Annotated in this window: 47 protein-coding genes (2 of these 47 running past the window's edge); 20 read left to right on the top strand and 27 right to left on the bottom strand. The window is 68.0% G+C overall.

All coding sequences use genetic code 11. From position 1 onward, the window contains the following. A protein-coding gene (locus tag ACWDXS_RS11170) for a PH domain-containing protein (protein WP_449964505.1) crosses the window boundary here: on the top strand, window positions 1–191 show its final stretch. Its footprint begins 589 nt before the window's first position; only the last 191 of its 780 coding nucleotides appear in the window; its start codon lies beyond the left edge, outside the window; the stop codon is at window positions 189–191. 290 nt (window positions 192–481) lie between these two features. After that, window positions 482–2,323, top strand: a complete 1,842-nt coding sequence (gene ilvD / locus ACWDXS_RS11165; RefSeq protein ID WP_378992058.1) for a dihydroxy-acid dehydratase — start codon at window positions 482–484, stop codon at window positions 2,321–2,323. Between the two features lie 154 nt (window positions 2,324–2,477). Here ilvD and ACWDXS_RS11160 read toward each other — a convergent pair whose 3' ends face one another. Further along, window positions 2,478–4,097 carry a DHA2 family efflux MFS transporter permease subunit gene (locus tag ACWDXS_RS11160; protein WP_378997059.1) on the bottom strand — a complete coding sequence of 540 codons (1,620 nt, stop codon included), beginning with the start codon at window positions 4,095–4,097 and terminating at the stop codon, window positions 2,478–2,480. Between the two features lie 86 nt (window positions 4,098–4,183). Between ACWDXS_RS11160 and ACWDXS_RS11155 the strand changes: the two genes are divergently transcribed. Further along, the gene (locus ACWDXS_RS11155) at window positions 4,184–4,678 is read left to right on the top strand and encodes a MarR family winged helix-turn-helix transcriptional regulator (RefSeq protein ID WP_378997061.1); all 495 of its coding nucleotides are present in this window, start codon (window positions 4,184–4,186) and stop codon (window positions 4,676–4,678) included. A gap of 96 nt (window positions 4,679–4,774) precedes the next feature. Here ACWDXS_RS11155 and ACWDXS_RS11150 read toward each other — a convergent pair whose 3' ends face one another. Further along, complete coding sequence (locus ACWDXS_RS11150; protein ID WP_378997063.1) at window positions 4,775–5,623, bottom strand: DoxX family protein; 849 nt, start codon at window positions 5,621–5,623, stop codon at window positions 4,775–4,777. 149 nt (window positions 5,624–5,772) lie between these two features. On the opposite strand from ACWDXS_RS11150, the gene ACWDXS_RS11145 reads away from it, so the two are divergent. Beyond that, window positions 5,773–6,894 (top strand): PQQ-dependent sugar dehydrogenase, encoded by a 1,122-nt coding sequence (locus ACWDXS_RS11145; protein ID WP_387442016.1) that lies wholly within the window; start codon window positions 5,773–5,775, stop codon window positions 6,892–6,894. A 55-nt stretch (window positions 6,895–6,949) separates the two neighbouring features. On the opposite strand, the gene gatB is transcribed toward ACWDXS_RS11145, so the two are convergent. The 7 genes from gatB to ACWDXS_RS11110 all read right to left on the bottom strand — a co-directional run bounded on the left by gatB (window position 6,950) and on the right by ACWDXS_RS11110 (window position 15,144). Beyond that, window positions 6,950–8,455, bottom strand: coding sequence for an Asp-tRNA(Asn)/Glu-tRNA(Gln) amidotransferase subunit GatB (gene gatB, locus ACWDXS_RS11140; RefSeq protein WP_378991617.1), 1,506 nt, complete (start codon window positions 8,453–8,455; stop codon window positions 6,950–6,952). Between the two features lie 45 nt (window positions 8,456–8,500). Then, a complete protein-coding gene (locus ACWDXS_RS11135; protein WP_449964499.1) occupies window positions 8,501–9,880 on the bottom strand; it encodes an alpha/beta hydrolase family protein in 1,380 nt (459 codons plus the stop codon). 52 nt (window positions 9,881–9,932) lie between these two features. Continuing rightward, complete coding sequence (locus ACWDXS_RS11130; RefSeq protein ID WP_378633402.1) at window positions 9,933–10,967, bottom strand: ATP-dependent 6-phosphofructokinase; 1,035 nt, start codon at window positions 10,965–10,967, stop codon at window positions 9,933–9,935. 28 nt (window positions 10,968–10,995) lie between these two features. Then, window positions 10,996–11,880, bottom strand: coding sequence for a hypothetical protein (locus tag ACWDXS_RS11125; protein ID WP_387447272.1), 885 nt, complete (start codon window positions 11,878–11,880; stop codon window positions 10,996–10,998). Between the two features lie 109 nt (window positions 11,881–11,989). Next, window positions 11,990–12,799 carry a formate dehydrogenase accessory sulfurtransferase FdhD gene (fdhD, locus tag ACWDXS_RS11120; protein ID WP_378991612.1) on the bottom strand — a complete coding sequence of 270 codons (810 nt, stop codon included), beginning with the start codon at window positions 12,797–12,799 and terminating at the stop codon, window positions 11,990–11,992. Between the two features lie 179 nt (window positions 12,800–12,978). Then, the gene (locus ACWDXS_RS11115) at window positions 12,979–13,890 is read right to left on the bottom strand and encodes a LysR family transcriptional regulator (protein ID WP_449964495.1); all 912 of its coding nucleotides are present in this window, start codon (window positions 13,888–13,890) and stop codon (window positions 12,979–12,981) included. A 12-nt stretch (window positions 13,891–13,902) separates the two neighbouring features. Beyond that, window positions 13,903–15,144, bottom strand: a complete 1,242-nt coding sequence (locus ACWDXS_RS11110) for an FUSC family protein (protein WP_449964492.1) — start codon at window positions 15,142–15,144, stop codon at window positions 13,903–13,905. Between the two features lie 296 nt (window positions 15,145–15,440). On the opposite strand from ACWDXS_RS11110, the gene ACWDXS_RS11105 reads away from it, so the two are divergent. Both ACWDXS_RS11105 and ACWDXS_RS11100 read left to right on the top strand, forming a co-directional pair. Beyond that, window positions 15,441–17,762 (top strand): FdhF/YdeP family oxidoreductase, encoded by a 2,322-nt coding sequence (locus ACWDXS_RS11105; protein WP_449964489.1) that lies wholly within the window; start codon window positions 15,441–15,443, stop codon window positions 17,760–17,762. Window positions 17,763–17,853: 91 nt separating this feature from the next. Then, window positions 17,854–18,354, top strand: a complete 501-nt coding sequence (locus ACWDXS_RS11100; RefSeq protein ID WP_387447266.1) for an NADPH-dependent FMN reductase — start codon at window positions 17,854–17,856, stop codon at window positions 18,352–18,354. A 53-nt stretch (window positions 18,355–18,407) separates the two neighbouring features. Here ACWDXS_RS11100 and ACWDXS_RS11095 read toward each other — a convergent pair whose 3' ends face one another. From ACWDXS_RS11095 to ACWDXS_RS11085, 3 genes are all read right to left on the bottom strand, one after another. Next, the gene (locus ACWDXS_RS11095) at window positions 18,408–21,341 is read right to left on the bottom strand and encodes a protein kinase domain-containing protein (RefSeq protein WP_449964485.1); all 2,934 of its coding nucleotides are present in this window, start codon (window positions 21,339–21,341) and stop codon (window positions 18,408–18,410) included. A 100-nt stretch (window positions 21,342–21,441) separates the two neighbouring features. Beyond that, window positions 21,442–22,131, bottom strand: a complete 690-nt coding sequence (locus ACWDXS_RS11090) for a response regulator transcription factor (protein WP_358063879.1) — start codon at window positions 22,129–22,131, stop codon at window positions 21,442–21,444. After that, on the bottom strand, window positions 22,128–23,441 hold the full coding sequence (locus ACWDXS_RS11085) for a sensor histidine kinase (protein WP_449964482.1): 1,314 nt from the start codon (window positions 23,439–23,441) through the stop codon (window positions 22,128–22,130). The genes ACWDXS_RS11090 and ACWDXS_RS11085 overlap by 4 nt, the downstream gene beginning before the upstream one ends. Window positions 23,442–23,597: 156 nt before the next feature. On the opposite strand from ACWDXS_RS11085, the gene ACWDXS_RS11080 reads away from it, so the two are divergent. The 3 genes from ACWDXS_RS11080 to ACWDXS_RS11070 are packed head-to-tail and all read left to right on the top strand — an operon-like array spanning window position 23,598 to window position 27,160. Then, window positions 23,598–23,921, top strand: coding sequence for a hypothetical protein (locus ACWDXS_RS11080; protein WP_449964479.1), 324 nt, complete (start codon window positions 23,598–23,600; stop codon window positions 23,919–23,921). 27 nt (window positions 23,922–23,948) lie between these two features. Further along, window positions 23,949–24,671 carry an ABC transporter ATP-binding protein gene (locus ACWDXS_RS11075; protein WP_378633366.1) on the top strand — a complete coding sequence of 241 codons (723 nt, stop codon included), beginning with the start codon at window positions 23,949–23,951 and terminating at the stop codon, window positions 24,669–24,671. Next, the gene (locus ACWDXS_RS11070; protein WP_449964476.1) at window positions 24,668–27,160 is read left to right on the top strand and encodes an ABC transporter permease; all 2,493 of its coding nucleotides are present in this window, start codon (window positions 24,668–24,670) and stop codon (window positions 27,158–27,160) included. The genes ACWDXS_RS11075 and ACWDXS_RS11070 overlap by 4 nt, the downstream gene beginning before the upstream one ends. 112 nt (window positions 27,161–27,272) lie before the next feature. On the opposite strand, the gene ACWDXS_RS11065 is transcribed toward ACWDXS_RS11070, so the two are convergent. After that, on the bottom strand, window positions 27,273–30,107 hold the full coding sequence (locus ACWDXS_RS11065; protein ID WP_449964473.1) for a protein kinase domain-containing protein: 2,835 nt from the start codon (window positions 30,105–30,107) through the stop codon (window positions 27,273–27,275). Between the two features lie 154 nt (window positions 30,108–30,261). On the opposite strand from ACWDXS_RS11065, the gene ACWDXS_RS11060 reads away from it, so the two are divergent. Then, entirely contained in the window at window positions 30,262–31,158 is an 897-nt protein-coding gene (locus ACWDXS_RS11060; RefSeq protein ID WP_378991597.1) for a serine hydrolase, read from the top strand. A gap of 10 nt (window positions 31,159–31,168) precedes the next feature. On the opposite strand, the gene ACWDXS_RS11055 is transcribed toward ACWDXS_RS11060, so the two are convergent. Together ACWDXS_RS11055 and ACWDXS_RS11050 are read right to left on the bottom strand one after the other, a co-directional pair. Continuing rightward, a complete protein-coding gene (locus tag ACWDXS_RS11055; protein WP_358105204.1) occupies window positions 31,169–31,834 on the bottom strand; it encodes a response regulator transcription factor in 666 nt (221 codons plus the stop codon). A 9-nt stretch (window positions 31,835–31,843) separates the two neighbouring features. Then, window positions 31,844–33,007: a sensor histidine kinase gene (locus ACWDXS_RS11050; protein WP_449964470.1), complete on the bottom strand. Its 1,164-nt coding sequence runs from the start codon at window positions 33,005–33,007 to the stop codon at window positions 31,844–31,846. A 167-nt stretch (window positions 33,008–33,174) separates the two neighbouring features. Here ACWDXS_RS11050 and ACWDXS_RS11045 point away from each other — a divergent pair, with 167 nt between their 5' ends. Continuing rightward, complete coding sequence (locus tag ACWDXS_RS11045; RefSeq protein WP_379317129.1) at window positions 33,175–33,936, top strand: hypothetical protein; 762 nt, start codon at window positions 33,175–33,177, stop codon at window positions 33,934–33,936. A 40-nt stretch (window positions 33,937–33,976) separates the two neighbouring features. Continuing rightward, entirely contained in the window at window positions 33,977–34,408 is a 432-nt protein-coding gene (locus tag ACWDXS_RS11040; RefSeq protein ID WP_449964467.1) for an SRPBCC family protein, read from the top strand. Between the two features lie 84 nt (window positions 34,409–34,492). On the opposite strand, the gene gatA is transcribed toward ACWDXS_RS11040, so the two are convergent. Next, complete coding sequence (gatA, locus tag ACWDXS_RS11035; protein ID WP_449964464.1) at window positions 34,493–35,980, bottom strand: Asp-tRNA(Asn)/Glu-tRNA(Gln) amidotransferase subunit GatA; 1,488 nt, start codon at window positions 35,978–35,980, stop codon at window positions 34,493–34,495. Continuing rightward, complete coding sequence (gene gatC, locus ACWDXS_RS11030; protein WP_101466314.1) at window positions 35,977–36,273, bottom strand: Asp-tRNA(Asn)/Glu-tRNA(Gln) amidotransferase subunit GatC; 297 nt, start codon at window positions 36,271–36,273, stop codon at window positions 35,977–35,979. Before gatC ends, gatA begins: the two co-directional genes overlap by 4 nt. A 299-nt stretch (window positions 36,274–36,572) precedes the next feature. Between gatC and ACWDXS_RS11025 the strand changes: the two genes are divergently transcribed. Beyond that, a complete protein-coding gene (locus tag ACWDXS_RS11025) occupies window positions 36,573–37,223 on the top strand; it encodes an ACT domain-containing protein (protein ID WP_358105186.1) in 651 nt (216 codons plus the stop codon). 5 nt (window positions 37,224–37,228) lie between these two features. On the opposite strand, the gene ACWDXS_RS11020 is transcribed toward ACWDXS_RS11025, so the two are convergent. From ACWDXS_RS11020 to ACWDXS_RS11010, 3 genes are all read right to left on the bottom strand, one after another. Then, a complete protein-coding gene (locus ACWDXS_RS11020) occupies window positions 37,229–37,744 on the bottom strand; it encodes a GNAT family N-acetyltransferase (protein WP_378991590.1) in 516 nt (171 codons plus the stop codon). Between the two features lie 70 nt (window positions 37,745–37,814). After that, window positions 37,815–38,159: a hypothetical protein gene (locus ACWDXS_RS11015; RefSeq protein WP_378991589.1), complete on the bottom strand. Its 345-nt coding sequence runs from the start codon at window positions 38,157–38,159 to the stop codon at window positions 37,815–37,817. Between the two features lie 20 nt (window positions 38,160–38,179). Then, entirely contained in the window at window positions 38,180–39,358 is a 1,179-nt protein-coding gene (locus tag ACWDXS_RS11010) for an AAA family ATPase (protein ID WP_378991587.1), read from the bottom strand. Between the two features lie 202 nt (window positions 39,359–39,560). On the opposite strand from ACWDXS_RS11010, the gene ACWDXS_RS11005 reads away from it, so the two are divergent. Beyond that, window positions 39,561–39,914 carry a hypothetical protein gene (locus tag ACWDXS_RS11005; RefSeq protein ID WP_358105177.1) on the top strand — a complete coding sequence of 118 codons (354 nt, stop codon included), beginning with the start codon at window positions 39,561–39,563 and terminating at the stop codon, window positions 39,912–39,914. 15 nt (window positions 39,915–39,929) lie between these two features. On the opposite strand, the gene ligA is transcribed toward ACWDXS_RS11005, so the two are convergent. From ligA to ACWDXS_RS10985, 4 genes are all read right to left on the bottom strand, one after another. After that, complete coding sequence (ligA, locus tag ACWDXS_RS11000) at window positions 39,930–42,071, bottom strand: NAD-dependent DNA ligase LigA (RefSeq protein WP_449964458.1); 2,142 nt, start codon at window positions 42,069–42,071, stop codon at window positions 39,930–39,932. 89 nt (window positions 42,072–42,160) lie between these two features. After that, window positions 42,161–43,219 carry a methionine synthase gene (locus ACWDXS_RS10995; RefSeq protein ID WP_449964765.1) on the bottom strand — a complete coding sequence of 353 codons (1,059 nt, stop codon included), beginning with the start codon at window positions 43,217–43,219 and terminating at the stop codon, window positions 42,161–42,163. A 201-nt stretch (window positions 43,220–43,420) separates the two neighbouring features. After that, window positions 43,421–44,539: a tRNA 2-thiouridine(34) synthase MnmA gene (gene mnmA, locus ACWDXS_RS10990; protein ID WP_449964455.1), complete on the bottom strand. Its 1,119-nt coding sequence runs from the start codon at window positions 44,537–44,539 to the stop codon at window positions 43,421–43,423. Beyond that, complete coding sequence (locus ACWDXS_RS10985; protein WP_378991581.1) at window positions 44,539–45,759, bottom strand: cysteine desulfurase family protein; 1,221 nt, start codon at window positions 45,757–45,759, stop codon at window positions 44,539–44,541. Before ACWDXS_RS10985 ends, mnmA begins: the two co-directional genes overlap by 1 nt. A 714-nt stretch (window positions 45,760–46,473) precedes the next feature. Here ACWDXS_RS10985 and ACWDXS_RS10980 point away from each other — a divergent pair. Together ACWDXS_RS10980 and ACWDXS_RS10975 are read left to right on the top strand one after the other, a co-directional pair. Next, window positions 46,474–48,120 (top strand): ATP-grasp domain-containing protein, encoded by a 1,647-nt coding sequence (locus ACWDXS_RS10980; RefSeq protein WP_449964452.1) that lies wholly within the window; start codon window positions 46,474–46,476, stop codon window positions 48,118–48,120. Window positions 48,121–48,154: 34 nt separating this feature from the next. Beyond that, entirely contained in the window at window positions 48,155–48,700 is a 546-nt protein-coding gene (locus tag ACWDXS_RS10975; RefSeq protein ID WP_387447255.1) for a GNAT family N-acetyltransferase, read from the top strand. A 42-nt stretch (window positions 48,701–48,742) separates the two neighbouring features. Here the strand turns inward: ACWDXS_RS10975 and ACWDXS_RS10970 are convergent, their stop codons facing one another. Both ACWDXS_RS10970 and ACWDXS_RS10965 read right to left on the bottom strand, forming a co-directional pair. Beyond that, window positions 48,743–50,038, bottom strand: a complete 1,296-nt coding sequence (locus ACWDXS_RS10970) for a hypothetical protein (RefSeq protein ID WP_449964448.1) — start codon at window positions 50,036–50,038, stop codon at window positions 48,743–48,745. Continuing rightward, window positions 50,014–50,877: a hypothetical protein gene (locus tag ACWDXS_RS10965; protein WP_449964445.1), complete on the bottom strand. Its 864-nt coding sequence runs from the start codon at window positions 50,875–50,877 to the stop codon at window positions 50,014–50,016. Before ACWDXS_RS10965 ends, ACWDXS_RS10970 begins: the two co-directional genes overlap by 25 nt. 174 nt (window positions 50,878–51,051) lie before the next feature. Between ACWDXS_RS10965 and cutA the strand changes: the two genes are divergently transcribed. Then, window positions 51,052–51,423: a divalent cation tolerance protein CutA gene (gene cutA / locus ACWDXS_RS10960; protein WP_387447249.1), complete on the top strand. Its 372-nt coding sequence runs from the start codon at window positions 51,052–51,054 to the stop codon at window positions 51,421–51,423. Window positions 51,424–51,634: 211 nt separating this feature from the next. Here cutA and ACWDXS_RS10955 read toward each other — a convergent pair whose 3' ends face one another. After that, window positions 51,635–52,069, bottom strand: a complete 435-nt coding sequence (locus ACWDXS_RS10955) for an ester cyclase (RefSeq protein ID WP_378991573.1) — start codon at window positions 52,067–52,069, stop codon at window positions 51,635–51,637. Between the two features lie 390 nt (window positions 52,070–52,459). On the opposite strand from ACWDXS_RS10955, the gene ACWDXS_RS10950 reads away from it, so the two are divergent. The 3 genes from ACWDXS_RS10950 to ACWDXS_RS10940 all read left to right on the top strand — a co-directional run. Then, window positions 52,460–52,945: an Lrp/AsnC family transcriptional regulator gene (locus ACWDXS_RS10950; RefSeq protein ID WP_378633322.1), complete on the top strand. Its 486-nt coding sequence runs from the start codon at window positions 52,460–52,462 to the stop codon at window positions 52,943–52,945. A gap of 197 nt (window positions 52,946–53,142) precedes the next feature. Then, complete coding sequence (locus tag ACWDXS_RS10945) at window positions 53,143–56,616, top strand: indolepyruvate ferredoxin oxidoreductase family protein (protein ID WP_449964440.1); 3,474 nt, start codon at window positions 53,143–53,145, stop codon at window positions 56,614–56,616. Window positions 56,617–56,876: 260 nt separating this feature from the next. Next, window positions 56,877–57,671 carry the 5' portion of a Glu/Leu/Phe/Val dehydrogenase dimerization domain-containing protein gene (locus ACWDXS_RS10940; protein WP_449964437.1) on the top strand. Its footprint extends 288 nt past the window's final position, so 795 of the gene's 1,083 nt are visible here — the first part of the coding sequence; the start codon lies at window positions 56,877–56,879; the stop codon falls past the right edge of the window.

Genomic DNA, 57,671 nt, shown 5'->3' with positions numbered 1-57,671 from the left:
TGCGTGAGCTGATCGAAGCGTCCGGCGGGCGCCTGCCCGATGTGTTCGCCGCCGCCGAAGCGGCCGAAGCCGAGCGTCTCGCCGCCGAGCGGGCCGCGGCGAAGGCGGAAGCCGACGCGAAGGCCGAGCCCGAAACTACAGCGTCGGAAGCGAAGGCCGAACCTGACGCGGAGCCGAAGACCGAGCAGTGACCATGGGCACTGTGGGAATGAGCACGTCGGCGCGATCCTTGTACCGGTAAGCTGACGGCGACCGGGCACCCCGCGCCGACGGCACCACCGCGGCGACACCTCACGGAGCGACACTCCCGCCTCGAGCCCCGGTTCCCGCTCCCCCGCACGCCACCACCGGCGCGATGCGACCATCGCTCGCCGGAGTAACGTGAAGGGCTGCCGGACGCACCGCGATCGCGCACGTGCCACGCAGGTCAGCCCCCTGTGCGCACGCTCGCCACGCACCCAGCGACATCACGAGGACTTCCATGCCACCGCTTCGCTCACGCACCACCACCATCGGCCGCAATGCTGCGGGCGCGCGCTCACTCTGGCGCGCGACCGGCATGACCGATTCCGATTTCGGTAAGCCGATCATCGCGATCGCGAACTCCTACACCCAGTTCGTGCCCGGTCACGTGCACCTCAAGAACATGGGCGAGATCGTCGCCGAGGCGGTGGCCGCCGCCGGTGGCATCGCGCGCGAGTTCCACACCATCGCCGTCGACGACGGCATCGCCATGGGTCACGGCGGCATGCTCTACTCGCTGCCCTCGCGCGAGATCATCGCCGACTCCGTGGAGTACATGGCCAACGCCCACACCGCCGACGCGCTGGTGTGTATCTCCAACTGCGACAAGATCACTCCCGGCATGCTCAACGCCGCGATGCGTCTCAACATCCCCGCCGTGTTCGTCTCCGGCGGGCCGATGGAGGCCGGTAAGGCGGTGATCGTCGACGGTGTCGCGCAGGCGCCGCTCGACCTCGTCAGCGCGATCTCCGCGAGTGCGAACCAGGCCGTGTCCGACGAAGGACTGGACGAAGTCGAGCGGTCCGCGTGCCCGACCTGCGGTTCGTGTTCGGGCATGTTCACCGCGAACTCGATGAACTGCCTGACCGAGGCGCTCGGCCTCGCACTGCCGGGCAACGGTTCCACCCTCGCCACCCACTCCGCGCGCCGTGCGCTGTTCGAGCGGGCGGGCACGGTGATCGTCGATATCGCCAAGCGCTGGTACCAGGACGACGACGCCTCGGTGCTGCCCCGAAACGTGGCCAACGCCAAGGCTTTCCGCAACGCGATGGCCCTCGACGTCGCCATGGGCGGCTCGACCAACACCGTGCTGCACACCCTCGCCGCCGCGCAGGAGGGCGAGATCGACTTCGACCTGCAGACCATCGACGACATCAGCCGCAAGGTGCCGTGCCTGTCGAAGGTGTCGCCGAACTCGGATTACCACATGGAAGACGTGCACCGTGCCGGTGGCATCCCGGCCATCCTCGGCGAGCTGCGTCGCGGTGGGCTGCTGGACACCGACGTCACCACCGTGCACACCGCCTCCTTCGAGGAATACCTCGACACCTGGGATGTGCGCTCGGGCAAGGCATCCGAAGAGGCCATCGAGCTCTTCCACGCCGCCCCCGGTGGCGTGCGCACAGTGGAACCGTTCTCCACCAGCAACCGCTGGTCCTCGCTCGACACCGATGCCGCCGGTGGCTGCATCCGCGACGTCGAGAACGCCTACACCGTCGAAGGCGGGCTGTGCGTGCTGCGCGGCAATATCGCTCCCGACGGCGCGATCCTCAAGACCGCGGGCATCGACGAAGACCTGTTCACCTTCGAAGGCCCGGCCGTGGTGGTCGAGTCGCAGGAGGACGCGGTGTCGATGATCCTCGGCAAGAAGATCCAGCCCGGTGACGTGGTCGTCATCCGCTACGAAGGCCCCGCCGGCGGTCCGGGCATGCAGGAGATGCTGCACCCGACCTCGTTCCTCAAGGGTCTCGGTCTCGGCAAGGTGTGCGCGCTGATCACCGACGGCCGCTTCTCCGGCGGCACCTCGGGGCTGTCGATCGGTCACATCTCCCCCGAGGCCGCCTCGGGCGGTGCGATCGGCCTGATCGAGAACGGCGACCGCATCCGCATCGATGTGCACACCCGAGCGCTGGAAGTGCTTGTCTCCGACGAGGTCATGGCCGAGCGCCGCGCGAAAATGGAGGCCTCGGAGCGCCCGTGGCAGCCCGTCAACCGCGACCGCACGGTCACCACCGCCCTGCGTGCCTACGCGGCGCTCGCCACGTCGGCGGACAAGGGTGCCGTTCGTCAGGTGCCGTAGCCGCCCCGCGTATTCAGGCCAGATTCAGGCTCGCCGCCGGTCGTCGATGCGACCGGCGGCGAGCCTGTTATCGGGTAGCCCGATCCCGGCAAGTTACCCATGTTCTTGCGAAATCACGGGTTGCGATTCACGGGCGGGGCGGACTGTCCTGCTGTCAGACGAGCGCGGGTTGTGTTGTCGACGTCGACGACTCGTCGTCGCGGCCGGTTCGGGAGGGAATCAGGGCCGTGGCCACGAGGCCGAGCAGGACGAAGCCCGCGGCCAGGTAGGCGCCGAGGTTGACGCCGGCGGTCATGGCTGATCGACCGGCGGTGGCTACTTCCTGTGTATCCGGTTGGGCGGCAAAGCCTTCGATCGCCGCGCCCGCGCTACCGGTGATGGCGTGCGCGTATTGCTGGGCTTGCGCCGGGGGCGTACCGACCGCGGTGAGATCGTCTTCGACATTCGAGCTCAGCGTGGTGAAGAAGATCGTCGTGAGCAGTGCGATGCCGAGGGCGGAACCCAGTTGGCGGAAGGCGCTTTGGATACCGGACGCCTGGCCGTTGTCGGCTTCGGGGATGTCGGCGAGGACGACGTTGGTCACCTGCGCCGTAGCGAAACCGACGCCGATGCCGTACACACACAGGACCAGCGCGATCGACCACCACGAGCTGTCGGTGGCGGCGAAGAAGCCCAGCGCGGCCAGGCCGACGACCTCCAGCCCCAGACCGAGGCGGACCATGTTCAGCGGCGAGGCCTTCCCTGCCATCCCGAAGCTGGCACCACTGGCGATGAAGCTGCCGATGGCGATCGGCACCAGAGCCAGACCGGACTGCAGGGCGCTGTAACCGAGGGTGAACTGCAGCCACAGCGGGAGCACGGCGACGATGCCGAACTCACCGAGGCCGATGATCAGCGTCGCGATATTGCCGTTGCGGAACGAGGCCAGCGAGAACAGGCTCAAGTCCATCAGCGCCTTGTCGGCATTGCCGCCGCGGCGCAACAGCACCTGCCGGACGACGAACCCGCCCAGCGCCAGCACACTCAGCACGAGCGCGACCAGCACCGGCGACGGCCCGCTCTCCCAGGTGAATCCGGCGATCCCCATCGGATGGACGGTGGTGATCCAGCCGTAGGTGCGGCCCTCGACCAACCCGAAGGCCAGCAGCCCGAGGCCGAGCACCGACAGGATCGAGCCGAGCACATCGAGTCGACCGGCGACCTTCGGTGACGGCGCGATGCACGCCAGCACACCGACCACGATCAGCACAGCCAGGGGCACATTGATGCCGAACGCCCAGCGCCACGACACATGCTCGGCCAGCCAGCCACCGAGCAGCGGACCGAGCGCGGCGGCCGCACCGATCGTGGAACCCCATACCGCGAAGGCCTGACCACGGGCTTTGCCGGTGAAGGTGGCGTTGAGCAGGGCGAGCGAGGTCGGCAGGATCATCGCCGCGCCCGCGCCCTGCAGGAATCGGGCGATGACGAGCAGTCCGCCGTCCGGTGCCAGCCCGGCCAGGATGCTGGTCGCGCCGAACACCACCACACCGGTGACGAACACCCGGCGCGCCCCGACCATGTCCGCTACCCGGCCGACCACCAGCAGCAGCGCCGCGAAGACGATCGCGTAGGACTCCTGAATCCATTGCGCCTCGGTGGAACCCGTGTCCAGGTCTTCGATGATCGACGGGATGATCACGTTCACGATCGTGGTGTCGACCACGATCAGCGCCACGCCGAGGGCAATGGCGATCAAGCCGAGCCATCGACGAAGGGACGACTCTTGACTCATCGCACACTCCTATTTCCATGGTGGAATATTTCCATGGTCAAAGTATATTGAGGGCAATAGGATGTCAAACGATGCGAAAGGAACCTATGAGCCAGTCGGACGCTCGCGCCCAGTACGAACGAATCCACGAAGGAATGCGGGCCTACGGCGCGAGTTACCGGGAACTCGCCCGCCGATTCGCGACCTGGCTCGGGTTGCACTCGACCGATGCCGAGGCCCTGATCGAGATCCTCACCGCCGAGGAACGCGGGACCACACTGTCACCGGCACGGCTCAGCGAACGGATCTCGCTGTCCAACAGCGCCACCACCGCACTGCTGAACCGGCTGGAACAGGCCGGTCATATCGTGCGCAGCCGAGAACACGACGACCGTCGCGTGATCACACTGCGCAGCACACCCAGCATCCACACTCTCGCCAACGATTTCTTCGGCCCACTCGGCACGAAGGTGGAAGAGTCGGTGATGGGGAAATACTCCCCCGAGGAGCTGCGACGATTCGAGTCGTTCCTGGCCGACGTGCACGCCACCATGACCGCCCACCTGACTGAACCCGCACCATCGCGACCACTGATGTCGTGAGAACATCGGCGACTCACCGGGTACCGGCTCACCGAGTTGCCGCGTCATCGACGCACCGCGCCCCCTGGATCTGACCGAAAGACGCGGAAAGTCGGATCAGAAGGGGCCGATGCCTTTCAGGGGATTGCCGCCGTGGAGGAACCAGAAGGTGAGGATGGCGGCGGCGACAGCCAGGACGACGACCCCGAAGGAACCGTAGGAGGGGCGGGTGGCCCAGCCTCGGGTGCGGTCGAAGGACCAGCGGCCGGGGCCGGTGAGGATGATCGCCAGGGCGGAACCGGCCAGGACGGAGTCGAGTTCGACGCCGGTGGGGGTGCCCGCGTTGTACTGGAAGCCGGGGACCATGCCCTGCTTCCACATCCACGCGTTCAGGATCGTGGCCAGGACAGCGCCCGCGGCGAGCGGGGTGGCCAGGCCGATCACCAGGAGGATGCCGCCGCCGAGTTCACCGGCGATCACCAGCGCGGTCGACAGTGACGGGTAGTCCCAGCCGCCGCTTTCCATCATGGTCTTGGTGCCGTCTAGGCCGGGTCCGTGGAACCAGCCGGTCAGCTTCTGCAGACCGTGGTAGATGAAGGTGTAGCCGACCACCAGGCGCAGCACGAACAGGCCGAGGTCCAGGGTGCCGCGGCGAGCCTCGCGGTTGCGGCGCTGCAAGCGGACGGTGCCCGCCGAGGCCGCCGACGCGGGCGGGATCGTCGCGTACCCGTAATCTTCGTCGCCGCCGCCACGACCGGTTTGCGCGGTGCTCGCACCGGGAACCTCATCACCGGGGTCGAGACCGAGATCCTCGTCGGTGCGGGGGATGTCCTTCGGATCCGGCTTGCGCATCTGCGTCGTCGGCGAATCGAACGGGCTGGTCACCGGGCGACCCGCCGCCGACGCGCCCTGCCCGGCCGGTGCCGAACCTTCGGCCTTCGGAGTGTCATTCGACTTGTCGGTCACCGACTCACCTTATGACGTGCCGTCCCGGTGTGCCGCCCTTCCTCGCAACGGGCGTGTCAGCCCCGCTCGACTTCCGGTCGCGTCCGGGCCGCCGCATTCGGACGCGACGGGCGTGTCAGGCCCGCACCGCTGCCGGTAACGTCTGACCTATGAGTTCGGGAATCGCGGGCCGCGTGGCAGTCGGGGTGGCACTGAGCGCCGTTTTGCTAGCCGGGTGCGCCCGTTTCGACGAGTCGGCGTCGAGTCCGTTCACCACCGAACCGCAACTGGGTGGGTCCGGCGCGGAACCGAAGAAGCCGCAGGAGGACCCCTCGCAGCCGCCGCGACCGACCGGACCGTGTATCGATCCCGATCCCAATGTCATCGCCACCTGCATGGAATCGGGGGCCGGGCTGATCGCGGTGGGCGAGGGTGCCTTCGTCGCGGAGCGAAAGACGGGGCGGATCCTGCAGGTGAAACCGGTCGACGCGAGCACACCGCAGGAGACGCCGGTGGAGATCGCCAGCGTGCCCGTCGACGGGTCGGCCGACGGCGGCATCTCCGATATCGTGCTCTCCCCCACCTTCGGTGAGGACGGGCTGATGTACGCCTACATCACCACCGGCAGCGACAATCGGGTCGTGCGGCTGTCCAAGGGCGGGGCGGCCAAGCCGATCCTCACCGGGATTCCCAAGGGCGCCGACGGAAATCGCGGCGCACTGGAATGGTCGACGCCGACCCAGCTGATGATCCTCACCGGTGACGCCGGAAACCCCGGCGCCGCCGCCGATCCCGGCTCGCTCGGCGGCAAGCTGCTTCGCCTGGAGTCACCGTCGGCGGGTACGAACAACCCACAGGTGGTGGCGTCGGGCATCGGTTCGGCCGGCGACATCTGCCGCGACGGCAAGGAAGGCATGTGGGTCACCGACCGCACCGCCGCCGAGGATCGGCTCCAGCACCTGAGCCCCGACGGCACCCTCAGCGTCTCCTGGACCTGGCCCGACCGTCCCGGCGTCGGCGGCTGCACGGCCACCGGTGACGGCGTCGGCATCGCACTCAGCGAGGGCAAGGCGCTGGCCGCCGTCGCCGCGGACCCCACGACGTTCGCCGTCACCACCGCCCCCACCCTGATCGCGCAGGACAAGTACGGCAGGTTCCTCGGCGCCACCGCCAGCGCCGACGGCAGCATCTGGGTCACCACCACCAACAAGACCGACGGCGAGCCAGGCGAATTCGACGACCGCGTCGTGCGCATCCCACCCCCGCAGGGTGGAGCAGGCGGCCCGGACTAGGAGAGGAAGCGGCCGCCCGGACTGCGAAAGCAGTACGGGCGGCCGTTTCTCATCCTCAGCTGCAGGCGGCGATGACCAGGTCGCGGACGCGGGCGGCGTCGGCCTGGCCGCGCGTGGCCTTCATGACGTCGCCGACGATCTTGCCTGCGGCGGCAACCTTGCCGGAGCGGATCTTCTCGGCGATGTCGGGGTTGGCGGCGAGGGCCTTCTCGACCTCGGCCTGCAGGGCCGAGTCGTCGCTGACCATGCCGAGGCCCTTGGCCTCGACGATGGCGGCGGGCTCGCCCTCACCGGCGAGGACGAAGTCGACGACCTGCTTGGCGACCTTGTTGTTGACGGTCTTGGTTTCCACCAGCGCGATCACTGCGGCGACCTGGGCGGGGGTGATGGGCAGGTCGGCGAGGGCGATGTCGCGTTCCTTGGCCTTCTCCGTCAGGTAGGCGACCCACCAGGAGCGCGCCTCGTTGGCGGGGGCGCCCGCGTCGACGGTGGCGATGATGAGGTCGAGGGCGCCCGCGTTGACAAGGTCGCGCATGACCTCGTCGGACAGGCCCCAATCGGCCTGGATCCGGGCGCGCACCAGCCACGGGTATTCGGGGATGGTGGCGCGCAGCTCCTCGACCCACTCGGCGGCCGGGGCGACAGGCTCGAGGTCGGGCTCGGGGAAGTAGCGGTAGTCCTCGGCGGTTTCCTTGCGCCGACCAGCGGCGGTGGAGCCGTCGGCTTCCTGGAAGTGGCGGGTCTCCTGGATGATCTCGCCGCCGGCGGTGAGCACCGCGGCCTGACGACGCATCTCGTAGCGCACCGCGACCTCGACGCTCTTGAGCGAGTTCACGTTCTTGGTCTCGGTGCGGGTGCCGAATTCCTTGGCGCCGACCGGCATCAGGGACACGTTGGCGTCGCAGCGCAGCGAACCCTGCTCCATCTTCACGTCGGACACGTTCAGCGAGCGCAGCACCTCGCGCAGCGCGGTGACGTAGGCGCGGGCCACCTCGGGCGCGCGCTCACCGGCACCGGTGATGGTCTTGGTGACGATCTCGATCAGCGGCACGCCCGCGCGGTTGAAGTCGAGCAGCGAGTGGCTCGCACCGTGGATGCGTCCGGTCGCGCCGCCGACGTGCAGGGACTTGCCGGTGTCTTCCTCCATGTGCGCGCGCTCGATCTCGACGCGGAAGATGGACCCGTCGTCGAGGGTCACGTCGAGGTAGCCCTCGGTGGCGATCGGTTCGTCGTACTGGCTGATCTGGTAGTTCTTCGGCTGATCGGGGTAGAAGTAGTTCTTGCGCGCGAACCGGCCCCACGGGGTGATCGAACAGTTCAGCGCGAGGCCGATCCGGATGGCCGATTCGATGGCCTTCTCGTTCACCACGGGCAGCGAGCCGGGCAGGCCGAGGCACACCGGGCACACCTGGGTATTGGGTTCGGCGCCGAACTCGGTGGGGCAACCGCAGAACATCTTGGTCGCCGTGGACAACTCGACGTGGACCTCCATGCCGAGCACCGGCTCGTACCGGGAGATGACATCGGCGTAATCCATCAACTCGACCGTGGGTGCACTCATGACGCCCAGTCTAGGTAAGCCCGCTGACGCACTCGGCCGGTGGTCCTAGCGGGGCGGGACGCGCTGGGTGAGCCACCCGGTGACGTAGGTGAGCACCGCCGGGTCGATGGTCGTCTCGATGGTCGCGTACTCGCTCGGCTTGCCGGTCGCGGTGGGCTGCATCAGGTGGTTGAGGCCGGGAAAGGTGTGCACGGTCGCGTCGGGAGCGGCGGCGAGGTTCTCGCGCATCGGGCCTTCGTTCTGGGTGGCGATGACCTGCTGGTCCTTGTCGCCGAAGAACGCCAGCACCGGCACGCGCAGCGCCTGCAGCGTCGGCTTCGGGTCGTGGGTGATGAACGAGGTCATGTACGGGGTGTTGAACCCGTCGACCACCTCCTGGGGCGCGCGTTCGGCCACCGGCAGGGAGTCGTTGTGCCGCTGGGTGAAAGCCCGCGCGCCCTCGATATCGCCCGCGCGCAACAGCCTCGACCATTCACTGACGTAGGCGACCTGCTGGTCGATCTGGCCCTGCGGCGCCCCCGTCGAGGCCATGATCACTTTGTTCTGCTCGATCAGCACGTCGGCGCCGGGGACCGACGGGCCTGCCATCAGGACCGCGAAGGCGACATCGCTGCCGGGCAGCGCGGCGACCATCGGGGCGAGGTAGCCGCCTTCGCTGTGCCCGAAAAGACCCACTCGGGCGGGATCGATCTCGGGGCGGGTACGCAGGAACGCGAGGCCCGCGGCCGCGTCGGCGGCGAGGTCGGGGTAGGTGGCGTCGTCGAGAGTGCCGCTGGTGCCGCCGACACCACGGTCGTCGGTGCGCAGCACGGCATAGCCTGCGCGAGTGAAGGTGTCAGCGAGCAGCTGGAACGGGCGGTGGCCCATCAGCTCTTCGTTGCGGTCCTGCGGGCCACTGCCCGTGATCAGCAGCATCGCCGGAAACGGGCCACTACCTTCGGGTTCGGTGAGCGTGCCCGCGATGGTGATGTCGCCGTTGCGATAGGTGACGTCCTCGCTGCGGTACGGGTACGGCGGTTTCGGGTCCTGCGGGCGGGGCAGGTTCTCGATCTTGCCGCGCTGCAGCGTGACCGGAGCCTTCTCCCCGGACTGCACCCAGTCACCGGTGAGCCGGTCGCCGTCGAGCTTGCCGCGGAAGCCGGGGTCACCCGGCGCGTCGGGGATGGTGAACTCCACCCGGTCCGGTTCGGTGCGTACATCTTTCAACGGCGCGTCGCGCACACCCTGCGCCGGGATGTCGATGGTGGCCGATCCGTCCTCGGCGAAGCTCACCCCGATCGCGATCGGCTGCCCCGGTACCTCGATGTCACCGTGCCAGCTGCCCCGCACAGTGGGGGCGGCCGCGTCGTCCGAGGCCCCCGAACACCCCGCCACCAGCGCGGCGACGACGAAAAGAACCGAAACGATCACTCGACCGGTGCGCATGAACCCACGGTACCGACGCGCACCGACAATGTCGGAGGAACCGGCGCCGATATCAGCCGAAGAACGCCGATGCCTCGCTGAGCCGTTCCGGCGGAACGCGTTTGAGCTGCTTGGTCGCCTCCGACAGCGGAACCAGCCCGATATTGGTGCCGTGCAGCGCCACCATCTGACCGAAATGCCCCGCGTGCACCGCCTCGGCCGCGTGTACCCCGAACCGCGTCGCGAGAATGCGGTCGTAGGGTGTGGGGCTGCCACCGCGCTGGATATGGCCGAGCACCGTGGTGCGCACCTCTTTGCCGATGCGGCGCTCGATCTCCGACCCCAGCTGCTGGGCGACGCCGGTGAACCGCTCGTGGCCGAACTCGTCGATCCCGCCCTCGCGCAACGCGAATCCGGATTCCGGCGCGGGATGCGCGCCCTCGGCGACCACGCAGATGAAGCTCTTGTCACCGCGCTGGAAGCGGGCCTTGATCATCGCGCACACCTGCGACACGTCGAACGGCTCCTCGGGCACCAGGGTCAAGTGGGCGCCCGCGGCGATCCCGGAGTTCAGCGCGATCCAGCCGGCGTGGCGGCCCATCACCTCGACCAGCATCACCCGCTGATGGGATTCGGCGGTGGTGTGCAGACGGTCGATGGCCTCGGTGGCGATCGACAGCGCGGTGTCGTGGCCGAAGGTGACGTCGGTGCAGTCGATGTCGTTGTCGATGGTCTTGGGCACGCCGACCACCGGCACGCCCTCGTCGGCGAGCCAGCTCGCGGCGGTGAGGGTGCCTTCGCCGCCGATGGGGATCAGCGCTTCGATGCCGTTGTCGTCGAGGGTCTGCTGGATCCTGGGCAGGCCTGCGCGCAGCACCTCGGGGTTGGTGCGTGCGGTGCCGAGCATCGTGCCGCCCTTGGTGAGCAGGCGGTCGGTGCGATCGTCGTTGTGAATGCGGATCTTTCGATCCTCGAGTAGGCCGCGCCACCCGTCCTCGAAACCGACGATGGCATCGCCGTAGCGTCCGTTCGCGGTGCGGACCACAGCCCGGATCACCGCGTTCAGACCTGGACAATCTCCGCCTCCGGTCAAGACTCCGATGCGCATGGCGTTCATCTTGCCGCACCGGCCTCGATCAGGGGCAGTGACCTCCGGCCAGCTCGCTCAGGTGCCCCGAGATGAGCGTCGCCATCTTGTCGAGCATGGCCATACCGTCGTTGAAACTGCCCGAATCCGGTTGTGCGGCGAAGGCGATCGCGATCCGGCCGGTGGGCGAGTCGATCAGACCGAACTGACGGACCAGGTACTTCCCCGCCGGGTCGGGCCCCCACCCGCCCTTGAACTCGGCACTGCCGAACGCGCCCAGACCCCAGTGGTGGCTGGCGATGATCTGCTGCATCAGCCCGACCACCCGCTCGCTCTGCGGGATGCACGGCAGCTGCGAGGCGAAGCGCACCTGGTCGGCCAGTGTCCATTCGGCCTGACCGTAGACCGACGCGTCGGCACGGGTGCGCGTGGTCGGCACGGTGGTGCGGGTGTCGCTGCCTTCGCGCAGCACGCCCTCCACCGCCTTGGCCGCGTCGGCACCGCTGCCGAGCGAGGCCCACAGGGTGTCGGCGGCGCCGTTGTCCGACGCGGTGATCGCCGCGGAGGCATACGACGAGTAGGAAGCGCTGTTGCGCAGGGCCGCGATGGCCAGCGGCACCTTGATCGTCGACCAGGCCGGACCGGAGGACCAGTTGCCGAAGGTGACCATCTTCTTGCCGCCCACCGGCATGATCGCCAGCCCCGCGCTCCCGCGGAAACCCTGCTGGAGCTCGCTGAAATCGGCGGCCAGGCTGCCGGGTACCGCGATCGAGATCGTGCCGTTGTCGGCGCCGGGATCGGCGACGGGAACCGTGGTGGTCACGCTCGGCCGGGCGGCCTTCGGCTCGGTACCGCAACCCGCGGTCGCGAGCACGACCACGCCCAGCAACGCGGACAGCACCACCCGGACGTGATGGCGTCGTTCATTATTCATTATGTGAAGCATTTTCGTTTGTAAACTCCCCCGGGGCGTTCGGTGCTGGCGACCCGTACCGTTACCGTACTGCGACATATGCCGATCGCCCACTTCGAGCACCGAACCCTCAGGTCAGACGGTGTTCGCCCGTATAGATATTCATCGTTTCGGCACGCAGGAAGCCGACGAGTGTGAGGTCGGACTCGGCGGCCAGGTCGACGGCGAGCACGCTCGGCGCCGACACCGCGGCCAGGATCGGGATCCCGGCCATCACCGCCTTCTGCGCCAGTTCGAACGACGCGCGACTGCTCACCACCAGCACCAGATCGTGCGCGGGCACCCGGTTCTCGCGCACGGCCCAGCCGATCACCTTGTCGACGGCGTTGTGCCTGCCGATGTCCTCACGCAGGGCCAGCAGCGTGCCGTCGGTGGTGAACAGACCCGCCGCGTGCAAGCCCCCGGTGGCCTCGAACAACTTCTGCCCGGCGCGTAGCTGTTTCGGCAGGTCGGTCAGGGTGTCGGTGCTGATCGACACCGAATCGTGCGGGATCGCGAAGCGGGTGCGGGTGCGCACTTCGTCGAGCGCGGTCTTACCGCAGAGGCCGCAGGCGCCGGTGGTGAGGAAATTGCGGGTGTGGATCGGTACCGGATTGCGCAGGCGCAGATCGAGGACGTTGTAGGTGTTGCGGCCGTCGCTGTCGGTACCCGCGCAGTAGCGCGCGGTGACGATGTCGTCGGCCGAGCCGATGATGTCCTCACCGAACAGGAAGCCGTGGACGAGGTCGATGTCGTTGCCGGGGGTGCGCATGGTGACGGTGAGCGATCGGCCGTCGACCCGGATCTCGAGCGGCTCCTCGACGGCGAGAGTGTCGGGTCGCTGAATCCGCCCGGCCGGGGACAGGCGGGTCGTCTTGCGCCGTGCGGTCACTCTGCTCATCCCATGACTCTGCTCACTGTGCGGGTTCTGATCAAACACGGGTTGCCGATCAGGTGATCGGCGCGATGGATCAACGCTCAACCGGTGGCGAGTCCGGCGACGGATTTGATCGTCGTCGTGACCGGGTGGTCATGGTCGTGCACAGTACCCAACGGTTGCCCGGTCATAGCTGAATGGGATCAGCCCGCTGTCGGGCGCGGCGCGACGGCGAAGTCGGTGGCCCGCGCGGTGTCGATGAGGGCGGTGGTGAGCACCGAGCCGGGTTCGACCGCCGCGGTGACGAGCACGATCTGCGAGGTGACCACCGGGTCGGCGAGTTCGAACACCCGGATGTCGGCGGTGGGTCCCAGCGCCGCGACCCACGGCTGCGGCACGATGCACGCCCACCGCCCGGTGCGGGCGTGTTCGAGCAGCGTCGCCACCGAGTCGCTCTCGAGTTGAGGTGCCGCGGTGAGGCCCAGTGTCGCGAGCGCGTCGTCGATCAGCTGACGACCGCGCATCCCCGGTGGCAGTAGGCACATCGGCAGTTCCAGCGCGTCTGCCCAGGAGATCTCGGTGCGGCCCGCGACGAGCGCGCTCCCCGCGACGAGAACGTGGCGTTCGGCGTAGAGCGGGGTGAGGGTGAGGCCCGAAGTGTCGATACCCTGCGCGTAGACGATGCCCGCGTCGAGCTCGAATCGGCGAATCCGTTCGACGATGTCGGGCGAGCGCAGACTCGTCTCGACCCGCACCCGCATCAGCGGATGTTCGGTACAGAAAGGGTCGGTGAGCAGCGCGACGGTGCTCGACGCCGCGGGCACCACCCCGATCCGCAGTTCACCGGTGAGACCGGTCTGCAATGCGCGGACCTCGTGTTCGAGCGCCTCGCGGTCGGCGATGATCCGCCTGGCCCACAGCACCAGCCGCTCGCCCTCGGGGGTGAGACCCTCGAACGTGCGCGCGCGGCGGACCAGCGGCACGCCGAGTTCGTGTTCGAGTTTGCGGATCGCCTCCGACAGCGCGGGCTGCGACACGTAACAGGCCTTCGCCGCCCGGGCGAAATGCCGTTCCCGGGCGAGCGCGACGAAGTATTCGAGCTGACGGAACAGCATTCGGAGAGCCGGTCAGTCGTCCTGGTCGTCGGCTGCTTTGTTGCGCGCCTTCGCGATCTCGAGCGCCTTCTCGGCGGTGGCCTGGTCCGGGTAGGGGCCCATCCGGTCGCCGTACCAGCAGGCCTTGCCCTGTTCGGCCTTGTGGTGCTTGAGGCAGTAGTACCACTCGTTGTCGTCAGCCATGCCGACAGTATGCAACGTTTCGCATACCGGCGTCTCGAAGGTGGGTAACGCGGGGGTAGCGGGTTCGCGAATGAGCAGGGCGACAGCGATTCCCACCGCGACGCCGATCACCGTGTCGACTCCGCGTTCGGTGAGCAACGTGAGCGGATCGGACGGATCGGCCAGTTCGGTCATCGACATGATCAGCGGCGTGAAGAAGCCCATCGCCACCGCGTAGTGGCGGGCCATGAACAATTCGGTCGGGTAGAGCAGCGCGATGATCGCCAGGCCGAGCATCGCCGGGCTCGGACCCGGGATCAGCAGCGGCGCGGTGACCGCGAGTCCGATGAACGTGCCGACCACCCGGTGCATGCCACGGGTGATCCGGTCACGGGAGCTGGCGGCGGCCAGCGGCACCGCGGCGCCCGCCATCGCCCAATTGGCATGGCCGACGCCGAGCAGCAGCCCGATCCCGCCGGCGATCGAGATCGCCAGCGCGTAGCGTCCCGCCTGCACGTACGACACCCCTCCGGTGCGATGCGGCGGAATCGGTATCCGCATCGCACACATGCCGGCCCGGCGGACTCGCCGCGTCGACTCGAGATAGCCGACGATCACGCACAGCATCGCGGTGCCCGCGCACAGCACCAGCGCCAGGAGCGGATCGCGCTGCGCCCCGGCCACCATGGCGATGGCGCCGAACGCGAAGATCCCGAAGAACGGCCCCTCCGGCCGCAAGCCGAGGCGGTCGGTGATCGGCGAGGCGACCGCGGCGAACACCGCGACCGCCGACACCAGCACCGCGGGAGGGGCGTGCAGGCGCGCGAGCAGGATGCCGGCGCCGACGGCGCCGACCAGCATCACCGCCGCTTCGCTCTGGTGGATCAAGCGCCGGCGCGGCGATTCCGCGAAGCCGTACATCCCGGTGAAGGAACCGAAGACCGCGTAGATGAGCAGGTCGGTGCGGCCCACCGCGATCAGCACTAGGCCGGGGATCGCGAGACCGACGAAAACGCGGGCGGCGGGCAGATGATCGATCTCGGTGACGAACCGTTGGTAAATCTGGCGCGACCGTGTTCGCGTGGTGCGCAAGGGTTCCTCCGAAGTCGGTCGCGGGACATGCCCGTAGGGCCGATGATCAAGCCTGCACGATCCGCGCGCACGCCGTCAACCTGCGGTGATCCCGGTCGCACCGGCGAAAACGGCGCTATGGCGGGGGTGATAAGCGCGACCGATCGACCGGTCGGAAATCGGACTTGGACGCCGCCGAGCGACACGACGAAAGTTACCTACGCCCTTCCGTGATCTCGACGGTAGAGAATCCAACCGAGGCACTGGACAGGGCACATCTTTCTCGACCCGCATTCACCGCGAAGGGAAGATCTGACATGGCTGACGGTCCGCACACCATCTGGGATCCCGATCGGGGCCCGAGCGAAGCAGCAGACCGGGCGGCCGTGCCGAAGGCCAAGCCCTACCACCATCCGGCGGCGGGCTGGGGCGCGGCGATCGCGGTCGGAAAGTTCATGGTCGGCAAGGAACACGAGCCGTTCATCGGCACCAAGGCCATCCTGAAGATGAACCATCAGGAACGCGGCTTCGACTGTCCGGGCTGCGCGTGGCCCGACGCCACCGACGGCTTGGTCCTCGACGTGTGCGAGAACGGCATCAAGCACGTGACCTGGGAGATGACGCACAAGCGGTGCACTCCCGAATTCTTCGCCCAGCACACCGTCACCGAGCTGGCCACCTGGAGTTCCTTCGACCTCGAGGACCAGGGCAGGCTCACCGAGCCGATGGTCTACGACCCCGAGACCGACCACTATGTGCCGATCAGCTGGGCCGACGCGTTCGAGATGGTGGGCAAGGCGCTGCGCGAGCTGCCCGACCCGAACGAGGCCGCGTTCTACACCTCGGGCCGACTCGCCAACGAGGCGACGTTCCTCTACCAGTTGCTGGTGCGCGAGTACGGCACCAACAATCTGCCCGACTGCTCCAATATGTGCCACGAAGCCAGCGGCCGAGCTCTACAGGCCTCGCTCGGCACCGGCAAGGGCACCTGCGACCTCGAGGACTGGGACAAGGCCGACGCGCTGTTCGTGATGGGCCTCAATGTCGCCTCGAACGCGCCGCGCATGCTGACCTCGCTCGCCGAGGCCTACAAGCGCGGCGCCCAGGTGGTGCACGTCAATCCGCTGATCGAAGCGGGCTCGCGCAACACGATCATCCCGCACGACTTCCTCGCGATGGCCACCTTCCACCCGACCAAGACCGGCACGCTCAACCTGCAGGTGCGCATCGGCGGCGACTTCGCGCTGATCCGCGGCATGGCCAAGGCCGTCCTCGAAGAGTCCGCGACCGACGAGAAGGCTCTCGACCACGAGTTCATCGAGCGCTACACCGTCGGCTTCGACGAGTACGTGCGCGAAGTCGAGGCGACCACCTGGGCCGATATCCAGACCGAGTCGGGCCTGAGCGAGGCCGAGGTCCGCAAGGCCGCCCGCATCTACTGCGACTCCGACCGCAGCATCATCAGCTGGTGTCTCGGCGTCACCCAGCACGAGCACGGCGTGGAGACGATCCGCGAGATCGTCAACCTGCTGCTCCTGCGGGGCAACCTGGGTCGCGAAGGCGCGGGACCGTCGCCGGTGCGCGGGCACAGCAATGTGCAGGGCAACCGTACGTGCGGCATCGACAACAATCCGCCCGCCGCATTCCTCGACCGGCTGGCCAAGGTCTGTGAGATCGACGTGCCGCGCGCCAACGGCTACGACGTCGTCTCCGCCATCGAGGCGCTGCAGAAGGGCAAGCTGAAGTTCTTCATGAGCATGGGCGGCAACCTCGTCCAGGCCGCGCCCGACAGCGAATACACCTTCGAGGCGTTCCAGAAGGCCGACTTCACCGTCATGGTCTCCACCAAGCTCAACCGCAGCCACGTCGTGCACGGCAAACGCGCGCTGATTCTGCCCTGCCTCGCGCGCACCGAATACGACGAGCAGCGCAGCGGCCCGCAGGTGGTCTCGATGGAGAACGGCATGGCCGTGGTGCACCTGTCCAAGGGCATGAAGAAGCCCGCGTCGCCACATCTGCTGTCGGAGCCCGCGATTCTGGCGGGTATCGCCAAAGCCGCACTGCCCGAGACGAAGACGCCGTGGGAGTACTACGTCGAGGACTACGACCGCATCCGCGACACCATGTCGAAGGTCCTGGACGGTTTCGAGGACTACAACCGGCGGGTGCGACTGGGGCTCGGATTCCGGATCCGGCAACCCGCGCGGGAGCTGATCTTCCTCACCCCGTCCAGCAAGGCGGAGTTCTCCGCCGCGACGCTGCCCGACACGACCAACCCGGCCGGGGTGCTCACCCTGGCCACGCAGCGCTCCCATGACCAGTGGAACACCACCATCTACACCAGCAACGATCGCTATCGCGGGGTGAAGAACCTGCGCACGCTGGTCTTCATGAACTCTCGCGATATGCGCGACCGCGGCCTGAAAGAGTTCGACGAGGTCGACATCACCAGTACCGCCCGTGACGGGTCGACGCGATCGCTCTCCAAGTACAAGGTCGTCACCTACGACATTCCGCCGGGCTGCGCCGCCGGGTACATGCCGGAAATGAATGTGCTGTGCGCGATCGGCGACTACAGCACCGAGAGCGATCAGCCGATGATGAAGAGCGTGAAAGTGACTGTCACACCGTCGAGTTGAACTCTGTCGAGGAGATGGCAATGAACCAGCACCCGCGAAAGACACTGGCGTCGATCGGCGATATCGAGCACGCGAAGTAGGGGGACAACCGATGTCATATCTGCTCGCACTCATCGCCGAACCCGGCGAGACGTCCACGGCGCAGCAGTTGGCGACCGAGGCCCAGCAGGTCGCGATCCGCAACAACATCGACGTGGTGAGCCTGGCCGAGCTCGACACCCTGCCCGCCTACAGTGCCGCGATCGACACCGAGGACGGGCGGCCACTGATCGCCGACCAGCTGCGCCGCTCCACGCTGGAAGCCGACGGTGTGCTGCTGTTCGCGGCCGAGGGCGAGACCGTGGCGCCGCTGGCGGCGAGTGTGATCGCGTGGCTGGCCAATCCGGACTCGGCACCGGCCGTCGGGGGCAAGCCGGTCGCGGTGATCACGGTGGGGCCCGGTGAGGTGATCAATCAGGACTTGGCCGATCGATTGCGCAAGGCGGGTGCCGAGGTGGTGGCCGACGGTGTGTCGATCACCGGGTCGTGGAGCGACCCGGACACCGTGGCCCGGCTCGGCGACACAGTGATCGCGGTTGCTTCGGCTAGCTGAGGCTCCTCCGCGACCGCGGCCCCCGAGATATCGGGGGCCGCGGTCGTTTCGGGTCAGTAGACGTAGACCACGGCGTTCTCACCGCCGGTGCAGGTGACGAGTTTGCCCTCGGGTGCGCACGTCATCGTGTAGGTGCGGCCGGTCACCGGGCTGGTCGCCACCACTGAGCGGGCTCCCGTACCGCCGCCGGCGTAGGCCTCCCGGACCGCTTCGGCGAAACCGCAGCTGGTGACCGCGCTGCCGACGGCGACCTTGCTGTAAGAGCCTGTGGCAGTGCCGGTTTCACAGGGCTGCGCACCCGCGGGCAGGGTGGCCGGTCCCGCCGAGGTGGTGGGAGCGGCCGTGGTCGCGCGCGGGGTCGTGCCCGCGGGTTGGCCGGAACCGCCCGGCGCCTGCGAAATCGGTGCGGCCGTGGAGGTCTCGGCGGGGTCGGCGGCCGACATCATGCGCCAACCGATCGCGCCACCGACCGCGAGTACCAGGACGGCGAAGACACCGGCCAGCACCGGCAGCAGAACCGATCGCCTACGCCCCGAATCCTGGTGCGCCCAGGCCGGATCGGGACCGTACGCGGGGTCGGGTCCATAGGCCGGGTCAGGCCCGTAGCCGGGGTCGTATGCCGGATCGCGATAGGCGTGATCGCCGTAGGCACTGGGCGGTTCGTCGTAGTCGGAGTACGCGTTCTCCTGACCCACGTACTGCCGGGTCGCGGCCGCCCTGGCCGGATCCTCGAACTCCGGCGGGGCATGATGGGCAGCAAAAGGCGCGGCACCGCCACGGTATTGATGCGTCGGCTGCGAGCGCTGCGGATCGAGTTCGTCGGCCCCGTAATGCTGGGTCGGCGCCGACCGTTGCATGTCGGCGGGGTCGTACTGCTCGGTCGCCGGTGCGTACTGCGTGGGCGGGCCACCGAACCGGTCGTCGGCGTCCTCGTCGAAACGCTCGGGGGGACCACCGAATCGGTCTCGCGGATCGTCGAGATCGCCGCCGAACTTCTGCGTCGGCGGCGCGAAGGCGGCGGGGTTGTACTGCTCGGTCGGCGGGCCGAACGCATCGCCTCGGGCATGGCCGGGAGCGCCGTCGAATCCGTCGTCCGGCGGGCCGCCGAAAGGTCCTGCGGGACTGGCGAACCGGTCCTCGGGGCCATTCTGTTCCGCACCGAACCGCTGGGTGGGAGCCGCGAAGGGGGCAGCCGAGTTCGGGCGGGGTGCGTCGAATTCCGGTGTGGGAGCGGGGAACCGGGGGTTGGGGTTCGATGCCGGCGGGAGGTACTGCTCCGTGGGCGGGGTGTAGGCCGCCGGGAGGGGGTGTTCGCCGGAGTAACGCTGGGTAGGGGCGCCTCGGTGGGGATCCTGCTGCGGCGGGAGGCGGTGCGGTCCGGTGGGCGCCGGGTACGGGGTGGCCGACGCGGGACGCGGTGGCTGCAGGAGGGGAGCAGACGTTTCGCCCGGCTGCGCACCGTCGTAGAGGTGCGCGTCCGGGAAGGGACGCATCCGCGGGAGGCCCTGGTCGGGGGTGTAAGCCGGGGGCGGCTTGGGGGCCTCCGGCTCATCGGCCGACGGCAGGGGCGCGAAGTAGGTGTCGGCGGGCCGGATTTCGGCGGGGCCGGTCGGCTGGATCACCGCGGGTATCGAGATCTCGCCGGTGCCCTCGGCGGGAACACGGCGGAAACCGGTGGTGTCCGAGGCCCCGGGGCGCGCCTCGGGCGGGCGGATGATCAAGGTGGGCTGGGCGCCGGTCGCGGTCGACTGGCTGCGTGAGGTCTCCACACCGCCGGTCGCGGTCACCGCGCCGATCACGCGGAACTCCCCGGTCGGCGTCGGAACCTGCTCGACGTCGGCGGGCTCCTCCGAGACGGGGGCGTCCTTGCGGGCACCACTCGCGGCACCGATGGGCACCGCACGCGCTGGACCGGTCGCGGACCCCGCGTGGCCACCACGCTCGGCACCGGCCGGTCCGCCGGGAGCACCGGTCGGCGCCCCGGCGGCACCGCGTCCCACACCGGCGGCGAAACCGGCGGCGGCGGCGAAACCGCGCCCGGGAGCCGAGCCCGGGCCACCTTGCGGGGCACCCGCCGGCGCGCCTGCGGAACTGCGGAGCGTGGGACCGGACGAAGAACCTGGAGTCACATCGTGGCCACCGGGGACGCGGCGGGCCCCGTCGTACGACGCGAAAGCGCCCGATGGCGCGGGCGCACCGGCTTCCCGCACGGCCGAAGCCAGCGCTCGCCGAGCGGCGACAGCCAACGCACCGGCCGACGCGTAGCGATCGGCCGGGTCCTTGGCCATGCCGGTCCCGATGACGTCGTCGAGTGCGCCGGGTATCCCGTGCAACAGCTCGCTCGGCCGCGGCGGGGCCTCGGACAGGTGCGCGCGGACCAGCACGCTCATGCTCGCCGCGGGGAAGGGCGAAGCACCGGTGAGGCATTCGTGCAGGACGCAGGCCAGTGAGTAGACGTCGGCGCGGTGGGAGATCGGGCCGACATCGAAGCGCTCCGGCGCCATGTAGATGTAGGAGCCGACCGCCATCCCGGCCTGGGTCACCGCGCTGTCGCCCTCGGTGTGCGCGATGCCGAAGTCGGCGAGGTAGGCGAAATCGGCGGGCGTGACCAGGATGTTGGCGGGCTTCACATCGCGATGCACCAGCCCGCCCGCGTGTGCGGCGTCGAGCGCGGCGGCGATCTGCTCGACGACGGCGACCGCGCGTTCCGGGCTCATCGGCCCGCCTCCGCGCAACACGGTCCGTAGATCGGAGCCGGGAACCAGGCGCATATCGATGAAGAGGACCCCGTCGATCACACCCCAGTCATGGATCGGGATCACGTGCGGTTCGGCCAGCTTGGCCGCGGCCTGGGATTCGCGGCGGAATCGGACCTGATAGGCCGGGTCTTGCGCGAGCTCCTCGGCCAGCAACTTCAGAGCGACCACTCGGTCCTTGCCGGTGTCGTAGGCCTCGTAGACCTCGCCCATCCCGCCTTTGCCCAGCATCGACCGCAACTCGTACGGGCCGAATCTGCTCCCCGTCCGTGACCCAGGTGCCTGCACCAGCGTCCGCCTCCCACTTCTGGCAGGCCCGTGGACCTGCTTCTCAGTAGGAAGATTCTCCCGGTGTCACTACGCCGTGGTCAAACGCGAACACGATCGCGGCAGCGCGATCGCGCAGGTCGAGCTTGCCGAATATGTGTCCGACGTGGCTTTTCACGGTTACTTCCGAGATACCGAGTTCAGCGGCGATCTCGCTGTTGACCCGGCCCGAGCCGATCAATTCGAGCACTTCGTACTCGCGGGCGGTGAGTTCGCCGAGCCGGCGATCGGTTCGGGTACCGACCGGTTTCACTGTTCTGTACGCCGTGAGCACCCGTCCCGTCACCGAGGGATCGAGCCACGCGCCACCGCCGGCCACGGTGCGGACCGCGCGGATCAGATCCTCCGCGGGCGAATCCTTGAGCAGAAAGCCCGCGGCGCCCGCGCGCAGCGCGCCGGAGAGAAGCTGGTCGTCGTCGAAGGTGGTGAGCACCAGCACCGGTGGGGCGTCGGGGCGGGCGCGCAGCAACCGGGTCGCATCTATGCCGCCGACCCGCTTCATCCGCAGATCCATCAGCACCACATCGGGTCGTTGCGCGGCGACGGCGGCCGCGACCTCGTCGCCGTCGGCGCACTCGTTGATGGTGAAACCGTCGCGACGCCGCAGGATGCGACGCAATCCGCCGCGTACGAGTTCCTGGTCGTCGACTACGAGCACTGTCACCAGCTGCTCGATCGGCGAAGCGGTCGTCACGTGTCCTCCTGGGGTTTGTGCCAGAGCTTGCCCGGCAGCACGGCCGAGAGGGCGGCGCACGAGCTTGCTCGCAGTGGGAAGCCGACCCGCACGGTCCAGCCGTCGTCGCCGGTGCCCACGATGATCTTCCCACCGAGCAGTTCGGTGCGTTTGCGCATGCCGCGCAGTCCCATCCCGGTATCGCGGCGCAGCGCGGGCCCGAACGGCAGCGGATTCGACACGACCAGCGTCGCCGCCTCGGCCGAGACGTCGAAGCGCACCGTGGCGGGCGCGCCCGGCGCGTGCTTGATGACGTTGGCCAGCGATTCCTGACCGATCCGGTAGAGCGCGTGGCCGATGGCGCCGGAGACGGTGGTCAGGTCGCCGGTGCGCGCGTAATCGACGGTGAGCCCGGCGCGGCGGAAGTCGCCGACGAGTTCGTCGATATCGGCGGCGCCCGGCTCGGGAGCCAGTTGCGCCGGGCCCGCGTCGAGCATGCCGACGGTGCGCCGGATGTCGGCCATCGCCTGGCGGCCGAGGCGTTCGGCCTCGACGAGCGCTTCCACCGCCTCGGTGACGTCGTCGTCGGTCTGGAGCGCGCGGCGGGCGGCGGTCAGATGCAGCAGGGTGATCGAGAGCGAATGGGCGATCACATCATGGACTTCGCGGGCGATCCGGCGCCGTTCCTCGTCGGCGGCCTGACCGGAGCGGATCGCTTGATTCTCGCGCTCTTGATACAGGAAACGCCGCTGATACTGCAGCATCACCCCGACGAACATGCCGAGCAGGATGCCGATCACATACATCGGTAGTCCTTGCAGCGGCTGCTCACCCCAGTGCACGTGCCCGGCCACGTCGAACGCGACCAGTTCGAGGATCGCGAGCAGGGTGAATCCGATGGTCCACCCGCGCGAGGCGACCGCGGCCACCTCACCGGCGACGATCACCAGCACGAACGGCGCGAAGTCGGCGTTGACCGGCTGCAACAGGAACAGGGCGCAGGAAGCCAGCGCGCTGCCCTTCAGCAGCACGGGGTGCGGATTCACCCGGAAGATCGCGAACAGCGGAATCGGCAGGAACGCGGTGGCCATCGCCAGCAGCGGCAGCACACTCGGGAAGTACGCGTGCCGCTGGATCACCGCCGCACCGGTGACCACCAGCAGCGCGAGGTCGGCGGCCAGGATCACCGCGGGCGGATAGTCGTAGGGCAACGATTCGATGCGTTCGCGGACGGTGGTGAGCAATCGCGGCACCGCGGCCCTGGCCGCGAACCGCTGCCGCAGGCTCACTCGGCCCGGCGCCTTCGCGGGGATGGCGTGGCTCACATCCATGATGTAAGGCTAGTCGCCACCTACGGGGCGAGCATCGTCCCGCGAACGGTACCGATCTCCTACCTGGGTAGGAGAAGAAGTCGGGTCCCCGGGACGACGATTCGGCCGTTCGCCGCCCGTAACGTTCGATTCACCCGCTCACGGAAGGTGAAGCCCATGACCTGGACCGATCTACACCACCGCACCGAGATCGTGCACACCGTGCTCGCCAGGGCAGCGGTCGACCCGAACGACCCGGCCCTGTTCGCCGGCCTCGCCGAGCTCGACACGCTCTTCGGCGGAGTCGACGGCCTGCTACAGGCGCTGGCCAACCGCTGGGACAATCATCTGCGCGTCAAACTCGAACTGGCCGAGATCGACGGCCGCACCCCGATGGAGGCCTATCTCGAGCTGGCCGCCGAACAACCGGCCCTGCGTGGGCTTCTCGACGCACGCCCGGCGATCGGGCAGACTACCCGCGACCGCGCACTCGCACGCTGAAACCCGAAACTCCCTGGGGGACAAGATATGCCCGACATCGAATCGCCACAGCAGCCGATGCTGGAGTTGACCCGGGTGGTCAAGCAGTATCGCGTCGGTGATCAGGAAGTCCGCGCGCTCGACGAGGTGAGCATGCGCATCGAAGCAGGCCAGTTCACCTCGATCATCGGGCCGTCGGGTTCCGGCAAGAGCACCCTGCTGCACCTGCTCGGGGCGCTCGATCGTCCCGATGAGGGCTCGATTCGTTTCCGCGGCACCGAGATCGGCGATCTCGACGAAGACCAGCAGGCCGCGTTCCGGCTCGAGCAGGTCGGCTTCATCTTCCAGTTCTTCAACCTGCTCCCCACCCTCTCGGCCTGGGAGAACGTCGCCGTGCCGAAGCTGTTGGACGGCACCGGCTTACGCAAGGCCAAGCCGCGCGCGCTGGAACTGCTCGATCTCGTCGGCCTCGGCGATCGCGCGCAGCACCGGCCCGCGGAGCTCTCCGGTGGGCAGATGCAGCGCGTGGCGGTGGCCAGAGCGCTGATCATGGATCCGCCGCTGATCCTGGCCGACGAACCGACCGGCAACCTCGACTCCAAGACCGGCGCCGCGATCCTCGCGCTGCTGGGCGACATCACCGCGCAGGGCAACTCGGTGGTGATGGTGACACACGACATGAGCTCCGTCGACTACTGCGACCGGGTGATCACCTTGCGCGACGGTCAGATCGGCGCGGACGAGCGCGTCGCTTCGCGAGTCGACGCATGATCGCCGCCGCCATCGATCGATTGCGGCTGTTCAACTTCGGTGAACTGCTCCGCCATCCCGGTCGCACCCTGATGTCGGGAGCCGTGATGGGAGTCTCGGCCGCGCTGATCGTCGCGGTGCTGAGCATCTCCGGGTCGGTCACCGGGTCGGTCGACAAGCTCACCAAGGGTCTGGCGGGCACCGCCGAACTCGAGATCACCGGTATCACCGACGCGGGCTTCGAACAGTCACTGCTACCCCGGATCGCCGCGACACCCGGGGTGGCGACGGCGGTGCCGATGCTGCGCGGCACGCTCGGCGCCGGCCCTGACCGGGCACTGCTGATCGGCGCGGATCAGAATATCGGCGCGCTCGGCAGCGATCTGGCCGGGCCGATGTCGCAGTACACCACCAAGCTGCTCAGCACCGAGCGCGGCGTGCTGGTCGGCGCGGCCATGGGTCTGCGCGAGGGCGACCCTGTACCGATCGGGGCAGGGACGGCGAAGGTGGCTGCCGTTCTCGACTCCGAGGCGACCGACCGGCTCAACAGCGGACACGTGGTGGCGGGTCCGCTGCCGCTGATCCAATTCCTCACCGACCGGGTGGGCAAGCTCGATTCGGTGCAGATCGTGGTGCGGCCCGGCACCGATGTGGCCGCGCTGCGCACCGCCCTCACCGATGCGGTGGACGGCCGGGCCGTGGTGGCCGAGCCGAGTCTGCGCACCGCGCAGGCCGGTGGCGCGATCCAGATCATGCGGTATTCCACGCTGATGTCGTCGGCGGCGGCGCTGATCGTGTCGGCCTTCTTGATCTACAACGCGATGAGTATGGCAGTGGCGCAACGCAGGCCGACGCTGTCGCTGTTGCGGGCGATCGGCGGCAAGCGGGCCCCGATGGTGCGTGATCTGCTCGTCGAGGCCGCGATGCTCGGGCTGATCGGCGGGGCGATCGGCGCGGGAATCGGTGCGCTGATGGGGCGGTTCGCGATCGACAGGCTGCCCGCCGCGATCGTGCAATCGGTCGAGGCGCGCACCGAATTCCAGGTGCCGAACTACGCGATCCCCGTCGCGATCGCCGCGTGTGTGGTGGCGACGGTGCTGGCGGCGTCGATCGCGGCCAGACAGGTGTACAAGGTCGCACCGGTCGAGGCGTTGGCGCCGGTGGAGGCCAGCGATGCCGCGGCGACCAACTCGGTGTTGCGCTGGGTCGCTCTGGCCGCGGGTGTGCTGCTCGGTGCGGCGGCCGTGGCCATCGCGTTCATCGACCTCGGGCGACTGTCGCTGGCCGCGATCACCACGTCGTTCACCGCGACGGTGTTCCTGTGTTTCGCCGCCACCGGTCCGATCGTGCGCGGATCCGCGGCGATCGCCCGCTGGTTCGGCGCGCCGGGCGCGCTCGGGGCGACGACGCTGGAACGCGCGCCGCGCCGCGTCTGGGCCACCGCGATGACGGTGATGATCGGCGTCGCGGCGGTGGTCGCGCTCGGTGGGGCGTCGGGCAACATGGTGAAGTCGGCGACCGATTCGTTCCAAAGTCTCGGCGACACCGATCTTTACGTGAGTCCGAGCCCCGTCGAGCAGTTCCCGACCGGGCCGGTCCTGCCCGACGGCCTGGCCGCCCGGGTCGCGAACGTCCCCGGCGTGGAACGGGTGAGCCCCGCCCAGATGGCCTTCGCGACCATCGGCAGCGGTCGGGTGATGTTGCAGGGCTATCCGCCGAGTACCTCCGATACCCGTCTCGGCGCGGTCGATCGGGCGGTGATCGACCGGATGGAGCGGCGCGAAGGTGTGGTCATCACCCGTGACGTGGCACGGTCGCTCTCGCTTGCCGTCGGCGACGAGATCACCATGCCCACCCCCTCCGGTGAGCGCAAAACAGCTGTGCTGCAAGTGATTCCGTACTTCACCGCCGTCTCCGGCGTGGTGATGATGAACCTCGACCAGATGCGGGAGTGGTATCAGCGACCCGGCGAGACGATCCTGTCGATCCAGTATTCGCCCGGCGCCGACCCCGACACGGTGCAGGCCGCGGTCCGCGCGATGGTTCCCCGCGAAATCCATGTCGACACCGGCGCCGACATGGTCGACGCGATCTCCTCGAGCGTCCAGCAGGGTGCGGCGATGAGCAACATGATCCTGTGGATCGTCGTCCTGGTGGCGACGGTGGCGTTGCTGAACACCCTGATGCTGTCGGTCCTGGAGCGACGCAGGGAGCTGGGGGTGCTGCGCGCCATGGGCACCAACCGCAAGTTCCTCCTGCGCTCGGTGCTCGCCGAAGCCGCGGGCATCGGATTCATCGGCGCGGCCATCGGTCTGCTCGTCGGCGTCGCGGTGCAGTATCTGGCCACGGTGGCGATCGGGCATGCGATGACCATCGACATCGTCTACCGGCCGAGCCCGCTGATCGCGGTCTACGGTGCGGTCGCGCTGGGCCTGGCACTGCTGGGCTCGATCCCGCCCGCCCTGCGCGCGGCGCGGATGCCGATCGTGGCCGCGCTGGCAGTGGACTGACCTCGGTCGCCGCGGTGCCCGGCATCTCAGCCCGGCGCCGCGGCGACGCCTTCCCTCGCACCGTCACCTCGGTATCGCGGGTCTACCACCCCGGGGTCGGCCCCGTCACCGATCAGAGCGGAACTTCGTCCCACCACGCGATGACCTCGTCCTGCGCCGAGGGGCGGGTGGCCCCGCCGGTGCCGCTGCTGCCCCGGCGACTCACCACGACAAGGTAATTCGCGCGGGCGGAGTCGCCGGGGAAGCTCAACACCTGGTGCGCGGTCTGGACGCGGATGTTCGCCGGATCCGGAACCACCCACCGCTGCAGTGAGAACGGCACTTCGTCCTTGCTCCCCGCGTAGCGAACGGTCGCGGGCAACGCCTCCAGCACCGACCGCGCCTGGCTCGCGTTCGCGTACTCGAGCACCAGGTAGCTCAGCGCACCCACTTGATTGTCGGATCGCTCGCACTGCCACCCGGTCGTGATCGGAGTCCACTGCAACGCAGCCTCTTTCCACGCCAGCTCGCTGACATTGCGCACCCCCACACACCGCGCCCCCCGATACCCCACACCATCACTCATCTGCCCCTGCGGAACCAAGGTCGGGAAAACCCGCCGACTCTCCGCGAACGAATCCGCCACCTCGGCTACCGAATTCGACGGCCCGCTCGCGCCGTCTTCCACGTCGAGACCGTCGTCGTCTCCGGGCAACACCACCACGACCAACGCGACAACCAACGCGACCAGCACCAGAACCAGTGCCACCAACACAACCCACCCGAACCGCTGCATCCCCGACACCCGTCGAGGCACCGGCCAATACCCCCGATGCGGCACCATCCAGGGCCCCCGCGGCCCGGACCGCACCACCCCGTGCTGCTGACCTGCACCACCCGGCACGACCGGACCACCCGACTGCCCCGCCGCCACCGACTGCCCCGCGTCTACCTGAGGCCCCGCGCCGCCCGGCTGACCCGCACCACCCGGCTGACCTGGGCTGCCCGGCTGACCCGCACCGCTCGGCTGTCCGGCATTGCCCGGCTGTCCGGCAATGCTCGACTGTCCGGCAATGCTCGGCTGAGGCGCATTGCTCGGCTGACCGGCACTACCCGGCTGACTCGGATTGCTCGGCTGACCCGGATTGCTCGGCTGTCCGGCAATGCTCGACTGTCCGGCAATGCTCGGCTGAGGCGCATTGCTCGGCTGACCGGCATTACCCGGCTGACCCGCATTGCTCGGCTGACCCGCATTGCTATGCGCTGCGCTACCAGGCTGTCCCGGCTGGCTGGACTGCCCTGCGGCTCCCTCCGGCGCCACAGGCCCGGCTGGGGCCGCGTTCGAGGCCCCAGCGATCGAGGTCACCTCGGTCAGGGCCGCCGCGTTCGCCGCGTCCAGCTCGCCCGCGTCGCGCATCGATACGACATCGGTTGCCGCAGTGGCCGATACCTCGCCGGACTCCGCGCCGCCGGTCGCTGCGGCGCTGTCCGATCGAGGCGCCGTGGATGACGGCTTGTCGAGAGACACTGGGCTGGAAGATATTCCGGCATCGACCGCGGGCACCGCCACAGCTTCGGCGACCCCCGGCGCGGGGCGCTGCACGCCCGCGGATGGCGGCACGGCGGCCGAGGCCGCGACCGCAGGCGCAGCGGCAGCCAGGGGCGCCGCACCAGGCGCAGCGGACCCGGATCGGCGCGCATTCGGCTGTCCGGCAACAGGACTCGCGGCCGGACGCTGAGCCACCGGAGGTACTTCGCCAGGCGGCACGGCGGCCGAGGCCGCGACCGCAGGCGCCGCGGCAGCCATGGGCGCCGCACCAGGCGCAGCGGGCGCGGATCGGCGCGGCTGTCCGGCAGCGGGACTCGCGGCCGGACGCTGAGCCACCGGAGGTACTTCGCCGGGCGGCACCGCACCGCTGGGCGCGGCCGGGCGCGGGGCGACCGGCGGGACAGCTCCGAAAGGCCGTGAAGGTGGTTGCCAATGAGGTTGTGGCGCAGGCTGTCCGGGTGCGCCTTGATACCCGGGCGGTGCCATGCCGGGCGGCGCGAAAGGCGCGGCGGGCCCTTGCTGCGGGGCGGGCGGGTAGTAACCCGGCACCGGGTTCGCGGGCGGGCGCGGCAGGACCGGTGGGGTCGTGGAGGTCAGCGCCTGGCGAGCCGCCTTGGCGAACGCGGCGCAGGAATCGAACCGTGCCGCAGGATGTTTCGCCATCGCGGCGGCGAGGACGGCGTCCATGATCGGCGGCAGACCCGCGCGACGCAGCGCCAGGGGCGGCGGCGGGGCGTAGAGGGTGCCGCGGATGATCTCGTTCGGGTCGGCGGAGTCGAAGGGCGCCAGTCCGGTGAACAACCAGTACAGCGAACACGCCAACGAGTACTGGTCGGAGCGATGGTCGAGCTCGGCGCCGGTCATCTGCTCCGGTGACGCGTAAGCCAGTGTCGCGGTGAACATTCCCTGCTGGGTGAGGTGGGTGGAGTCGGCGCGCAGCCGGGCGATGCCGAAGTCGGTGAGGAAGACCCGCTCGCCCTGGCCGCCGGTGGAGCGGGCCAGCAAGATGTTGGCGGGCTTCACATCTCGGTGCAGCACTCCCCTGCCGTGCGCGTAGTCCAGCGCGTCGGCGACCCCTTCGATGATCTGGACGGCCCGCTCGGGTGGCAGCGCCATCGGGTCGACCGTCGCGGCGTCGATCCCGTCGACGTACTGCATGCTGATCCAGAGTTGTTCGCCCTCGGTCCCCCGGTCGAAGACGGTGACGATGCCGGGATGGTCGAGCCCGGCGGCGAGATCGGCCTCCCGTTCGAACCGCGCGCGAACGCGCTCGTCGGCGAACAGATCCCGGTTGAGCAGCTTGAGCGCGGTGAGCCGGTCCAGGCGCGGATGCCGGGCCAGATACACCGTGCCCATGCCGCCCTGGCCCAGCATCGCCTCGATGGTGAACCCCGCGAACACCTCACCGATGTCGTGCACTACGACCCCCTTCCGACCGTGTGACCACGTTCATTCGAATTCTCGCCGAAAATCGGTGAAACTTGCTAACAGTCGTCCGGGTGTGACCGGACGCGTTCGACGAGAAGTTTGCACCGCCGGAGCACGCGCAATGGGTGGTGGGGAGGATTCGGTGGTGAAGTCGACCGGAACGACGGCTGCCTGTCGCAGGCTGCTGCTCTGTGGGGTGCTGGCAACTGCCGCACTGTCCACCTCGTGTGCCACGCCGGGCACCCCGACGGCGGTGAGCGCGCCCACGGTCACCGTCAACAGCGAAGACGCGTGGCATCCCGGTCTGTCGATCGGGCTGCCCGATTCGCTGGCCGCGGAGTTCACCCTCTTGCAGTCGAAGCTGCCGGGCCAGGTCGGCATGGCCTTGATGCCGGTCGGCGGCGGCCGGATGACGATCTACGGCGACTGGACCACCGGCATCGCCTGGTCCACGATCAAGATCCCGCTCGCGGTCGCCGCGTTGCGCCACGACTCCGACCAGTCGATCTTCGAGATGGTGGAGGCCGCGATCACGGTGTCGGACAACGACGCCGCCGAAGGCCTGTGGGAATCCCTCGGTGACGCACCGGAAGCCGCCGACGCGGTGCAGCAGATCCTCGACGAGGCGGGCGACGCGGCCACCGGCAAGTCGGGCACCCGCACCGAACTCGACGGCACCTCCTTCGGCGGTACCGAATGGTCGCTGGCCAACCAGGTGCGGTTCGCGTCGCGGCTGCCGTGTCTGCCGCAGGCCGAGGTCGTCACCTCGCTGATGGGTGAGATCACCGAGGATCAGGGGTGGGGTCTCGGCCTGCTCGACGACACCGAGTTCAAGGGCGGCTGGGGTCCCGACGACGTCACCGGGGTCTACACCGTGCGCCAGTTCGGACTGGTACCCGTGGGCAGCGGTCAGCTCGCGGTAGCCCTTGCGGCACAAGCCGATTCGGGCTCGTTCGACGACACCACCGCACTGCTCGACCGGATGGCGCTGCTGCTGGCCCGGCACCTGCCGAACCTGCGCGGCGGCGTCTGCCCGCGCTGAGCGCACCGGCTCAGCCGGGAACGACCAGGCCGGATTCATACGCCAGGACCACCGCCTGGGCGCGGTCGCGCAGCCCGAGCTTCGAGAAGACCTTGGAGACATGGGTTTTCACGGTCTGCTCGGCCACGAACAGCGCCGCGGCGATCTCGGTGTTCGACAACCCCTTGGCCACCAGTTCCAGCACCTCGCGTTCACGGGGGGTCAGGGTGCCGAGCGCGGGCGCCGGGGCTGCCCGCACGGTATTGCGCCTGCGGGTGACGTCGGCGATGAGCCTGCGGGTGATCGTCGGCGCGAGCAGCGCCTCACCGTCGGCGACCACCCGCACCGCACGCACCAATTCCTCGGCGGGCGCGTCCTTGAGCAGGAACCCGCTCGCCCCGATGCTCAGTGCCTCGTAGACGTAGTCGTCGATGTCGAAGGTGGTGAGCATGAGCACCCGTACCGGCGGATCGAGATTCGCGGTGAGGATCGCGCGGGCGGCGTCGAGACCGTTCATCTCCGGCATCCGCACATCCATCAGCACCACGTCGGGACGCAGCCGCTTGGCCTCGGCCACCGCCACCTTGCCGTCGGGCGCGTCGCCGACGACGCTGATATCGGTCTGCGCACCCAGCAGGGCGCCGAAACCCTGGCGCACCATCGCCTGGTCGTCGGCGATCAAAACGGTAATAGCCACCCAGTCACCCTAGTGGGTGGGCAATCTCACCGAGACCTCGAATCCGCCGCTGAGCGTGGGCGCCGCGTGCAGCTCACCGCCGACCGCGACCACGCGGGTGCGCATGCCGTCGATGCCGTGACCACCGCCCGCACCGGGCTGGGGCACCGTGGCGGTCGCCGCGTTGTGCACGCTCACGCTCACCTCCCCGGGATCGACCGCCACCGCGACGTGCACCGCGGCACCCGGTGCGTGCCGGGCGCAGTTGGCCATCGACTCCTGCACGACCCGATAGACGACCAGCCCGGTCGTCTCCGGCACCGATTCCAGATCCCCGGTCACCGTCCAGTCGACGGGCAGACCCGCACGCAGAGCCGACGCGCACAGGGCGGGCACGTCCGAGGCGCGCGGCTGCGGCGCGTGTTCGGGCAGCTGGCCGTCACTGCGCAACACCCCGAGCAGGCCCCGGATCTCGTTGAGCGCGGTGCGGGCGGTGGCGCCGATCGACTCGAACTCGGCGCGCGAGGCCGGGTCGAGGTCGTCGATCCGGTACGGCGCGGTCTGCGCCTGCACCACGACCATCGACATGTGGTGGGCGACCACATCGTGCAGGTCACGGGCGATGCGGGCCTTCTCCTCGAGGATCGCCCGGCGCGCGCGCTCGAGCTCGGTCACCTCTTCCTGCCGCTCGAGCTTGCGCCGCGAGGCCAGCAGGATCCGCACGAGATAGCCGAACAGGGCCAGCGCGCCGAACCCCATCGCCCAGCCCCACAGCGGACCGGTGTCCGAGCCGGGCATCGTCGTGGCGAACAGCATCGAGGTGGCCGCCCAGGCGACGACCACGATCGGCACCGAGGCCCGCAGCGCCACCGCGAACAACAGCACGAACAGCACGATGATGTGCACGACCTGGAAGGGCAGATCGTTGTCGGCACCCGGCTGCATGCCGATCGAGAACAGCAGCGCGGCGCCGGCGGAGATCGCCCACCCCATCGCCGGGTTGACCCGCACGAACAGGATGGGGAAGGCCGCCAGGGCCGACAGCAGGGGCGCGGTGACCGGCGAGACCTCGTGGGTGACGAACAACGTCGGCCACGCGATGCTGTACAAAATCAGCGCGACCAGCACCGTTGCGAAGTCGAACCAGGTGCGCGCGGGTATTCCTCGCGCGGCGGGGCGCAGTGGTGCGGTCATGACAGTGAGCCTACGAACCGTCCGGTCAGCGGACCTCATACCCACGAACCGAATACGACCCCCTACCCTGGTGTGACCCCGGCGCCGGGCCTGCCACCCGCGCGCCCCGATAAACAAGTCCGTAGCGGGATGCCCGCCGCGTGACCCGCTCCTTACCGTCGGAGGCCATGAACACCCCGCTTCGCCCGGTACCCGCCGCTGCTCGGGCCCGTACCGCAGATTCCGCCGCCTCCGCGCCGTCCCCCGATTCCGCGCAGCACCGCCGTCGTAGCGGTGTCGCGCTGTGCACGGCCGGGCTGGCCATGGCCGCCGCCGTGGTCATGTCGGCACCGGGCGCCATGGGCGGCACCACCCCGGCCGGCAGCGAGAACGTCGCGGCCGCCGCCGCGGTCCGCGCGCTCATCGACGACAGCCCGGATGCCACCTCGCTCATCCCCCGCGATTTCGGCTACAAGTTCGGTTACGACCCCGTCCAGCTGGACGGCTTACTGGTGAACCCGAACGGCGGCTGCTCCTCACCGGTGACGCTGCCCGCCGAGTTCGAGTCGGCGTGTAAGGCGCACGACCTGGGCTACGACGTACTGCGCTACGCCGAGCGGGTCGACGAACCCCTCGGCGGGTGGGCGCGCCGCTCGGTGGACGCGGCGCTGAACCGGCGCATCCACGCCTCGTGTCAGCTGCGCGACGACGAGTTCTCCCGGGCTCGCTGCGGCGTGATGGCCGATATCGCGTTCACCGCCGTGGACGTGAACTCGCGGCGTCAGGAGTACGGCGCACCGGTGGTCGAGAACGTCTTCGCCCAGACCGACCCGGCCGACCGGCCCAACCTCTGGCCGCTCGCGCGCACCGTCCTCGGGTTGTTCGCGGTGACAGCGGCTTCGGCCGTGATCATCGACGCGCTGCGCAAGTTCCGCCGGCGCTTCGTCTGATGCGGTTGCCGAAAACTAGAACATGTCCTAGTTTTCACACATGTCTCTAGTCATCGACGAAACGATCGAGATCGACGCCCCCGCCGCGAAGGTGTGGGAGGTGCTCACAGATTTCGAGCGCTACGGCGAGTGGAACACCTTCTGCTACGAGGCGTCGAGCACGCTGGAACCGGGCTCGCCCATCGACATGCGGGTCCAGCTGGGCAGCAACCGTCGTCCGCAGCGGGAATGGATCCGTACCCACACCCCGGGCGTCGAGTTCAGCTACACCATGAAGCCGGTGCCGCTGGGCGCACTGCACAGCCTGCGCTCACACACCGTCGTGCCCCTCGGTCCCGACCGGTGCCGCTACGAGTCCCGGTTCACCCTCGCCGGTTGGTTCAGCCCCGTGGTTTCAGTGGCGCTCGGCAAGCATCTGAGGGCCGGCTTCACCGCGATGACGGCGGGCGTCGGCCGCCGCGCGGTGGCGTAGACACCCACCACCGGCGGGCACACCGCCACAAGCGGGGCGTACCAGGTTCTGTCGAACCGGCACGCCCCGCTCGGGGAGAATTTCTCAGACCGCGCTCGGGCTCGGCAGCGCGCCGCGCGCCACCTCGTAGGCCGCGCCCACCCGGTACAGGCGGTCGTCGGCCAGCGCGGGCGCCATGATCTGCAGACCCACCGGCAGGTTGTCGTCGGCCGACAGACCCGACGGCACCGACATGCCGGGATGACCCGCCAGGTTGGTCGGCAGGGTGCACAGGTCCGACAGGTACATGGCCAGCGGGTCGTCGACCTTCTCGCCCAGCTTCCACGGGGTGAACGGGCTGGTCGGCGAGACGAGCACGTCGACCTGCTCGTAGGCGGCGTCGAAGTCGCGCGCGATCATCGTGCGAACCTTCAGCGCCTGGCCGTAGTAGGCGTCGTAGTAGCCCGCCGACAGCGCGTAGGTGCCGATCATGATGCGGCGCTTGACCTCCGGACCGAAACCGGCCTCGCGGGTCAGCGACATCACCTGGTCGGCGCTGTGGCTGCCGTCGTCACCGACGCGCAGGCCGTAGCGCATGGCGTCGAAGCGCGCCAGGTTCGACGACACCTCCGACGGCATCACCAGGTAGTACGACGACAGCGCGTACTCGAAGCTGGGGCACGACACCTCGACCACCTCGGCGCCCAGTTCCTTCAGCACCGCGACGGCGGCGTCGAAGGAGGCGATGACGCCGGATTGGTAACTGTCGGAGTGCAATTCACGCACCACACCGACGCGCACGCCCGTCAGGTCACCGTTGGCGCCCTGCTTGGCGGCGGCCACCACCGGTGCCACCGGAACATTGCGCGAGGTGGAGTCGCGCGGGTCGTGCCCGGCGATCACCTCGTGCAGCAGCGCGGTGTCGAGCACGGTGCGACCACACGGACCACCCTGATCCAGCGACGACGCGCACGCGATCAGGCCGTAGCGCGAGACGGTGCCGTAGGTGGGCTTCACCCCGACCGTCGCGGTGACCGCGGCGGGCTGACGAATCGAGCCACCGGTGTCGGTACCGATCGCCAGCGGCGCCTGGAACGAAGCCAGCGCCGCCGCCGAACCGCCACCGGAACCACCGGGGATGCGGGTGGTGTCCCACGGGTTGCGGGTGGGACCGTAGGCGGAGTTCTCGGTGGAGGAGCCCATCGCGAACTCGTCCATGTTGGTCTTGCCGAGAATCGGGATGCCCGCGGCGCGCAGCCGTGCGGTGACCGTCGCGTCGTACGGCGACATCCAGCCCTCGAGGATCTTCGAGGCACAGGTGGTCGGCATGTCGGTGGTGGTGAAAACGTCCTTGAGCGCCAACGGAACTCCCGCCAGCGACGAGGCGGGCGTTTCGCCCGCGGCGAGCGCGGCGTCGACCACGGCGGCCGCGGCGAGGGCTTCGTCGCCCGCCACGTGCAGGAAGGCGTTGAGCTCACCGTCGACCTTGCCGATGCGATCCAGGTGCGCCTGGGTGACCTCGGTGGAGGTCACCTCGCCGCCGTGGATCTTGCTCGCCAGCTCGGCAGCCGACAGCTGCGTCAACTCGCTCATTCGCCCTCTCCCAGGATCTGCGGGACCAGGAAACGCTGTTCTTCCACGGCGGGCGCCTGGTCCAGCGCCTGCTCGGGGGTGAGACCGGGCGTGACCACATCGGGCCTGGTCACATTGGTCGTCGGATTCGGCGACGCGGTGGCGGGGACGTCGGCGGCGACCTCGGTGATGGTCTGCACGTGGCTGAGGATCGAATCCAGCTGACCGGCGAACTGGTCGAGTTCGGCGTCGGTCAACGCCAGCCGGGACAGCCGGGCGAGGTGAGCGACCTCGTCACGGGAGATTGCGGGCACCGCGGGACCCCTTTCGGCTTCGGTGGGCAGTATCGGTACAGCCTAATTCACACGGTCGCGAAGCAATCCACAGCCTGCGCATGGCCGGAGCGCAGGCGGAGGTACGCCTGATCGGCGCGTCATATCGGTTTCGACGCGCCCGCCCCCGCGGCTCGGACGCACCCGCCGCACACGAAAGTTCGCGCATGTCGCGCCGATGGGGTCATACTTCGGGTCGAGAACCCGCGTTCAGGGGTGTAAGTATTGCTTCACCGGGTATTCGTCTCGAACAACCCCGGCCGTTATGGAAAGGAACGCACGTGTCATACCTGCTCCGCGTGCAACTTCCGGATCGACCGGGAAGCCTCGGCTCCCTCGCACTCGCCCTCGGCGGGGTCGGCGCGGACATTCTCTCGCTCGATGTCGTGGAACGCGGCGCCGGGTTCGCGATCGACGATCTCGTCGTCGAAGTGCCTACCGGCGCACTGCCCGACACCCTCATCACCGCCGCGGAGTCGGTGCGCGATGTGAGCGTCGACTCCATTCGCCCGTACTCCGGCGTGCTCGACACCCACCGCGAGCTCGAGCTGATCGACCAGGTCGCCAGTGCTCGCGACGACCGGCTCCAGGTACTCGTCGACGGCTGCCCGCGGGTGCTGCGCGTCGGCTGGTCCACGATCATCGGCCTCGGCCCGGCAGGCGCCTACCGCATCGTCGGTAGCCCGAGTGCCCCTGAGACACAAGCGGGTTCGGCCCCGTGGATGCCCATCGAGAAGCCGATGTGGCTCGACGGTGAGGCCGAATGGGTGCCCGAGATCTGGCGCGACATGGACACCAAGCTGGCCGCCGCGCCGCTGGGCAACACCGGCAGGGCACTGCTCCTCGGTCGCCCCGGTGGGCCCGACTTCCGGCCGTCGGAGGTGGCGCGGCTCGGCTACCTCGCCGGCATCGTCGCCACCGTCCTGAACTGATCGGGTCAGCGCAGCGCGAGCCGCATCACGAACAGTTGCAGTCCGTCGTGGGTGGCCCAATCACGTTCGGGCACACCGACGAAGCCGAGGCGCTCGTAGATTCGGTGGGCGTCGACCATCGAGAACATCGTGGTGAGCGCGACTGCGTCGAAACCGCCTGATCTCGCCTCGTCGACGACGGCGCGAACCAGCGCGGTGCCGACACCGAGTCCGCGTGCCCGCTTGGATACCGCGAGCATCCGGAACTCGAGTTCGCCGGGCTGAGCGATCTCCGCGTAGGGCGTGCCGGGCTTCGCGACGGTGAGCGAGCCGACGACCGCACCGTCGTGCACGGCGACGAGGACCTCGGCCTCGGCGGCCCGGTGCGCCACGTCGGCGAGTTCCCGCACGTAATCGTCCCCGTCGGGGACATAGCCGTCGCCCACGTACACCTCCACAGTCAGCGCGGCGACCGCGTCGTATTCGTCGGGGTGGGCGGGGCGGATCAGGAGTCCGGTGGTCTGCTCATCGGTACCGTGCATCCCCGAATGCTCCCATCTGGACGCTTGTGAGCTCCGACTCACCCATGCCCGGCGAGGTCGGTGAGGTCGCTCAAGAGCCGAGGTAGGGGCGCAAGCCGGGGTGCTCGGCGTGCCAGTCGTCGGGGTTGTGCGGTGGGTAGGCCACGGCGAGGTGGTCGCCGGGTGCGGGCCAGTGTGCGGCGTCCCAGGCGAAGCGGCGGTAGACGACCTTGCCGGTGATCGACGGACCGGTGACGGTGCCGGTGATCGTCACGTAGTGCTCGCCGGTCATCGCGGGCAGCGGGCTGACACCGGTCACGTAGAGCGACCCGTGTTCGAGGTTCGCCCTTCCCCGGCCGGTCCGGCCGGAGACGACGGCCGCGATCGTCACCACCAGCATCGTCACCAGCGCTACCGCCATCACCACTTCGAGCATGCGCCCATGCTATGCCCCGCTCACAGCGGCGTGAGTTCGCTGACCCCCAGTGCACGGCGCACCTGCCACACCGCCGTGCGGGTGCGCTGGGAGCGGCCGTTGCCGCGGTCGATCAGCGCTCGATCGGCGGTGGTGTAGATCAGTTGTGCGCCACGGGAATTGGTCTCCGGGTTCTGGAACAACTGGACGAGGCGGTCGGTCTCCTCGACCGGCAGGCCGACGCCGAGATCGTCGACCGCGAGCACCTGGCCGGTGTCGAGAGCCTCCAGCATGGCCGGCAGTACGCGCAGCAGCGAACGGGTGGCGGTGGATTCGTCGGCCAGTTCGAACGGGACGTCGATGCCCTCGTGCACCAGGCTCAGCCCCGCGCCACGGCGGTCGACCATGCGCCGGTACAGCGCGTCCCGCGCCGCGCGCAGGGTGCTCAGCTCGCGATCCACGAGAATCTGCTCGGGGTGGTCGAGATGGCCTGCCAGCGCGCCGATCTCGGCGTCCAGATCACGCAGGTAATCCGCGTACATCGGATCGTGTTCGGCGACGAGCAGATCCTCGATCCCGAGATCGGCGGTGCGCAGCAGCATCAGCAGACGCGCCGCGTTGTCGGGCGAGCGGGAGATATGGCTGCCGAGATCGTGCGCGAGCGCGTCGGTGTCGACATCGCCCTGCTGCACAGTCAGATTCGCCGCGAACCACCGGTACGCGGGCACTAGCGCCTCGGCGTACATCTGCCCCGCCAAGCTCAGCAGCAGCGCGTTCGGCCGCAGCAACGGCACCAGCGCCGCCACCCCGTACCGGGCCGCTTCGAACATCGGCCCGATCTTCACCTCGTCACCCCGGCGTTCGAACACGATCCGCTTGCGCGACCGTGGATGGGTGTAGAGCCACTCCGCGACCACGTCGGCGTTGTCGAGCCGGAACCCGTAGGTGTAGGGCACGCCCTCGGCGACGAATCCGGCGACGAATTCCGTCGGCCGCTCGGCGAACCCGAGATGCGGTCGCCGCACCGGGCCCGCGTAGGGGTCCCATCCGCTCACGGAATTCAGGACCGCGTCCCGCATCTGCCCGATCGCGTCGATCACGCTCGTCTTCCCGGCCGCCGCCACCCCGTGCACCGCGGTCACCGGCACCGCCAACGGCCCGCCTGCCCCCTTGGTCAGCCGCAACTGCTGAGCCTCCGCCAGCGATCCATGATTGGTCACCTGAAAACTGCGCAGCAAGGGTCCGCCTCTCCGAGATTCTTGGCAAGACTAAGGGACACGGGGGCTCGCCCACGCAGCAGCCTGATCCGGTGAACGGCAGCACCGATCCCGCGCGTGTTCGGTTCGGACGCACTAAGGTGCTGGACACTGCGGCTGGTTCGTCGCAGGTTCGGCGGTCGGCGATGAGGGATGGGTGCGCGTAATGGCGGTTCGGGTAATTGTTCGCGGAGTTGTCGTTGCCGCGGTGACCGCGGGAGCGCTCGTGCCCGCGGCGCTGGTGAGTGCGCCCAGTGCGCTGGCCGATCCGTGCCCGACGGGAACCGCGCGGGTGTTCCTGGGGAACTCGACCAACTCGTGTCAGGGCGCGGGGTCGGTGTCCTACACCGACGCTCCGGTGTCGAAGGTGTGCTCGATGGCGAGCACCGATGTGACGGTGGAGATCCAGACCAACATCAAGAAGCGGCCGTTGCGTACCCAGGAGCTCAGCAACGGGCAGTGCGCGTCGTTCGACATGAAGACCCAGATCGGCAACACGGTCACCGTCACCCCGAACTGACGCGAACCCGACTGTTCACGTCGCCGGGCTCGGCTGGTCCGCCACGAGCGGATCCTCCTCCGGTGCGACCCTGACCGCGTCGGGGCCGCCCTCCAGCAGTAGCCGGAAGCCGTCTTCGTCGAGGATCTGGACGCCCAGCTCTTCGGCCTTGGCCGCTTTCGAACCGGGCGCCTCGCCGATCACCACGAACGCGGTCTTCTTCGACACCGAGCCCGCCGCCTTGCCGCCGCGAACGAGGATCGCCTCCTTCGCGCCGTCGCGGCTGAAGGTCTGCAGGGAGCCGGTGACGACGATCGACAGGCCGTCGAGGTTGCGTTCGATGGATTCGTCACGCTCGTCTTCCATCCGCACCCCGGCCGCTCGCCACTTGTCGACGATCGCGCGATGCCAGTCGACGGTGAACCATTCCACGACCGCGGCGGCGATAGTGGGGCCGACCCCGTCGGTGGCTGAAAGTTCTTCTCCTGTCGCGGATTCGATGCGCTCGAGGTCCGCGAACTCGGCGGCCAACGCACGGGCCGCGGTCGGGCCGACATGGCGGATGGACAACGCGACGAGCACCCGCCACAGCGGAGTGTCCTTGGCCGCTTCGAGGTTCGCGAGCAGGCGGGCACCGTTGGCCGAGAGGGTGCCGTCCTGTTTGGTGAACAGCGGCACGCCGAGCAGATCCTGCGCGTCGAGGGCGAACAGGTCGCCCTCGTCGGTGATCGCGCCCGAGGTGAGCAGGTCGTTGGCGGCTTCGTAGCCGAGGGCCTCGATGTCGAAGGCACCGCGTCCGGCCAGGTGGAAGACGCGTTCGCGCAGCTGGGCCGGGCAATGCCGCTGGTTGGGGCAGCGGATGTCGGCGTCGCCCTCCTTGGCGGGGGCGAGTTCGGTGGCACACTCGGGGCAGTGCGTCGGCATGACGAATTCGCGTTCGGCACCGGTACGCGCGTCGACGACGGGCCCGAGGACCTCGGGAATCACATCACCGGCCTTGCGGATCGTGACGGTATCGCCGATGAGCACACCCTTGCGCCGCACTTCGGAGGCATTGTGCAGGGTCGCCATCGACACGGTCGAGCCGGCGATCGAGACCGGCGCCATCACCGCGAACGGGGTGACCCGACCGGTGCGGCCGACGTTGACCTCGATGTTGAGCAGCGTGGTGGTGGCCTCTTCGGGCGGGTACTTGTAGGCGATGGCCCAACGTGGGGCACGGGAGGTGGAGCCGAGGCGGCGTTGCAGGGCCGTCTCGTCGACCTTGATCACCTGACCGTCGATCTCGTGCTCGATGTCGTGGCGATGTTCGCCCCAGTAGGCGACCCGCTCGATGACCGCGTCGATGCCCTCGACCAGGCGGGTGTGGGCCGAGACCGGCAGGCCCCAGGCAGCCAGTGCCTGGTATGCCTCGTGCTGGGAGGCCGGGCGGTATCCCGCGATGCGGCCGAACCCGTGGCAGATCATCCGCAGCCGACGCTGGGCGGTGATCGCGGGATTCTTCTGGCGCAGCGAACCGGCGGCGGTATTGCGCGGATTCGCGTACGGCGGTTTGCCCTCGGCGACGATCTGAGCGTTCAACGTCTCGAAGTCCTCGAGCCGGAAATACACCTCGCCGCGTACTTCCAGGAGCTCCGGGATCGGGAATTCCTCGGTCGGGGTGAGCTCGGCGGGGATGTCTTCGATGGTGCGCGCGTTGAGGGTGACGTCCTCCCCGGTGCGCCCGTCACCGCGAGTCGCACCGCGCACCAGCTTGCCGTTCTCGTACACGAGGTTCAACGCGACGCCGTCGATCTTGACTTCGCACAGATAGTGCAGCCCGGACCCGGTTTCGGCTTCGACCCTGCTCGCCCAGGTGCGCAGCTCGTCGTAGTCGAACACGTTGTCCAGCGACAGCATCCGCTCGAGATGATCGACCGCGGTGAACTCGGTCGCGAATCCGCCGCCGACCAGCTGCGTGGGCGAGTCGGGAGTCCGCAGATCCGGATGCGCGTCCTCGAGAGCCTGCAATGCGCGCAGCAACGCGTCGAACTCACCGTCGGTGATGATCGGTGCGTCCCGCAGGTAGTAGCGGAACTGATGCCCACGCACCTCGTCGGCCAACTGTTGCCACTGCACCCGCTGCTCGGGCGTAGCCGCTTCGGCACTCACAGATACCGCGCTGTCGCTGTCACTCACCCACCAGAGATTAGTCGAGCCCACCGACACATCCATGCACGTCGCAGCCGTGCAGGAACGAGATTTCGTGGAGATCGGCGGGAGCTACGTCACCGACGACCGCGGCCCGAGCGCGACTGTTCCGGCCGCTCGACGGTGAGCGACTCCGGGTCCTCGGCGAAAGCGCGGGCAACGTCGGCGGCCAGCGCGAGGGCCTTGCGAGACCACGCGAGCGGAGCGCCCGCCAGACCGCAGGTCGGGGTGACCAGGACTCGAGTGAGGGCCGCACGAGGGAAGCCGAGATCGTCCACGAGCCGGACCGCGGGCTCGGCGGCGGCGCGCCAGGTGAGCGGGCTTGTGGGCGGTTCGGTGGGGACGAGTCCGAGGGCCAGCTTCTTGCCGGAGTCCACGGCTTCGCCGATGTCGTCGAAGTCGGCGGTGGTGATGGCCGACGCGTCGAAGGACAGGGCGGCGGCCGCCGTGCGGCGCAGGGTGGGCAGGGCCGGGCGGGCCGCGCAGGTGTGCAGGATGACCGGTCCCGGTTGGGCGTTGATCACGACGTCGAGAAAGTGGATCGCCTCCGGACCGGGCAGTGCGCGGACGGTGTTGAGCACGCTCGGGCCGGTCAGCGATCCGTCGAGAACCGTCGTCAACTGCGGTTCATCCAGTTGCACAACCACGTTCGCCCCGAGTCGCTTTCCGATCTCGGCGGCGTGCAGGGCCAGGCCCTCGGCCAGCGAGTCCGTGAGGTCGCGCAGCGCACCGCGATCGGTGAGAATGCGATGGCCGCCGGGCAGTTCGACCTCGGCGGCGAGGGTGAGCGGTCCGACCGACTGGATCTTGATCGCCCGGCCGGAGCCGACGAGACCCGCTGTCTCCCAGGCTTCCTCGATCGCGTCGAGATCTACGCGCACGAAGTCGCGGGCCTTCCGCGAGACCGAACCCGGGCGGTCGGCGAGCCGGTAACCGCGGGTGGTCGCGTCGAACCGCAGATCCACCAGGAGCGCGGAGGCGCGTCCGATCATGTCGGCGCCGATCCCGCGTTCGGGGAGTTCGACGAGGTGGGGCAGTTCCGGCAGTTCACCGATGATGGTGGTCGCCGCCTCGAGTGGATCGGTGCCCGGCCAGGAACCGAGACCGGTGGCGAACGCCCCGGCGAGCAAGTCCACCGGCTCCGCCGCGGCCGGGTCGCCGGACTGCTCACTGCCACGCCACAACGTCACGCGCTCAACACCTTTCGTGTCGTCTGGGTCAGTGGTCCACACCGGATCGGCGTCGACCACCACGAACCGTGCGCCGCACCACGGCGCGGGCCGTCACCCGTCATCCTGCCGTGCGCGCCGACTGTTGGCACACCCGCCACGACACGATCAGGCTGTCGCCGCCGACGAATCGGACTCGATGCCCGCGGCACGGTCGGTGCCGTTGATGGTGCCGCTGCCGATCACGGTGTCGCCGCCGTCGGCATCGGGCAGGTACAGCACGATGGCCTGGCCCTTCGCGACGCCGGTGAGCGGCTCACGCAACCTGGCGACGAAGCCGTCGCCCTCGGGCTCGACCACGGCCGGCGCGGTCCCGCCGTGCGCGCGCACCTGCACGACGCACTCGACCGACGAGGCCGGGCGCACGCCGGAAGTCCAGATCGCGCGGTCGGCGGTGACGATGTCGACCTGTAGATCCTCGACCGAACCGACCTTGACGGTCCCCGAATCGGGATCGATCCCGGTCACATACCGCGGCTTGCCGTCGGCGGCGGTGTGGCTCAGGCCGAGGCCCTTGCGCTGACCGACGGTGAACCCGTGCACACCCTCGTGACTACCGAGCACCGTGCCGTCGGAATCGACCAGCGCACCGGGCCGGATGCCGATCTTGGCACCGAGGAAGGCGCGAGTATCCCCGGACGGGATGAAACAGATGTCGTGGCTGTCGGGCTTGTTCGCCACCGCCAGCCCCCGTTCGGCGGCTTCCTCGCGGATCCGCGGCTTGGGGGTGTCGCCGACCGGGAACATCGCCCGCGCGAGCTGTTCGGCGGTGAGCACCGCCAACACGTAGGACTGGTCCTTGTCCGCGTCGACAGCACGACGCAGCACGCCCTCGTCGAGCCGCGCGTAATGCCCGGTCACCACCGCGTCGAAGCCCAGCGCCTGCGCGCGATCGGCCAGCGCGGAGAACTTGATCTTCTCGTTGCAGCGCAGACACGGGTTCGGGGTCTCCCCCGCGGCGTAGGCGGCGACGAAGTCGTCGATCACGTCTTCCTTGAACCGATCGGCGAAATCCCAGACGTAGAAAGGGATCCCGAGCACATCGGCGGCGCGACGCGCGTCACCGGCGTCTTCCTTGGAGCAGCAACCCCGCGACCCGGTGCGCAGCGTGCCCGGGTTGGCCGACAGCGCCAGATGCACCCCCACCACCTCGTGCCCGGCGTCCACGGCCCGCGCCGCGGCCACCGCGGAATCGACACCACCACTCATCGCGGCGAGAACTCTCATCAGGCACCTCCTCTAGCGCCGGCCAGGCCTGCGGCCCTGGCCCGATCGATGACCTGCGGCAGCACGGTCAACAGTGTTTCGACATCGGCTCCGGTCGACGTGTGACCGAGCGTGAAGCGCAGCGAACTGCGCGCCTGCCACGGTTGCACACCCATCGCGATCAGCACATGGCTGGGCGAGGCGACGCCCGCGTTGCAGGCCGAACCGGTGGAGCATTCGACACCCGCGGCGTCGAGCAGCATGAGCAGCGAGTCACCCTCGCACCCGGGGAACGTGAAGTGAGCGTTGCCGGGCAGTCGTTGCGCGGGCCCGTTGAGCACGGCATCCGGCACCGCGGCCCGCACGCCGTCGATCAGCTCGTCGCGCAACGCCCGCAACCGCTGAGCGCGCCCGGGCAGGTCGGTGACGGCATCGCGCAGCGCGGCGGCCATCCCGATCGCCGCGGCCACATCGGAGGTACCGGAGCGCAGGTCGCGTTCGTGCCCGCCGCCGTGCACCAGCGGCACACACGGCACGCTTCGACCCAGCAGCAGTACGCCGATCCCGTGCGGACCGCCGACCTTGTGTCCGGCCACGCTCAGCGCGGCCAGCCCGCTCGCGGCGAAGTCGACCGGAATCTGGGTCACCGCCTGAATGGCGTCGCTGTGCATCGGGATGTCGAATTCCTGTGCGACAGCGGCCAATTCGGCGATCGGCTCGATGGTCCCGACCTCGTTGTTGGCCCACATCACACTGACCAGCGCCACCTCATCGGCATGCGCGGCGAGTACCTCACGCAGCACCTGCGGCGACACGACACCCTCGGCATCGACCGGCAGCCAGCTGACCTGCGCACCCTCGTGCTTCTCGAGCCACTCGACCGCGTCGAGCACCGCGTGATGCTCGACCGAGCTGGTGACGATCCTGGTACGCCGCGGATCCGCCGCCCTGCGCCCCCAGAAGATCCCCTTGACAGCCAGATTGTCGCTCTCGGTGCCCCCGGAAGTGAAGATCACCTCGGACGGCCGAGCACCCAGATCAGCCGCGATCGACTCGCGCGCCTCTTCCAGCGACCGCCGCGCCGCCCGCCCCGAACCGTGCAGCGAGGACGCGTTGCCGACCGCCCCGAGGGCAGCCGTCATCGCCTCGACGGCGGCGGGCAACATCGGAGTGGTCGCCGCGTGATCGAGGTAGACCGTCTTGGGCGCACCGCTGACCGGACCCGAATAAGCCGACTTCATGACCGACAAAGCCTATACCACCGTTGACCTGGTCATCTTCGGGGTCCACCCCTGCTTCCTACGATTTTTCGACGATTTACCCAGGATCTTCAACCCGAGCGCAGCTGCCGAATATTCCCCAATGCGCCCCACACCAGGTCTTCAACCACGCCAGAGCAGGCACGGAACGCGCGTCAGCATCGTTACTCCACCCGGTGCGACTCGTCCGAGGCATCGCATCCGGGGCCATCAGCTCCCTTCGAATTCACGACAACGACTGCTGGACTCCTGTCGCTCACGGTCCCCGCACGATCGTTCGGCTGCCCTGCTCCACTGCATCGAGGTCTCGCATCGCCCAGAGAGTCGAGGACCAACGAGCTGCCATGAACGCCGACTCCACTCGCCACCTTGCGGGATATCCGGCCGGATCCGACCGGGGTGCCACGTCGGCCACCCAAATCACATACAGCGGCCTAGATGCTCTGCGACCGCACTTCATGACTAACGGTTACCGACGATCTGCCGTGGTCGGAGGTCGGGCCGACTACTGATCTCGTACGCGGGCTGTCGTTGCGCCGACCGAAGTTCCGAAATCGCCTTCGGCCGCAGGTCACGCAGGTGAACGCGGAGATTTGTACAAGCTTGTCGCGGTCTTAGGGTCGCCTCTCCAGAACTACGGGACGAGCTCGGCGGCGTCTTCAGTGCCTGGTTCGCGGTATGCGAGGAGGCCGAGGCGTGTTCAAGCCAGCCTCCCGGGATGGCCGCGGCGTGCCGCCGGTTGCACGAGGCGCAGCTGGTCACGCCGGACATGGGCGTCCTCGGCGACGGAGCTGTTGCCGGCCGGTCGATCCGGCCTGGACCGCTGGGTCGCGCTGGGACGTGGGCCCGGTATGCCCGCATCACCTTGTCCATGCCGGAGCCGGCGCCGTTCGCGATATCGAAATACCTTGCCGCAAAAGAGGATCCACCGATCTCGATGACGGTATGATCTTCCTGACACCAATGGTGAAGGTGACTCAGGCGGAAGCCGCGGACGCGGTGCCACACCGCGGCCAACCTGCTGCCGCCGCGGGTATGCGAGGGGTCGGTGACTCGATGAAGCGGATCGCATTTCTCTATACTGACGAATTCCATTGGTCGGCACCCTATCTCGATGTGGCGTTATCTCAGCTTGGTGCAGAGATCACGGCAAAGCTGTTCTTCATCGAAAATGAGCGTGGAGTACAAGATTTTCCTGTCGAAGCGGAGCAACTGAAGCCAGGAATGGACTGCGACCAACTCGTCGACAAACTTCTCGAGTGGGGTGCGGATGGCGTAATTTCGCTCCCCATGTACGATCAGGAAACGATGCGTGACGCGGTGGTGAAAGATCATCTCGCCGACCGCGGAATACCCATGATTATGCACCGTCCGGAAGTGATCCGGATGTTCAGCAGCAAATGGGACACCAAGGAAGTCGTCCGCAGGTTCGGAATCGAGGCATCCGACGGAATCCTCATCGACGGGGACCTCCTGAACGGTCGGGGCCCTGCTGTTTACGGCTACCCAGCGTACGTGCGGCGTCGGGCATTGGAACTCGGGTTCCCGTTGCTGGTCAAGCCCCTGTGGGATTGCGGCGCCAACGGGATATGTTTCATCGAGAACGAACTCGCATTGATAAATTACCTTCAAGATCCGTATGACGGCAACGCGGTTCTGGAGCAGTGCCTCGAAGGTGAACTGTGCTCGGTCGAGATTGTCGGGCATGACGGGTCCTACGTTATCCAGCCGCTTATCTGGAAAGGGAGAACCGGATCAGCACCGCCCTTCATGGCGTCCGATCGTTTTCGTTACTGCATACCACGTCGAGAAGCGGACGATGCTTTCGCTCCAATCGCCGCTCGGCTGCGAACAATGTGCACCACACTCGGCGTCGAGGGCGTAATAGAGGTAGAGATGATCTACGTCGAGAATACATATCGGGTAATCGAGATCAATCCACGGCTGTCCGGAACGACGACACTGTCCATCGCAGCCTCCGACTGTGACACATATGGATGCTTGGTCGCAATGCTCTTAGGCAATTGGACAGAGGAGTACGCGCGTTCCGGGGAGCGAAGGATGCGCAGCGCATTTCAGTTCCCGGTACTACGGCTGACCGATGAGCTGGTCTATGCTTTGGAGCTAGATTTCGGTCTGGTCAGGACGCGGAGCTTCACATTTCGGGGCCGGGAGTTTCATGACGTCGTTGTTACGTGTGAGTTCACCGAGACCGCACTGCTGAAGAGCAAGCTGGCGTCGCTTCAGTCCAGGTTCAACCTGCTCACGCGCGCCTTGGCAGCAGAAGCCGACGGAGTGATGACTTCCTCGCTGACCGAACTCCCGTTATTCGATGTGCGATAACTCCCCGATGGGAGAGCGATTTGAGGAGCTGCAAATGATAATCGATCGCGCCGTATCGTCGGATGTGGAACAGGTGCTAGCAATGCGATCCGAGGCGGCCGCGTGGCTTCGCCGACTCGGAACCGACCAGTGGTCAGTGGAACCTGATGGCTTCCGGACACATGTGCTTGCGGGAATCGAGGCCGGCGAGACATGGATGCTGCGGGAAGGATCGGAGACTGTCGCAACTATCACGATCGATTCCCGCCCAGACCCCCTGCTGTGGACAGCGGATGAGCAGGCAGAGTCGGCGTCCTACCTGAAGAGGCTGATAGTCCGCCGGTCTCATGCCGGATGCGGCTTGGGGGCTCAGCTCTTGAAGTGGGGTCTTGATCGCTCCGCCAACATAGGAGTCTCATGGTATCGATGCGATGTTTGGACGACCAACATCGCACTCCAGGACTATTATCGACGGCTTGGCTTCACACTTGTCCGGGCGATCGCCCGTGACGACCTCCCGTCCAGCGCGCTCTTCCAGCGTCGGCCGCTGGAAGCCGCGCATCCGATCTTTGCCAACCGCGATGATGACCACCGTGTGTAATAGCGCGAACGCTACCGATTTCCAGTGACCTGTGAACCGATTTCAGTCCTGGACAAGCGTTCGGTCCCAGTCCTGGTCGGCGCCGACGAGGTGAATGCCGAACTCCCTCACCAGAAGGTCCGCGAGATCGAACTCGGCGTCCATCGACGCCGCCAGCCACAGGCGGAGCGGCTCATCGAGTGTCGCATCGAGCATGCGCTCCATCTCCGGCAGACTTGCGTGCTCGGCCTGGACAATCGACGCGAGGAAAAGCTGGACCGCGTCGGAGTCGAGAGTCGGCAACCGGCCGAGGTTCTTGCTGGCGAACCGGATCCAGTCCGGGTCGATGTCGATCATTGCCTCATCGAGCAGCGTGGTGCAATCGTTCGTACGCAGCCGGTGTCCGCCGCGCTCGCAGGCGAGACGGACAACAACACGATCCCTCGCCTGAACGCCTATCCGATACGCAGTCGCGGCATATGCCCGCCGCAATTCCGGGTCGGTGTCGAATTGAAGAAGAAAGCGAAAAATGTCTGCGTCTTCCGCGGCGACCAGCCTGGCCCGAAGCTCCGGAGAAATCACTGTGGGCGCATCCACGCAGAGAGCGAACAGCGCGGGAACTTCCGCGACACGACCTGCACGGAGAAGCTCGTTGGCGTGTGCGGCGAAATCGGTGACGGGACCTGATCGGCCCGAGGACTTGACCATTGCGGCCAACTCTCTCAGCTGCCGTTCCGCGAATGCCCGGTCGAATGCCCGCGCCAACTCGTCCTGCCGCAGCTCGCCGATCGGCTCGTTCGGAAAAGACCGAAGCAATTCGGTCACGGTGGCGTACCGTCCTGCGCGGAGCAGCGTTCGCAATCCTGCTCGACCAGCCTCAACGCTGAATCTTACCGGCACGCCGGAGAGCTGCCGGACGTAGTCTGCGGCACCGAGACGACCCGTCGAAACCAGGACGTCGTAACTACATCGGGCGGCTTCCTCGCTGATCCGTGGCAGCACGCCGGTCATCTTGGAAATATCCTCGATCCCCGTGACGTTGCCGCGCTTGGCCAATGCCTGATACGCCTCGGCCAGCGACTCGGGAGCCACGTCACCGCCGTGGGGCAGTGCGCCGTACAGGAAGCAGAAATCGTCGGCTCGGCAGTCTCGCAGCGCACGATCTCTAGCGGCGGCGAGCTCGAGTGGATTGAGTGAGGTCAATACATCGGTGCGCACGGCGAGCTGTTGGAGAATGTAGATGTCGTCGTGACGGAGGAGCCACGATGCTTCGCGTAGGACAAGCGTTCGGGGAAGCGACGCCAGTCTGCCGGGCTCGTGCTCGCAGAGATTTCTCAAGAGTTCCCGATACGGGCGCACGCCGCCTCCCCGTCTTCGTCCGTGTGCTCCAGCAAATGTGAGTAGGGCTCCAAATAGGACGGGTCGGCGGTGCGGTCGAAGTTGACCATAGCCAGGCGCAAGCTGGGATCATAATCGGTGTGCCCCCGGAAATCGTTCTTTTCGTCAGCGAGCCCCTCGCTCCACAGCCCGGTGTAAACCGGAAGGCCCATGCGGTGCCCGGCGACCGCAATCCGGTAGATGCTTTGAATTTTCGGCGGTACCCAGTCTCCCGGCCGGCTTACACGTTGAAGGTGTGAACCCTGGGCGATGTAGGTCGGGGTCAAATAGATGACCAAATCGACACCGTGCCGATCACATATCTCACCGAGATACTCCATAGTCGCGATCGCTTCCGCTACCCCCTGTTCCTCGCTCATACGTGGCGCAGGCTTGATCAGGACGTAAGAGGTGAGCCGCATACCGAGCTCGCCCAGCAGGGCGATGCGGTCCTCGAACATTCGTCGGCTGATCTTCTTCCGAAGTGTCACCTGCCGTACTTCGTCGTCCTGGGTTTCGAAACCGACGGTCAGATCGATTACCGATGCGGTCGTGCGGGCACGCACATCGATCAGACGACCCCGGCTTATGTACTCCGGGCGTGTTTCGAGCGATAACACCTCTAGGCTTTCCATGCTGGCCGCATGGTCGAGCAGGTGATGGAGAGAGTACGAATGGAAGCGTGTCGGGTCGAGTACCGATCCCTCGTTTCCGAATGAGAATTGCTGGAACGTGCCGATATGGTGCTGGTGGTCGTCGAACACCCCGGTGATCTGCTCATTGAGATCAGCAACCGAGACCGTACTGGTTGACGACCTCATCGGCAACGCACAATAGCTGCACTCGAACTGACATTTCCGAGTGTAGAAAGAGACCACCAAGTCGGTGCGGCCCAAGAACAGTCGCTTCCCGACATAGATAGGAACTCGCGAATTCGGTATCGATTGCATATGCCCGCCCCGAGTTGAGAGTCCGCCTGGGTATCCCTCAATAGTATGACCCAATTGCGCTGCGGGAGTGCATGTTTCGAGATATCGACACACGAATCGTGTGAACAGCCTGGATTCCACAAGTGCGACCGCCAGCCCGACTGCGCGCGGACGCGAGAGCGCGGGGCCCGGACAGCGGGTGCGCGCGACGTACGGAACAGGTTTCACACAAACTGCAGAGCGAACACGAACGCTGTCGGCACCGGTCCGGAGTGGCGGTTGATCTTCCGCGTCGCTGCGGCTGGTCGGGACCGTCTGGCCGAGCGCATCGCGGAGTCGCATCCGTGGAGCGGACCCGAGATCAGCGCGACACCGATGCCTTGGACGACCGAAACATACGCCCAGTGGGTCGAAAGCCCAACAGTGCCACAGGAATAGGCGCACGCGCCGCTGTGGCGCGGGCTAGAAGTCCGGGTCGGCCGGTGTCGCCCCTACCGGCGCAGAGCTGCGCGACCTCTTTCTGGGTCCGTTTCGGGTACAGACCCAGACCCACCATCGGCCCCGGAGATCCGTTCCCTCATCACGAATCCCAGGGGCGAGGTAGCCGGGGGCCCGGAAGTTGCGTGGGTGCGGTCTCCCACGTCACGAATCAGGTTGTCGCGGAGTGCGCCGACGGGACTACGCCGAGTTGCTGCATCATCCCGAGCGTGTCCCAGGAGGCCCAACTCTCGATGATCTTGCCGTCCGCGAAGCGATTGATCGTAATTCCCTGAACAACTGCCGATTTGCCGGTGGCGGGCATACCCATCATCTCGCCGTCATTGGTTCCGGTTCCCGTCCATCGGGTGGTGACGAAGTCGCCTTCGGCGATCTGTTCGTTGATCAGGAACCGTTGATCCGAGAAAGCGGCGAGATACATCTGCACGAGCCGCCTGAGGCCTTCGGGGCCGTGGACCTCGGCGAACGGGTTCTGCGGATCGTGGTTGATGCAGTCGTCGGCCATGATTTCGTCGAAGACATCGAGGTCTCGCGAGTTCCACGCGTCGAAGATGCGCTTGGCTGAAGCCTTGTTCTGCTCTGACATGGCGTTTCCTTACTGGTAGTGACGCCGAACCGGCGAAGGGGCTCGTCACTACAGGCAGCCTTCGCCACGCCCGGCGTTCAGCACGGTGTGACGCTCGGGCCGACGGAATCCAGCCGTCACAGCCCGATACGAGGACGTTGCCATCACGGAGGATGCCCGCCCCGGATGTTGCCCGGCAAGCACTCAACTCCCCACCGGGCGCAAACCTTGAAGCCGGTGTACGGAATAATTGTGCGCCTTTTTCGCAAGCAAGGTAAGAGGCGACCACGTACACGTTCGATGTCTTTTCCAGCCTCGACGGCGATATCCAGGAACTCGTCTACCGGCCGACCCGGCACGGTTGAGATCAGGTGTGCGGTTCCCGGGTTCGGCGCGTGTCAGAATGCGCCCATGACCATCAAGTTCGACGCGCTCGATGCCGCGTTGCTGGCCGAACTGGCCCGTGACCCGCGGGCGCCGATTCTCGAGCTGGCGCAGCGACTCGGGGTCGCCCGCAATACCGTGCAGGCGCGGATGAAGCGGCTCGAGGCATCGGGTGCCGTGCGGGGTTATCCGCCCGATATCGATGTGCAGGCCATCGGGTTCGCGGTGCATGCCTTCCTTGGCATCGAACTCGATCAGAACAAGATGGATCCGATCATCGAGACGCTGCGCGGATTCCCGCACGTCCTCGAGGTGCACGCCACCACCGGCCGCGCCGATCTGCTGGTGCGCATCGCCGCGCAATCGCAGCAGGATCTCCTGGAGATCATCCAGCGGGTGCACGCCATCGACGGCGTGAACCACACCGAGACCATGCTCGCCCTGGCCACGCCGATCGGGTATCGGAGCCTGCCACTGGTCGAGCATCTGACGAACCGGACGAATCAGCCGTGATGTGACCCAGGTCTCTCGCGCTCGAGCAGATTGATACATCCAGCTCAGTGGTACAGATCACTTTTGAGCAGACTGATCAACTATTCGACTGACTGTTGACACCGATTGCCCTCCACGGCACATTTCGCAGCACCGATAGCAAGTTCCTTCGTTGCGCAGCTCACGATCTGGGTTGTGGAAAGTGTGGTGAGGCGTTCATGACCACCGTCGTCTGTGCGACTGCTCGACCGTCGGCCGAGCCGGCCGCGCCCTACGACCTCGCCGATCGCTACCGCTCCGGCGCGGGCCCGGTGCTGCTGACCGGGGTCCAGGCCATCGCCCGGCTGCTGGTGGAACAGCATGTGCGCGATATTCGCGCCGGTCGCCGCGTCGCGACGTTCGTCTCCGGCTACCAGGGCAGCCCGCTGGGCGGGGTGGACAAGATGCTGCTCGGCATGCCGGAGGTACTCACCGAACACGACATCACCTTCGTCCCCGGGTTCAACGAGGAACTGGCCGCCACCGCGGTCTGGGGCAGCCAGGCCGAGCTGCCCGCCGGGCGGCCGACCCACGACGGCGTGGTCGGCGTCTGGTACGGCAAGGGTCCCGGCGTCGACCGCGCGACCGACGCCATCCGGCACGCCAATATGTACGGCGTGAATCCGCGTGGCGGCGTGCTGCTGCTGGTGGGCGATGATCCGGCCTCGAAATCGTCGACCGTGCCCGCGGTGAGCGAACGCTCGCTGGCCGCGATGGGGGTGCCCGTTCTGTTCCCGCGCAATGCCGAGGAGATCATCACCCTCGGTATGCAGGGCATCGCGATGTCGCGGGCCTCGGGGTGCGTGGTGGCGTTGAAGATCGTGGCCGATGTCGCCGACGGGGCGTGGACGGTCGACGAGGGCGTGGCCGACCTCGCCCTGACGGTGCCCGAAGTGCAGTGGGAGGGAACGCCTTTCGTCTATCGACAGCGACCGATGGCGGCGCCGACCGACAGCGTGCTCGCCGAAGCGGACCTCTACGGGCCACGCTGGGCGACGGTGCACGCCTACGGTGCGGCCAACGCTCTCGACGTCATCGAGGTGGACCCGGCCGAGGCGAAGGTGGGGATCGCGGCCACCGGCACCACCTTCGACGCGGTCCGCCAGGCTCTGCTGGATCTGGGTGTCGACGAGGCGAGCATGCACCGCGCCGGAATCCGGTTGCTGCGCATCGGCATGCCCTATCCGCTGGGCACGGCCGCGCTCACCGAGTTCGCCCGCGGGCTCGAGCAGTTGATCGTCGTCGAGGACAAGACCGCGTTCATCGAAACGCAGGTCCGCGAGATCCTCTACGGCACCCCGGACGCGCCGCGCGTGCTCGGCAAGCGCGACGAGCGCGGCGCGCGCCTGATGCCGGTCGACGGCGAGCTCACCGCCGGACGGCTGCTGGCGCCGCTGCGCCGGGTGCTGCGCGGACGGGTGGAGCTGAAAAAGGCAGCGCCACCGGCACTTCCGCTGGAGGTTCTCTCCGCCAAGCGGACGCCCTATTTCTGCAGCGGCTGCCCGCACAACCGCTCCACCGCCCTGCCCGACGGCTCGATCGGCGGCGGTGGCATCGGCTGTCACACGCTGGTCACCATGTCCGGGCGCACCGACAGCGCGGTCACCGGGCTCACCCAGATGGGCGGTGAGGGCAGCCAGTGGATCGGGCAGGCGCCGTTCACCGATGTGCCGCATCTGTTCCAGAACATCGGCGACGGCACCTTCTTCCATTCCGGGCAGCTGGCGATCCAGGCCTGCGTCGCGGCCGGGGTGAACATCACCTACAAGCTGCTCTGGAACGAGGTCGTCGCGATGACCGGCGCCCAGGACGTGGAGGGCGGGATCACCGTCGCGCAGCTCACCCACAAACTCACCACCGAGGGTGTCCGCAAGATCGTCATCTGCGCCGATGAGCCCAAGCGGCACAGCAAGCGAGCGCTGGCGAAGGGCACGCTGCTCCTGCATCGCGACCGGCTCGACGAGGCGCAGAAACTGCTGCGCGAGATCGAGGGCGTCACGGTGCTGATCTATGACCAGCACTGCGCCGCCGACGCCCGCAGGCAGCGCAAGCGCGGAACACTGCCGACCCGCAACACCCGGGTGGTGATCAACGAGGCCGTGTGTGAAGGCTGCGGTGATTGCGGCGCCAAGTCGAACTGCCTGTCGGTGCAGCCGGTCGAGACCGAGTTCGGGCGCAAGACCCGCATCGATCAGACCTCGTGCAACACCGATTACAGCTGCTTGGACGGCGATTGCCCGTCCTTCGTGACGGTGGAGGTGGATCCGGCCAAGGGCAAGTCCCAGCGGCGCGAACCCGTCGAGCCGCCCGCCGTGGCCGATCCGGGCGTGGGCGCGCCGACCCGCACGCAGAACGTGCTGATCGCCGGAATCGGGGGCACCGGCATCGTGACGGTGAACCAGGTCCTGGCCACCGCCGCCCTGCGCGCAGGCTACGAGGTGGAGAGCCTGGACCAGATCGGCCTGAGCCAGAAAGCCGGCCCGGTGCTGTCCCACCTGCGGTTCTCCACAACGGAATTGGAGCCGGCCAACCGGCTCACCCCCGGTAGCGCCGACTGCCTGCTCGCCGTCGACCTGCTCACCGCCACCGACCCCCGCTACCTCCAGTACGGCGACGCGGCGAGCACCGTGGCAGTGGCGTCGACGAGCCAGACCCCGACCGGCGACATGGTCTTCGACAAGTCGGTGGCCTACCCCGCGACGGACACTCTGCTGGATCGGCTTGCCACGGTGACGAATTCGATCAGTCACTTCGACGCGCTCGCGGCGGCACTGACGCTGTTCGGGAACACGGCGGCGGCCAATTTCCTGATCGTGGGCGCGGCCGTCCAGAACGGCGGGCTGCGCCTGCCGGTCGCGGCGATCGAGGAGGCCATCGGGATCAACGGTGTCGCGGTGAACGCCACCATCGCGGCGTTCCGGTGGGGGCGGGTCGCCGTCGCCGATCCGGCGGCGTTCGCGGCGGCGGTCGACACAGGCCGACCGCGGCGCACCCCCCCGGTGGCGCCCGCGGAGTTGCTGGCGAACACCAGCTTCGAGGGCGAGGTGCGCCGGATCGTGGAACTGCGAGCAGCTCAGCTGATCGGATACCAGAACGCTAAGGTGGCACACCGTTACCTCGAGACGGTCGAATCCGTCTGGGCGGCAGAGCGTTCGGTCACCGAGCGCACCGAGTTCAGTGAGGCGGTCGCGCGGGGGCTGTTCAAATTCACGGCCTACAAGGACGAGTACGAGGTGGCTCGGCTGCTCGTGGACCCGGACTTCCTCGCCGACGTGCAAGCCCAGGTACCCGGCGGCGAGAAGCTCACCTACAAGCTGCATCCCCCGATGCTGCGTGCGATGGGCCGGGACAAGAAGATCGGGCTCAGGCCGAAGTCGCATGTGGCGCTGAAGGTTCTGGCCAAGGGCAAGTTCCTGCGCGGCACCAGGCTCGACCCCTTCGGCTACGCCCACGTCCGCAAGGTCGAACGCGAACTGCTGGCCCACTACACCGACATGGTGCGCCGGCTGGCACACGATCTGACCACCGAGAACTACGAAACAGCCACTGCGGCAGCCGCACTGACCGACGTCGTGCGCGGCTACGAGGACATCAAGCTCGGCAATGTCGAGCTCTACCGCGCCCAGCTGCGCGAGCTCGGCATCGACTCCTGACGGGAGACGTTGCCACCGAGCCCACGGCACCATCCACCTCCGCGTTCGCTCGACCACGTCCTCACCGCCACGCGAACCCAGCCACTGCGACGTGCACCGCCGCGGCAAGCGGCTGAGCACATCGCCGCGCCGCAGCGCACCCGCGCCACCACTACGTCGCCGCACCAGCGGCACAACTGAAACTGCCGCGGACCCGCGGCACCACAACCCCGCAGCCCAGGGCACAACCCTGGTGCGCGGAACCGGAAAGGAAATCGACAGTGACCGTTGCGCACACCGAAGCAGGAGTCTTCGGCCGATCGCACGAGCTCAGCGCCCGCGCCCACGAGCAGGTCGTGTTCTGCGAGGACGACAGATCCGGGCTGAAGGCGATCATCGCGATCCACTCGACCGCACTCGGCCCCGCCCTCGGCGGTACCCGCTTCTACCCGTACGCCGATGAATCCGCGGCCCTGCAAGACGTGCTGCGACTGTCCTGGGGAATGACGTACAAGGCCGCGGCGGCGGGGGTGGATCTCGGTGGCGGCAAAGCGGTGATCATCGGCGATCCGGCCACTCACAAGAGCGAGGACCTGCTCGCCGCCTACGGGCGGTTCGTCGAAACCCTCGGTGGGCGCTACATCACCGCCGGTGACGTGGGCACGAACACCGACGATCTGGATGTCATCGGTCGGCACACGAGCCACGTCACCGGCCGCAGTGTCGGCGCGGGCGGCAGCGGCGACAGTGCCCGGCTGACCGCGCTCGGCGTCTTCCACTCGATGCGGGCCGGAGCCGAGTTCGTGTGGGGCGCACCGACACTGGCCGGGCGCACGGTCGGCGTCGAGGGTGTCGGCAAGGTCGGGCGCGAACTCACCGCCCTGCTGCTCGCCGACGGCGCCGAGGTCTGCGTGACCGATGTGAACGAGGCGGCGCTGCGGCGCGTCACCGACGAACTGCCCGCCGTCCGGCTGCTGTCGACAGTGTCCACCGCGCCGGTCGACGTGTACGCCCCCTGCGCGATGGGCGCCACCCTCACCGCGGCGAGCGCCGCGACGATCGAGGCGAAGCTCATC

It is taken from the genome of Nocardia sp. NPDC003183, assembly GCF_053590715.1.
Note: the sequence above shows the minus strand (reverse complement) of the source record. Positions and strands in the feature narration are given on the sequence as shown.

Bases quoted from the DNA above. Each gene is read 5' to 3' on its own strand.
- ilvD (WP_378992058.1), top strand. From the start codon at position 482: ATGCCACCGCTTCGCTCACGCACCACCACCATCGGCCGCAATGCTGCG.
- ACWDXS_RS11155 (WP_378997061.1), top strand. From the start codon at position 4,184: ATGAGCCAGTCGGACGCTCGCGCCCAGTACGAACGAATCCACGAAGGA.
- ACWDXS_RS11095 (WP_449964485.1), bottom strand. From the start codon at position 21,341: ATGCTGGGCAAAGGCGGGATGGGCGAGGTCTACGAGGCCTACGACACC.
- ACWDXS_RS10985 (WP_378991581.1), bottom strand. From the start codon at position 45,759: ATGAAGTCGGCTTATTCGGGTCCGGTCAGCGGTGCGCCCAAGACGGTC.
- ACWDXS_RS11050 (WP_449964470.1), bottom strand. From the start codon at position 33,007: ATGACCGCACCACTGCGCCCCGCCGCGCGAGGAATACCCGCGCGCACC.
- cutA (WP_387447249.1), top strand. From the start codon at position 51,052: ATGACCCAATTGCGCTGCGGGAGTGCATGTTTCGAGATATCGACACAC.
- ACWDXS_RS10965 (WP_449964445.1), bottom strand. From the start codon at position 50,877: ATGAGGTCGTCAACCAGTACGGTCTCGGTTGCTGATCTCAATGAGCAG.
- ACWDXS_RS11005 (WP_358105177.1), top strand. From the start codon at position 39,561: ATGGCGGTTCGGGTAATTGTTCGCGGAGTTGTCGTTGCCGCGGTGACC.
- ACWDXS_RS11130 (WP_378633402.1), bottom strand. From the start codon at position 10,967: ATGCGCATCGGAGTCTTGACCGGAGGCGGAGATTGTCCAGGTCTGAAC.
- ACWDXS_RS11115 (WP_449964495.1), bottom strand. From the start codon at position 13,890: ATGCTGTTCCGTCAGCTCGAATACTTCGTCGCGCTCGCCCGGGAACGG.
- ACWDXS_RS11085 (WP_449964482.1), bottom strand. From the start codon at position 23,441: ATGGATGTGAGCCACGCCATCCCCGCGAAGGCGCCGGGCCGAGTGAGC.
- ACWDXS_RS11135 (WP_449964499.1), bottom strand. From the start codon at position 9,880: ATGCGCACCGGTCGAGTGATCGTTTCGGTTCTTTTCGTCGTCGCCGCG.
- ACWDXS_RS11125 (WP_387447272.1), bottom strand. From the start codon at position 11,880: ATGAATAATGAACGACGCCATCACGTCCGGGTGGTGCTGTCCGCGTTG.
- ACWDXS_RS10950 (WP_378633322.1), top strand. From the start codon at position 52,460: ATGACCATCAAGTTCGACGCGCTCGATGCCGCGTTGCTGGCCGAACTG.
- ACWDXS_RS11070 (WP_449964476.1), top strand. From the start codon at position 24,668: ATGATCGCCGCCGCCATCGATCGATTGCGGCTGTTCAACTTCGGTGAA.
- ACWDXS_RS10945 (WP_449964440.1), top strand. From the start codon at position 53,143: ATGACCACCGTCGTCTGTGCGACTGCTCGACCGTCGGCCGAGCCGGCC.
- ACWDXS_RS11100 (WP_387447266.1), top strand. From the start codon at position 17,854: ATGTCATATCTGCTCGCACTCATCGCCGAACCCGGCGAGACGTCCACG.
- ACWDXS_RS11160 (WP_378997059.1), bottom strand. From the start codon at position 4,097: ATGAGTCAAGAGTCGTCCCTTCGTCGATGGCTCGGCTTGATCGCCATT.
- gatA (WP_449964464.1), bottom strand. From the start codon at position 35,980: ATGAGCGAGTTGACGCAGCTGTCGGCTGCCGAGCTGGCGAGCAAGATC.
- ACWDXS_RS11015 (WP_378991589.1), bottom strand. From the start codon at position 38,159: ATGCTCGAAGTGGTGATGGCGGTAGCGCTGGTGACGATGCTGGTGGTG.
- ACWDXS_RS10975 (WP_387447255.1), top strand. From the start codon at position 48,155: ATGATAATCGATCGCGCCGTATCGTCGGATGTGGAACAGGTGCTAGCA.
- gatB (WP_378991617.1), bottom strand. From the start codon at position 8,455: ATGAGTGCACCCACGGTCGAGTTGATGGATTACGCCGATGTCATCTCC.
- ACWDXS_RS11045 (WP_379317129.1), top strand. From the start codon at position 33,175: ATGAACACCCCGCTTCGCCCGGTACCCGCCGCTGCTCGGGCCCGTACC.
- ACWDXS_RS11075 (WP_378633366.1), top strand. From the start codon at position 23,949: ATGCCCGACATCGAATCGCCACAGCAGCCGATGCTGGAGTTGACCCGG.
- fdhD (WP_378991612.1), bottom strand. From the start codon at position 12,799: ATGAGCAGAGTGACCGCACGGCGCAAGACGACCCGCCTGTCCCCGGCC.
- ACWDXS_RS11145 (WP_387442016.1), top strand. From the start codon at position 5,773: ATGAGTTCGGGAATCGCGGGCCGCGTGGCAGTCGGGGTGGCACTGAGC.
- ACWDXS_RS11080 (WP_449964479.1), top strand. From the start codon at position 23,598: ATGACCTGGACCGATCTACACCACCGCACCGAGATCGTGCACACCGTG.
- ACWDXS_RS11040 (WP_449964467.1), top strand. From the start codon at position 33,977: ATGTCTCTAGTCATCGACGAAACGATCGAGATCGACGCCCCCGCCGCG.
- mnmA (WP_449964455.1), bottom strand. From the start codon at position 44,539: ATGAGAGTTCTCGCCGCGATGAGTGGTGGTGTCGATTCCGCGGTGGCC.
- ACWDXS_RS10955 (WP_378991573.1), bottom strand. From the start codon at position 52,069: ATGTCAGAGCAGAACAAGGCTTCAGCCAAGCGCATCTTCGACGCGTGG.
- ACWDXS_RS11105 (WP_449964489.1), top strand. From the start codon at position 15,441: ATGGCTGACGGTCCGCACACCATCTGGGATCCCGATCGGGGCCCGAGC.
- ACWDXS_RS11020 (WP_378991590.1), bottom strand. From the start codon at position 37,744: ATGCACGGTACCGATGAGCAGACCACCGGACTCCTGATCCGCCCCGCC.